Source organism: Apibacter sp. B2912 (assembly GCF_009827835.1).
In the GTDB taxonomy this organism is placed as follows: Bacteria; Bacteroidota; Bacteroidia; order Flavobacteriales; family Weeksellaceae; genus Apibacter.
In genome coordinates, this window is sequence record NZ_WINV01000001.1 from 461,371 (window position 1) to 519,041 (window position 57,671).

53 protein-coding genes and 1 tRNA gene (2 of these 54 only partly in view) are annotated in these 57,671 nt (G+C 31.8%); 29 read left to right on the plus strand and 25 right to left on the minus strand.

Annotation, left to right across the window (positions count from 1 at the left end; all coding sequences use genetic code 11):
- The 5 genes from GFV01_RS02150 to GFV01_RS02170 all read right to left on the minus strand — a co-directional run.
- On the minus strand, positions 1-559 hold the 5' portion of the coding sequence (locus GFV01_RS02150; protein ID WP_160564484.1) for an ABC transporter ATP-binding protein. It extends 173 nt beyond the left edge of the window; 559 of the gene's 732 nt are visible here — the first part of the coding sequence; it begins with the start codon at positions 557-559; its stop codon lies beyond the left edge, outside the window.
- A complete protein-coding gene (locus GFV01_RS02155) occupies positions 528-1,439 on the minus strand; it encodes an ABC transporter ATP-binding protein (RefSeq protein ID WP_160564486.1) in 912 nt (303 codons plus the stop codon). The genes GFV01_RS02150 and GFV01_RS02155 overlap by 32 nt, the downstream gene beginning before the upstream one ends.
- Positions 1,440-1,504: 65 nt before the next feature.
- A complete protein-coding gene (locus GFV01_RS02160) occupies positions 1,505-2,401 on the minus strand; it encodes an HlyD family secretion protein (protein WP_185150310.1) in 897 nt (298 codons plus the stop codon).
- A 4-nt stretch (positions 2,402-2,405) separates the two neighbouring features.
- On the minus strand, positions 2,406-3,671 hold the full coding sequence (locus GFV01_RS02165; RefSeq protein WP_160564488.1) for a TolC family protein: 1,266 nt from the start codon (positions 3,669-3,671) through the stop codon (positions 2,406-2,408).
- A 10-nt stretch (positions 3,672-3,681) separates the two neighbouring features.
- Positions 3,682-4,293: a TetR/AcrR family transcriptional regulator gene (locus GFV01_RS02170; RefSeq protein WP_160564490.1), complete on the minus strand. Its 612-nt coding sequence runs from the start codon at positions 4,291-4,293 to the stop codon at positions 3,682-3,684.
- A gap of 436 nt (positions 4,294-4,729) precedes the next feature.
- Between GFV01_RS02170 and pdhA the strand changes: the two genes are divergently transcribed.
- The 7 genes from pdhA to GFV01_RS02205 all read left to right on the plus strand — a co-directional run bounded on the left by pdhA (position 4,730) and on the right by GFV01_RS02205 (position 10,017).
- On the plus strand, positions 4,730-5,734 hold the full coding sequence (gene pdhA / locus GFV01_RS02175) for a pyruvate dehydrogenase (acetyl-transferring) E1 component subunit alpha (RefSeq protein ID WP_105296659.1): 1,005 nt from the start codon (positions 4,730-4,732) through the stop codon (positions 5,732-5,734).
- A gap of 22 nt (positions 5,735-5,756) precedes the next feature.
- On the plus strand, positions 5,757-7,382 hold the full coding sequence (locus GFV01_RS02180) for a 2-oxo acid dehydrogenase subunit E2 (protein ID WP_160564491.1): 1,626 nt from the start codon (positions 5,757-5,759) through the stop codon (positions 7,380-7,382).
- Between the two features lie 109 nt (positions 7,383-7,491).
- A complete protein-coding gene (locus GFV01_RS02185) occupies positions 7,492-7,917 on the plus strand; it encodes a nucleoside-diphosphate kinase (RefSeq protein WP_160557025.1) in 426 nt (141 codons plus the stop codon).
- A 96-nt stretch (positions 7,918-8,013) separates the two neighbouring features.
- Positions 8,014-8,490 (plus strand): cytidine deaminase, encoded by a 477-nt coding sequence (gene cdd, locus GFV01_RS02190; protein ID WP_160557024.1) that lies wholly within the window; start codon positions 8,014-8,016, stop codon positions 8,488-8,490.
- A 93-nt stretch (positions 8,491-8,583) separates the two neighbouring features.
- Positions 8,584-9,537 (plus strand): methylenetetrahydrofolate reductase [NAD(P)H], encoded by a 954-nt coding sequence (gene metF, locus GFV01_RS02195; protein ID WP_160564493.1) that lies wholly within the window; start codon positions 8,584-8,586, stop codon positions 9,535-9,537.
- Positions 9,538-9,897, plus strand: coding sequence for a dihydroneopterin aldolase (gene folB, locus GFV01_RS02200; protein WP_160564495.1), 360 nt, complete (start codon positions 9,538-9,540; stop codon positions 9,895-9,897).
- A gap of 49 nt (positions 9,898-9,946) precedes the next feature.
- Positions 9,947-10,017: transfer RNA gene (locus tag GFV01_RS02205), tRNA-Cys, on the plus strand.
- 35 nt (positions 10,018-10,052) lie between these two features.
- Here GFV01_RS02205 and GFV01_RS02210 read toward each other — a convergent pair.
- The 4 genes from GFV01_RS02210 to GFV01_RS02225 form a co-directional block, all read right to left on the minus strand.
- A complete protein-coding gene (locus GFV01_RS02210) occupies positions 10,053-11,753 on the minus strand; it encodes an enoyl-CoA hydratase-related protein (RefSeq protein WP_160564497.1) in 1,701 nt (566 codons plus the stop codon).
- Positions 11,754-11,958: 205 nt separating this feature from the next.
- Positions 11,959-13,137 (minus strand): acetyl-CoA C-acyltransferase, encoded by a 1,179-nt coding sequence (locus GFV01_RS02215; protein WP_160564499.1) that lies wholly within the window; start codon positions 13,135-13,137, stop codon positions 11,959-11,961.
- A gap of 158 nt (positions 13,138-13,295) precedes the next feature.
- Positions 13,296-14,360, minus strand: coding sequence for a 2Fe-2S iron-sulfur cluster-binding protein (locus tag GFV01_RS02220; RefSeq protein ID WP_160564501.1), 1,065 nt, complete (start codon positions 14,358-14,360; stop codon positions 13,296-13,298).
- 124 nt (positions 14,361-14,484) lie between these two features.
- Positions 14,485-14,895: a hypothetical protein gene (locus GFV01_RS02225; protein WP_105296668.1), complete on the minus strand. Its 411-nt coding sequence runs from the start codon at positions 14,893-14,895 to the stop codon at positions 14,485-14,487.
- Positions 14,896-15,084: 189 nt separating this feature from the next.
- Between GFV01_RS02225 and GFV01_RS02230 the strand changes: the two genes are divergently transcribed.
- Complete coding sequence (locus tag GFV01_RS02230) at positions 15,085-16,299, plus strand: MFS transporter (RefSeq protein ID WP_160564503.1); 1,215 nt, start codon at positions 15,085-15,087, stop codon at positions 16,297-16,299.
- A gap of 51 nt (positions 16,300-16,350) precedes the next feature.
- Here GFV01_RS02230 and GFV01_RS02235 read toward each other — a convergent pair whose 3' ends face one another.
- The gene (locus tag GFV01_RS02235) at positions 16,351-16,797 is read right to left on the minus strand and encodes a type I restriction enzyme HsdR N-terminal domain-containing protein (RefSeq protein ID WP_160564505.1); all 447 of its coding nucleotides are present in this window, start codon (positions 16,795-16,797) and stop codon (positions 16,351-16,353) included.
- A gap of 10 nt (positions 16,798-16,807) precedes the next feature.
- Here GFV01_RS02235 and holA point away from each other — a divergent pair, with 10 nt between their 5' ends.
- From holA to hisIE, 10 genes are all read left to right on the plus strand, one after another.
- Positions 16,808-17,818 (plus strand): DNA polymerase III subunit delta, encoded by a 1,011-nt coding sequence (holA, locus tag GFV01_RS02240; RefSeq protein WP_160564507.1) that lies wholly within the window; start codon positions 16,808-16,810, stop codon positions 17,816-17,818.
- Between the two features lie 99 nt (positions 17,819-17,917).
- A complete protein-coding gene (locus GFV01_RS02245; RefSeq protein WP_160564509.1) occupies positions 17,918-18,208 on the plus strand; it encodes a putative quinol monooxygenase in 291 nt (96 codons plus the stop codon).
- A 292-nt stretch (positions 18,209-18,500) separates the two neighbouring features.
- Positions 18,501-19,358 carry an ATP phosphoribosyltransferase gene (gene hisG / locus GFV01_RS02250; RefSeq protein ID WP_160564511.1) on the plus strand — a complete coding sequence of 286 codons (858 nt, stop codon included), beginning with the start codon at positions 18,501-18,503 and terminating at the stop codon, positions 19,356-19,358.
- Positions 19,359-19,433: 75 nt separating this feature from the next.
- Positions 19,434-20,714: a histidinol dehydrogenase gene (hisD, locus tag GFV01_RS02255; protein ID WP_160564513.1), complete on the plus strand. Its 1,281-nt coding sequence runs from the start codon at positions 19,434-19,436 to the stop codon at positions 20,712-20,714.
- Positions 20,715-20,786: 72 nt separating this feature from the next.
- Positions 20,787-21,824 (plus strand): histidinol-phosphate transaminase, encoded by a 1,038-nt coding sequence (gene hisC / locus GFV01_RS02260; protein WP_160564514.1) that lies wholly within the window; start codon positions 20,787-20,789, stop codon positions 21,822-21,824.
- Positions 21,821-22,915: a bifunctional histidinol-phosphatase/imidazoleglycerol-phosphate dehydratase HisB gene (gene hisB, locus GFV01_RS02265; RefSeq protein ID WP_160564516.1), complete on the plus strand. Its 1,095-nt coding sequence runs from the start codon at positions 21,821-21,823 to the stop codon at positions 22,913-22,915. The genes hisC and hisB overlap by 4 nt, the downstream gene beginning before the upstream one ends.
- Positions 22,916-23,032: 117 nt before the next feature.
- Positions 23,033-23,611 (plus strand): imidazole glycerol phosphate synthase subunit HisH, encoded by a 579-nt coding sequence (hisH, locus tag GFV01_RS02270; RefSeq protein ID WP_160564518.1) that lies wholly within the window; start codon positions 23,033-23,035, stop codon positions 23,609-23,611.
- A 96-nt stretch (positions 23,612-23,707) separates the two neighbouring features.
- On the plus strand, positions 23,708-24,421 hold the full coding sequence (hisA, locus tag GFV01_RS02275) for a 1-(5-phosphoribosyl)-5-[(5-phosphoribosylamino)methylideneamino]imidazole-4-carboxamide isomerase (protein ID WP_160564520.1): 714 nt from the start codon (positions 23,708-23,710) through the stop codon (positions 24,419-24,421).
- Positions 24,422-24,521: 100 nt separating this feature from the next.
- Entirely contained in the window at positions 24,522-25,274 is a 753-nt protein-coding gene (hisF, locus tag GFV01_RS02280) for an imidazole glycerol phosphate synthase subunit HisF (protein WP_160564522.1), read from the plus strand.
- Entirely contained in the window at positions 25,271-25,858 is a 588-nt protein-coding gene (gene hisIE / locus GFV01_RS02285) for a bifunctional phosphoribosyl-AMP cyclohydrolase/phosphoribosyl-ATP diphosphatase HisIE (protein ID WP_160541792.1), read from the plus strand. Before hisF ends, hisIE begins: the two co-directional genes overlap by 4 nt.
- A 56-nt stretch (positions 25,859-25,914) precedes the next feature.
- Here hisIE and ligA read toward each other — a convergent pair whose 3' ends face one another.
- A complete protein-coding gene (gene ligA / locus GFV01_RS02290) occupies positions 25,915-27,948 on the minus strand; it encodes an NAD-dependent DNA ligase LigA (protein WP_160564524.1) in 2,034 nt (677 codons plus the stop codon).
- A 303-nt stretch (positions 27,949-28,251) separates the two neighbouring features.
- Here ligA and GFV01_RS02295 point away from each other — a divergent pair, with 303 nt between their 5' ends.
- Positions 28,252-29,061, plus strand: coding sequence for an enoyl-ACP reductase (locus GFV01_RS02295; protein WP_105296681.1), 810 nt, complete (start codon positions 28,252-28,254; stop codon positions 29,059-29,061).
- A 65-nt stretch (positions 29,062-29,126) separates the two neighbouring features.
- Here the strand turns inward: GFV01_RS02295 and GFV01_RS02300 are convergent, their stop codons facing one another.
- Entirely contained in the window at positions 29,127-29,693 is a 567-nt protein-coding gene (locus tag GFV01_RS02300) for a hypothetical protein (RefSeq protein WP_160541790.1), read from the minus strand.
- Between the two features lie 107 nt (positions 29,694-29,800).
- Between GFV01_RS02300 and GFV01_RS02305 the strand changes: the two genes are divergently transcribed.
- From GFV01_RS02305 to GFV01_RS02320, 4 genes are all read left to right on the plus strand, one after another.
- Positions 29,801-31,708: an ABC-F family ATP-binding cassette domain-containing protein gene (locus tag GFV01_RS02305; protein ID WP_160564526.1), complete on the plus strand. Its 1,908-nt coding sequence runs from the start codon at positions 29,801-29,803 to the stop codon at positions 31,706-31,708.
- 225 nt (positions 31,709-31,933) lie between these two features.
- Complete coding sequence (locus GFV01_RS02310) at positions 31,934-32,809, plus strand: sulfite exporter TauE/SafE family protein (protein ID WP_160564528.1); 876 nt, start codon at positions 31,934-31,936, stop codon at positions 32,807-32,809.
- Between the two features lie 12 nt (positions 32,810-32,821).
- On the plus strand, positions 32,822-33,220 hold the full coding sequence (locus GFV01_RS02315) for a DUF1634 domain-containing protein (protein ID WP_160541787.1): 399 nt from the start codon (positions 32,822-32,824) through the stop codon (positions 33,218-33,220).
- Positions 33,221-33,267: 47 nt separating this feature from the next.
- On the plus strand, positions 33,268-35,484 hold the full coding sequence (locus GFV01_RS02320; protein ID WP_160564530.1) for an FUSC family membrane protein: 2,217 nt from the start codon (positions 33,268-33,270) through the stop codon (positions 35,482-35,484).
- On the opposite strand, the gene GFV01_RS02325 is transcribed toward GFV01_RS02320, so the two are convergent.
- The 4 genes from GFV01_RS02325 to pepE all read right to left on the minus strand — a co-directional run bounded on the left by GFV01_RS02325 (position 35,477) and on the right by pepE (position 38,434).
- Positions 35,477-35,932, minus strand: a complete 456-nt coding sequence (locus GFV01_RS02325) for a YqaA family protein (RefSeq protein ID WP_160564532.1) — start codon at positions 35,930-35,932, stop codon at positions 35,477-35,479. The two genes, GFV01_RS02320 and GFV01_RS02325, sit on opposite strands and share 8 nt — an antisense overlap.
- 10 nt (positions 35,933-35,942) lie before the next feature.
- Positions 35,943-36,692 carry a 1-acyl-sn-glycerol-3-phosphate acyltransferase gene (locus tag GFV01_RS02330; protein WP_255448932.1) on the minus strand — a complete coding sequence of 250 codons (750 nt, stop codon included), beginning with the start codon at positions 36,690-36,692 and terminating at the stop codon, positions 35,943-35,945.
- Positions 36,693-36,694: 2 nt separating this feature from the next.
- Positions 36,695-37,660, minus strand: a complete 966-nt coding sequence (locus GFV01_RS02335; RefSeq protein WP_160564534.1) for a type I phosphomannose isomerase catalytic subunit — start codon at positions 37,658-37,660, stop codon at positions 36,695-36,697.
- 66 nt (positions 37,661-37,726) lie between these two features.
- Complete coding sequence (pepE, locus tag GFV01_RS02340) at positions 37,727-38,434, minus strand: dipeptidase PepE (protein ID WP_160564535.1); 708 nt, start codon at positions 38,432-38,434, stop codon at positions 37,727-37,729.
- 295 nt (positions 38,435-38,729) lie between these two features.
- Between pepE and GFV01_RS02345 the strand changes: the two genes are divergently transcribed.
- From GFV01_RS02345 to aspS, 3 genes are all read left to right on the plus strand, one after another.
- A complete protein-coding gene (locus GFV01_RS02345) occupies positions 38,730-39,359 on the plus strand; it encodes an SMI1/KNR4 family protein (protein WP_160564537.1) in 630 nt (209 codons plus the stop codon).
- Positions 39,360-39,612: 253 nt separating this feature from the next.
- Positions 39,613-40,506, plus strand: coding sequence for a CorA family divalent cation transporter (locus tag GFV01_RS02350; RefSeq protein WP_160564539.1), 894 nt, complete (start codon positions 39,613-39,615; stop codon positions 40,504-40,506).
- Positions 40,507-40,877: 371 nt separating this feature from the next.
- Entirely contained in the window at positions 40,878-42,629 is a 1,752-nt protein-coding gene (gene aspS, locus GFV01_RS02355) for an aspartate--tRNA ligase (RefSeq protein ID WP_160564541.1), read from the plus strand.
- Positions 42,630-42,922: 293 nt separating this feature from the next.
- Here aspS and GFV01_RS02360 read toward each other — a convergent pair whose 3' ends face one another.
- Positions 42,923-45,391: a hypothetical protein gene (locus GFV01_RS02360; RefSeq protein WP_160564543.1), complete on the minus strand. Its 2,469-nt coding sequence runs from the start codon at positions 45,389-45,391 to the stop codon at positions 42,923-42,925.
- Positions 45,392-45,546: 155 nt separating this feature from the next.
- Here GFV01_RS02360 and GFV01_RS02365 point away from each other — a divergent pair, with 155 nt between their 5' ends.
- On the plus strand, positions 45,547-46,302 hold the full coding sequence (locus GFV01_RS02365) for a Kdo domain containing protein (RefSeq protein ID WP_160564545.1): 756 nt from the start codon (positions 45,547-45,549) through the stop codon (positions 46,300-46,302).
- Between the two features lie 7 nt (positions 46,303-46,309).
- On the opposite strand, the gene GFV01_RS02370 is transcribed toward GFV01_RS02365, so the two are convergent.
- The 3 genes from GFV01_RS02370 to GFV01_RS02380 form a co-directional block, all read right to left on the minus strand.
- A complete protein-coding gene (locus GFV01_RS02370; protein WP_160564547.1) occupies positions 46,310-47,965 on the minus strand; it encodes a glycosyltransferase family 39 protein in 1,656 nt (551 codons plus the stop codon).
- Between the two features lie 99 nt (positions 47,966-48,064).
- Positions 48,065-48,730 carry a lipid-A-disaccharide synthase N-terminal domain-containing protein gene (locus GFV01_RS02375; protein WP_160564549.1) on the minus strand — a complete coding sequence of 222 codons (666 nt, stop codon included), beginning with the start codon at positions 48,728-48,730 and terminating at the stop codon, positions 48,065-48,067.
- On the minus strand, positions 48,727-49,443 hold the full coding sequence (locus GFV01_RS02380) for a glycosyltransferase (protein WP_160564551.1): 717 nt from the start codon (positions 49,441-49,443) through the stop codon (positions 48,727-48,729). The genes GFV01_RS02375 and GFV01_RS02380 overlap by 4 nt, the downstream gene beginning before the upstream one ends.
- Positions 49,444-49,598: 155 nt before the next feature.
- Here GFV01_RS02380 and mdh point away from each other — a divergent pair, with 155 nt between their 5' ends.
- Entirely contained in the window at positions 49,599-50,537 is a 939-nt protein-coding gene (gene mdh / locus GFV01_RS02385) for a malate dehydrogenase (protein WP_160564553.1), read from the plus strand.
- A gap of 322 nt (positions 50,538-50,859) precedes the next feature.
- Positions 50,860-52,137, plus strand: a complete 1,278-nt coding sequence (gene murF, locus GFV01_RS02390; RefSeq protein ID WP_160564555.1) for a UDP-N-acetylmuramoyl-tripeptide--D-alanyl-D-alanine ligase — start codon at positions 50,860-50,862, stop codon at positions 52,135-52,137.
- A 161-nt stretch (positions 52,138-52,298) separates the two neighbouring features.
- Here murF and GFV01_RS02395 read toward each other — a convergent pair whose 3' ends face one another.
- From GFV01_RS02395 to GFV01_RS02415, 5 genes are all read right to left on the minus strand, one after another.
- Positions 52,299-52,823 (minus strand): OmpH family outer membrane protein, encoded by a 525-nt coding sequence (locus tag GFV01_RS02395; RefSeq protein ID WP_160564557.1) that lies wholly within the window; start codon positions 52,821-52,823, stop codon positions 52,299-52,301.
- Positions 52,824-52,839: 16 nt separating this feature from the next.
- Positions 52,840-53,832, minus strand: a complete 993-nt coding sequence (locus GFV01_RS02400; protein WP_160564559.1) for an OmpH family outer membrane protein — start codon at positions 53,830-53,832, stop codon at positions 52,840-52,842.
- Between the two features lie 99 nt (positions 53,833-53,931).
- Positions 53,932-56,496: an outer membrane protein assembly factor BamA gene (bamA, locus tag GFV01_RS02405; RefSeq protein ID WP_160541770.1), complete on the minus strand. Its 2,565-nt coding sequence runs from the start codon at positions 56,494-56,496 to the stop codon at positions 53,932-53,934.
- Positions 56,497-56,514: 18 nt separating this feature from the next.
- Entirely contained in the window at positions 56,515-57,264 is a 750-nt protein-coding gene (locus GFV01_RS02410) for an isoprenyl transferase (protein WP_160564561.1), read from the minus strand.
- Between the two features lie 13 nt (positions 57,265-57,277).
- Positions 57,278-57,671, minus strand: the 3' end of a protein-coding gene (locus GFV01_RS02415) for a DUF6089 family protein (protein ID WP_160541768.1). Its footprint extends 473 nt past the window's final position; only the last 394 of its 867 coding nucleotides appear in the window; the start codon falls outside the window, past its right edge; the stop codon is at positions 57,278-57,280.

Sequence of the window (57,671 nt, forward strand, 5' to 3'; positions counted from 1 at the left end):
TGGTTATTCCGTTAATGGAAGCCTGATAAATCATTTCCCAAAAAGTACGTCTCGCTATGGGGTCTACTCCTCCGGTGGGTTCATCTAAAAAAACAATTTCAGGAGAATGAAAGGTCGACACTGCAAAAGAAACTTTTTGCTTAATTCCCAAGGGTAAGGATTTAACCAAAACATCCCTTTCTGTTTCTAAGGAAAGTTCCTCTAAACATTGTTCCGTTTTTACTTTAATATCCTTAGTGCTCATTCCATAAATACCACCAAATAATCGCATATTTTCTTTAATGGTTAAATCTTCATATAACGAAAATTTTTGGCTCATATATCCGATATTTTTTTTAATCTTATCCGACTCTTTATAAATATCGTATCCTGCAACAGTTCCTTCCCCTGAGGTAGGAGATAACAATCCACAAAGCATTCGTATCGCTGTAGTTTTTCCTGCACCGTTTGCCCCCAAAAAACCAAAAATTTCACCTTTGGATACTTCAAAGCTTATATGATTGACTGCTATAAAATCGCCAAATTTTTTAGTTAACTCTTTCGTTACTATGGTTTTCATTTTTATTCATTAAATAAATAAAACAATCTTCGATTCCCGGTTCAATTTCTTTTACTTCAGCTCCCTCTATCGTAACCTTTTCATTTTTAAATGTCACGTGTAAATATTCTCCGAATATATAACTACTGTTTATTTCTTTTTGTTTGCGTAATTGCTGAAGAAGTTTATAATTATTATCAGATCGCACCGAATATAATTTATACGGATATTCTTGCGTAATCTGCTTAGGAGTATTTACTGAAAGTATTTTTCCTTCTTGAATTAGCGCGATCTTATCACATAAACTTGCTTCATCCATATAAGGCGTAGAAACCATTATAGTAATTCCCTGTTGTTTAAGTCGGGTTAACATATCCCAAAATTCTTTTCTTGATACGGGATCCACTCCAGTGGTCGGCTCATCTAAAAATAAAACCGAAGGCTTATGTATTAAGGCACAACATAGGGCTAGTTTTTGTTTCATTCCTCCCGAAAGTTTACCTGCTCTTCTTTTTTTGAAGGGTTCGATTTGAACGTATATATCTTTAATTAAATCATAATTTTTTTCTACCGTTGTATTGAATACCCGAGCAAAAAAATTAAGATTTTCTTCAATACTTAAATCTTGATATAGCGAAAATTTACCGGGCATATACCCGACTCTTTCCCGTATTTGTAAAAAGTTTTTCTTTACATCAAACCCATCTACAAATGCCTTTCCTTTATCCGCCACCAACAAAGTGGTTAATATTCTAAATAGAGTGGTCTTTCCTGCTCCATCGGGACCTATTAATCCAAATAATTCTCCTTTATTAATTTCAATAGATATATCTTGTAAAGCTTCAACCGGAACTTTACCCGTATAGGTTTTTGAAATGTTTTGTATGGAAATAACACTCATTATCTTTATTATATCTTCACTAGAATTTATTCTTGTTTCCTTTTAGAAAATGAATCTAGAACTTATCAGAAATCTACATCACCATACATACCTATTTTAATAAGCCCGTCAGTATTTGTTACTGCGATTTTTACCGCATACACTAAATTTTGACGCTCATCTTGGGTCTGAATAGTTTTTGGAGTGAACTCGGCTTTATCGGATATCCATGTAATAGTGCCCGGATAGGATTTTTGTTTATCTTCAGAAATATTTATAAATACTTTTACTTTCTGTCCTATTTTAATTTTTTCTAATTGTTCAGAAACTATATATGCTCGTAAAAATAAATTTTTAGTATCTGCAATTTTATAGAGTGCTTTACCTTGAGTAACTACTTCTTTTTCTTCAACAAATTTGTTTAAAACAGTACCCTGAATTGGATTAATAATTTTACATTTTTTTAATTGATCTTCTATTTGGGATACTTGAACTGTATTGGTGTTACTTTCTTCATTGAGACTGTTAACCGATGTTGAAAGTGAATTTTCTTGCGCATTTAAAGATTTTTTAAGAACTTCAATTTGTGAATTCGCATCATCCAGTTGTTTTTGAGTAGCTGCATTATCTGCCAATAATCTTTGAATTCTTCTTTTTTCAAATTCAGCTTTTGCAATCTGTTCTTTTATGGTAGAAACTTGGACGGATATGTCCGGTCTTTTTACCTGTATGGCTTTATTGGTTGCTATTAATTGTCTTTTCTTTAAATACAGCTGAATGCTGTCAACATATCCAACGTATTGTCCTTTGGACAATTGATCTCCTTCCGTTAATTGAAAAGATTCCAATTTACCGTTAGCTTCCGATGAAACAATTACTTCAGTTGCTTCAAACGTTCCCGACGCATCATGCTCAAACTTATTTCGATTACAAGATAACAGGAACATAAACGTTCCCAGGGTAAATATTATTAACTGTCTCATAGTTCTAATTTCCTTGTGTATATTTATAATTATAGATACTTTGTAAATATTGCATTTCATGTATAGACTGCGTTACTCGTGCCTGATTTTCTGCATTAATATCTCCGATTAAATCATTCATATTGTAAATTCCATTTTTATACTTACTCTCTCCGGCCTTTTTAACACTATTCCTTAACCGAATAATTTCATCATCTTTTACCATCAATTGTTCATATTTATTTATTTCATTCTGAATTTGGGTAAGCTGAACATGGGTGTTAAATAAAAAGGTTTCTTTTTGAGATTGAAGTGAATTCCTATCATTTTTTAGTAATCGATATTCGTTTTTCTTTGTGTATAAGTTTCCAAAATTCCAACTCAAACGAACCCCGCCAATAGCATATGTTTTAAAATCTGAGTTCAACATATTTAAACCGGGTTTTCCATATCCTCCTTGAGCAAAAAGTGAAAATTTAGGCATATTTTTAGCTTTTATTGTACTTTCTTTAGCTTCATATACTAAATTTTGCTTATCATACATCCTTAATTCGGGACGAGAAATCTCTTGATCAAAATTGATACTATTGTCCGGAAGTTTCAGTTCAACTCCTTGACTTATTTCTTCATGTATAAATAAAGAAAGCATTTTTATATAAGCCATTCGTAAAGTGGTAAGTTCAATTTTTTTTTGATCGGTGTTTAATAATTCCACTTTAACCAAATCTAAATCAGATACCATGGCAACGCCATTTTTTAGCATGGCACTAACCAGGTTATAATTGGTTTGTAAATCGGAGTTTAAAACATCCAATTGATTCAATTGCTTGTCTATCGTTAGAATTCCAAAATACAATTGATTAATTTTTTCCCTTACAGTATATAAGTTTACTTCAAGCTTTTGCTTTTCAAAATCTGAATTCGCTTGGGTAATTTTTTTTTGAGATCGTGTTGCTCCTCCATCCCATACCAATTGTGTAACATCTAAAGTTATTTTGTATTGATCTTTGTCCATTTCGGGAATATCGTAACCCGGAATCTTTATGGGTATTTTAGTTACTTGAGTTTGATAAGAAGCCTGTCCACCGAGAGAAATTTGCGGTAAGTAATTTTTTGCCAAATTATCCAAAGTATAGTCTTCGGCTAGAGAAATTAAATCGTACTGTTTAATTAACGGATAATTTTCTCTTGCTTTTTCCTGACATTCTTCCAGGCTTATTACCGATAACTGTGAAAACAATAGACAAGGAAGTAAACATACTTGTAAAAAAATATACGTTTTAGTTTTCATAATCTCATTATTATACTAGCTTTAACATTGACTTTAACCAGATTGGAACTAAAGTTTTTCGTTGTTCGATGAAATCTGCAAAACTTTTTTCATCCATTTTAGTTACATATTTTATAAAGGGTTGCCCTATTATCGGAAAAATAGACATGGAAACTAGATTTATAAAAAAATGTATAGCTGTAAAATTCAACTTTTCTTTATTTATTTGCTCATTGATCTGTTTGAACATATAAGTCTCTTGGATAAAACCTTCAGGAATTTTAACCCTATCAAAAAGATGTTGTGGATTAGCCTGTAATTCACTGAATAAAAAAAGAGGCAAATTTGAATTTTTGGACATTCCTTCTATATATCTTAAGACTCCTGCATCTATTTTCTCAGTCAAGGTTGTTTGTTTATTATTCATTATATATTCCAGATAAGAAAACATTTCTTCTATGCTCTCCTGCATCACTATTTCAAATAAATTTTCTTTACTTCTGTAATAATAATTTAGCAGAGCCAAATTGATACCCGCCTCTTTTGCTATATCTCGGGTACGAGTTAAACCAAAACCTTTTTTTTGAAAAACGCGCTTTGCAGCTTCTTTAATTTTTTGCTCTGTTGAAACATCTCTGACCATATCCTGATTTTCATTTCCAATTTTATAACTTATTCATTGCAATCGTATTGCATTTTTTATACCACTAAATATATTTTAATGCAAATATATTTAAATTTTTGATTTAATCAAATGATTAAATTTTATTTAATGAATAGTTTTTTCATAACTATAACTTCTATAATAATTCTTTTAAATGATCAGATATATATCGAAATGAAATTTAATGAATTGAAAAATTAGACAAATAATATTTCTACCAAATAAAAATAAAACAAACAATAATATGAGTAAATTATTATACTCGATTATTAAATCAGCATTAAATAAAAATAAATAATTACTTATATAAATAATTTAATATAAATAATCATGATATAAGTATTTAAACTTATAAAATCTAAATTTTGTTAGTTCATAGTATTTGATGTAAATTTGCGTGTCAAATTGTACAAGGATGAAAGAATTTAGTAAAGAAGTATACCTCAAGTGGTTTGAGGATATGACTATGTGGAGAAGATTTGAGGACAAAGCTCGTTCTCTATATTTAAAAGATAAAATCAGAGGTTTTTTGCATTTATATAATGGCCAAGAGGCAATTGCAGCAGGTTTTACTCATGCAATGGATATAACCAAAGACAAGATTATAACCTCTTATCGTTGTCATGCTCATGCATTAGCCATGGGGCTGGATCCTAAAGTAGCCATGTCTGAATTATGCGGTAAAGCCACCGGTTCATCTCAAGGATTGGGTGGATCTATGCACCTTTTCAGCCGTGAACACAATGTTTACGGTGGACATGGTATTGTAGGTGGTCATATCCCGTTAGGTGCCGGTATAGCCTTCGCAGATAAATATTTTGAACGCGACGCGGTTACTATTTGCTACATGGGTGACGGTGCAGTAAGACAAGGTACTCTACATGAAACTTTCAATATGGCTATGAACTGGAAATTACCGGTAGTATTTGTTTGTGAAAACAATCAATATGCTATGGGTACATCAGTTGAAAGAACTACTAATAATTTGGATATTTACCAATTAGGACTAGGGTATGAAATGCCATGCGCTCCAGTGGATGCAATGAATCCTGAGACAGTTGCAGAAGCAGCTTACGAAGCTATTGAAAGAGCAAGAAGAGGTGATGGCCCTACATTCCTTGAGGCTAGAACGTATCGTTTCCGAGGACATTCCATGTCTGATGCTGAGCCTTACAGAACGAAAGAAGAAGTGGAAGAGCATAAAAAAGAAGACCCGATTCTATTCGTAAAACATAAAATTTTGTCTAATAATTGGGCAAGCATCGAAGAATTAGATGAAATAGATAAAAGATTAAAGGATGAAATGAATGAAGTTGGTAAGTTTGCAGAAGATGCTCCTTACGCTGATGATGACGTATTATATAAATATATATACTCTGAGCCGAATTATCCTTTTTTAGATAAATTAGAAAACCAATAAAAACACGAATCAAAACCAAATTATGGCTGAAGTTATAAAAATGCCTCGTCTGAGTGATACCATGACTGAGGGAAAAGTATCTAAATGGAACCTAAAAGTAGGAGATCCTGTAAAAGAAGGCGATATCTTAGCAGAAATTGAAACAGATAAAGCTGTTCAGGATTTTGATTATGATGGTGATGATGGTATCCTTTTATACCAAGGAGTTAAAGAAGGTGATGCTGCACCGGTGGATTCTCTGTTAGCTATTATCGGAAAAGCAGGGGAAGACATCAGCGCATTAATTGGAGGTGCTAATAGCAATTCCACATCTTCCGAACCAACAACTAATAACGACTCTAGCAATACGAATACAAATTTTACCCCTTCTGCTTCTGTAGAAATCCCTAAAGATGTAGAAATTATCAAAGTTCCTAGACTTAGTGATACCATGACTGAAGGTAAAGTTTCTAAATGGAATGTCAAGGTAGGTGATACTGTTAAAGAAGGTGATGTTATTGCTGAAATAGAAACAGATAAAGCGGTTCAAGATTTTGAATACGATGGTAACGGCGGAGTTTTATTATACCAAGGAGTAAAAGAAGGAGATTCTGCTCCAATTGAATCTTTATTGGCTATCGTAGGACCTGCAGGTACGGATGTTAGCGGAATTATTGCCGGACGCTCTTCTGCTTCTACAGCAACTTCTAAACCTGCTGCTTCTGAGCCGGCAGCTGCCGCATCCAATGACTCTAAACCTTCTTCAGAAGCTAATACAGTTTCATCCGACAACGGTAAAATATTCGCTTCTCCTTTAGCAAAGAAAATTGCTAAAGAAAAAGGAATTAGCCTAGATCAAATTAAAGGAAGTGGAGACAATGGAAGAATTATTAGAAAAGATGTTGAAAATTTTGTTCCATCAGCTTCCACAACTACAGCTTCTGCCTCTTCAGCTAAATCTGCGCCGGTTGCTCCGCAAATAACTCCGGGTGTAGACACTGAAACACCAAATTCTTCCATGAGAAATGCTATTGCTAAAAGTCTTAGCCACAGTTTATTTACTGCTCCTCATTACAATTTGGTATTTGAAATCAATATGGATAATGCTATGGAAGCAAGAAAAGCTATCAATAGCCTTCCTGATACCAAAGTATCTTTTAATGATATTGTAATTAAAGCCGTTGCAATTGCTTTAAGAAAACATCCGCAAATTAATAGTACTTGGTCCGATACTAAAATTATCCACCGTGGAAATATAAATGTAGGAGTTGCCGTAGCAGTTGAAGATGGATTAGTAGTTCCGGTAATTAAAAACACCGATTACTTATCTTTAACTCAAATTTCATCAGCAGTAAAAGACTTAGCCGGAAGAGCTAGAGATAAAAAATTAAAAGCTAATGAAATGGACGGATCTACTTTCACTATTTCTAACTTAGGAATGTTTGGAGTGGAATCTTTCAATTCTATTATTAATCAACCGAATTCATGTATTTTATCCGTGGGAGCTATCATACAAAAACCGGTAGTGAAAAACGGACAAATTGTGGTTGGTAACACAATGCAAATATCATTGGCATGTGATCACCGTGTAGTAGATGGTGCTACCGGAGCTCAGTTTTTACAAACTCTTAAAATGTATCTTGAAAATCCGGTATCATTATTGGCTTAAGAGATTAAAATATTTAATTAAAAAACACTCAATTCTTTACAGAATTGAGTGTTTTTTTTTAACTTTATTTTATTATTACTTAGCTTAACTTTTTTAAATATATATTTTTATGTCCAATTTTACTCTTACTATGATAAAACCCGATGCTGTTTCTAAAGGTCTAACGGGAACTATTTTAAAAGATATTACTGAAGCCGGTTTTAGTATCATTGCTTTAAAACTAACCTCCCTCACCTTAGCAGATGCCCAAAGATTCTATTCAGTACATCAAGGCAAACCTTTTTTTGAGGACTTAGTGAATTTTATGACCTCCGGACCTATAATTGCAGCTGTTTTAAAAAAGGAAAATGCTGTGGAAAATTTTAGAAAGTTAATCGGTGCTACCAATCCCGATCAGGCAGAAGAAGGTACTATCCGAAAAAAATATGCTGAAAGCACACAACGAAATGCTATTCATGGATCAGACAGCGACGAAAATGCAGCGATTGAAGCTCATTTTCATTTTGCAGAAAGAGAAATCTATTCTTTCTTATAAATAATTTTTGTTTTAGCAAATAGATCATACAGGATAATTATTTTACCCATTTTTATAATTTATTAGTAACTTAGGTGCATATAATAAGTATTAAATATGATTAAAGTCTTAGATCTAAAATATGAAGAGTATTCCCAATGGGAAGATCTTTCCGACCAAGACTTAGTAGTAATTAATAAGGCTAAAGAAGCCCGTAATTCTGCTTATGCCAACTATTCAAATTTTAAAGTTGGAGCCGCCTTATTATTAGATAATGGTAAAATCTTAACAGGTAACAATCAAGAGAATGCCGCTTATCCCAGTGGTTTATGTGCTGAAAGGACCGCTATTTTTTATACTATAGCAAACTATCCGTCTGCTAAAATAATAAAAATGGCTGTAGTTGCCGGAAAAGATGATAATAGTTCCATTCCTGTCTCTCCTTGCGGAGCCTGTAGACAAGTACTTATTGAATACGAATTCAGACAAAAAATGCCTATTGAATTTCTATTTACCGGTATGAAAGGAAAAGTAATTAAATTTAACCAATGTGCTGATTTACTACCCTTTTCTTTTAATGAAAGTGCTTTATAATTATAATGAATAAACTATAAATGATAATAATAACAACTAAAAATATTTTTCATCTCCCAATAAAATGGCCTGTTTTGAACAAAAATAATTAATATGAAAGTTACAGAACATATTTCCAATGCAAAGGGAAAAACTTTATTTTCCTTCGAAATACTCCCGCCTAAAAAAGGAGAAGATTTACAAAATATATTTTCCAATATTGATCCTTTAATGGAATTTAATCCTCCTTTCATTGATGTAACCTATCATAGAGAAGAATACGAATATAGAGAGTTACCTAATGGATTGATACAAAAAATTGTTACAAGAAAACGTCCCGGTACAGTGGGTATATGTGCTGCAATTCAACAAAAGTATAAAGTTGATGCAGTGCCTCATTTAATATGTGGTGGGTTTAATAAAGAAGAAACTGAAAATATTCTTATCGATTTTAATTTTCTAGGTATTGATAATATTTTAGTTTTACGAGGAGACCCCATTAAAAGTGAGGGTATATTTAAACCACACTCTCAAGGACATTCATATGCTAATGAACTGGTTTCTCAAGTTCAAAACATGAATTCAGGTAAATATCTTCATGAAGAATACGCTCATGGAGCTACTGATTTTTGTATTGGTATAGCCGGATATCCTGAAAAACATTTTGAAAGCCCTAATTTAGATACGGATTTAAATTATTTAAAGCAAAAAATTGATGCCGGAGCTGATTACATTGTTACTCAATTGTTTTATGATAATACTAAATATTTTGAGTTTGTAAAGAAATGTAGAAATGTCGGAATTACTGTTCCGATCATACCCGGCATAAAGCCTGTATCCATAAAAAAACATCTCACCATTCTTCCAAACATTTTTCACATAGATATGCCTCAAGAATTAGTTATGGCCGTAGAAAAATGTAAGGATAACAAAGCAGTGTATGAGGTGGGAATAGAATGGACGGTTAGTCAATGCAAGGAATTAATGAAGCAAGGAGTTCCAGTACTTCATTTTTATTCAATGGGAAGATCTGAAAATATAAGAAAAATTGCTAAACAACTTTTTTAAATGCAAAAAATAAAATTAAAAAATATAAAAATTTACGCCTATCATGGATGCTTAGAAGAAGAAGCTAAAATTGGTTCCTTTTATATAGTTAATGTGACAATATGGTTAAATTTAGAAAAATCAGGAAGATCTGATGAGCTTAATGATACTGTTAATTACGGAATTGTTGCACAAATAGTTAAAGATCAAATGGCTGTTCGTTCCAATCTTTTAGAACATGTTGCCTATCGAATTATAAGAGAAATAAAATTTCAATGTAAAAAGGTAAAAGCTGTAAAAGTCTCTGTAGCAAAGGTAAATCCGCCTGTACATGTAAATTTAGATCAGGTAAAAGTAACTTTTAAAAAGAAATTTTATTAGATTTTAATTTTAATTCAAAAAAAATTGTAGATTTGCAATCCAACAAAACGGCTTCGTGGCCGAGTGGCTAGGCAGAGGTCTGCAAAACCTTGTACAGCGGTTCGAATCCGCTCGAAGCCTCAATAAAAACCATCTCAAATGAGATGGTTTTTTTATTATTCCTTATTTTGTTTAACTCTTGCCCAATTGGCGATCAATCGATCCGGAGTCTTACAAGCTCTTTTTTTAAGTACAAAACAATTTCTTTTTACAGAAAAAGAATTTCGGTCGTAAAGCATATCTTCTTTCATCTCTTCTAATTCTTTCTTTCTACACTCAGCTGCTTTTTCCGGATTAAAAGGTTTTTTCGAGGCTTTTTTATTTACTTCTTCTGCTTTTTTAGATTCTACCCATAACCATTCATTGAAATTGTTTATTTCTCTGGGACCTATAGAGTCAATTAATCCGATCTCCAATGCCCGGGTTACACTTACGGGTAAACATTCTTCGGTTAGCTTTCTAGCTTGTTGCTCTCCCACCCGTTTAGGCAAAGTATACGTCCAATATTCTGAACCATATAACCCCATCGTGGCATAATGAGGATTAAGTATTATTCCATCTCTGGCAGCTACAAAATCAGCTGTTAAAGCTAACATTACTCCTCCCGCTCCGGCACTTCCTGTCACACCGGCAATTACCCATTGTTTCGTATCTAAAAGTTCTAAACATACATCGTCTATAGCATGTATATTTTTCCAGGCCTCTTCTGCCGGATTTTCTGCTGCTTCTATCGTATTAAGGTGTACACCATTGGAAAAAGCATTGTATCCTCCTTTAATTATCAACACATTCGTTTCCTGTTCTTTAGCAAATTGAATAGCTTTTATCATCCTTTCGCATTGTTGGGTACTCATTGCACCATTATAAAAATTAAAGGTTAACTCTCCTATTTTTCCTTTTTGGGAATAATGTATTGTACTGTACTCCTCATTAGATAAAACCGTATCGTACAATGAAAGTGTTAAATCTTTTAGACTTTCTGCTTTTTCTTTTAAAACTTGTACAGCCGGTAGTTTAAAGGGCAATTGGTCTTTAGCTGCTCTTTTTAAAGAACCAATCCATAGGCTTTTTTCTCCTGCTCCAATTAAAACTGCATCTTCACGGCGGGCTAAAAGTTTTCCCGCTTCACCTTCACGATGATCCAAATATGCATCATATATATAAAATTTTTCACCTTCTATTTCTGCTAATACACCGGGTATTCCTTCTGCTGAATTTACTATATTTAAAATATCTTTTGCCGAACTAGTCCATTCAAAATGACGATCCGATTGTTTCATATTAGGTTCTAGCCTTCCCTTTACGTTTTCGTTATTATAATCTAATGGGATGGGTTTTTCTTTATTTATAAATTTATCAATAACCTCAAAAATACATTTTATAGCGGCATCACTTACAAAATTGTTATAAAGCTCTGATTTTCTTATTAAAGCAGGTTTTTTAAATTCATGACTTGCCCAAATAGGACCGGCGTCCATTTCTTCTACGGCTTGTAAAGCAGTTACTCCCCATGTGTCAAGATTTTTTAAAATTGCCCAGTCTAAAGAAGAGGCTCCTCTATCTCCTCTAATACCCGGATGGATAATTATGATAGGTCTTGTCTCATTTTTCCAAAGAACTTCAGGCACTCTATCTTTTAAAAAAGGACAAATAACAAGGTCCGGATGGGCTGTTTCGATTGAATCTATAACCTCTTGTTCTGTGGTAAAAAGTAAAAAACTAACCTGATATCCTGCTTCTTTCAATGAAAGCCAGACTCTTTGGGTTAAGCCATTAAAGGCTGACGAAAGCAAGATAATATTTAATGTATTCTTCATGATTTCTAATATTATTTAATTCAAAATATAATTTTTGTTTACCTAACAAATATATATAAATCAATTAAATATTATTAGGATATTAATATAATTTAAATTTATATTATATTAAATAGTTTACAGACTCTTCAAACTTATTAATTGAATTGATAATAAAAAAGGCAGATTTTTCAAATCTGCCTTTTTTATTATATTTTATAAAAGTTTATATATTTTCAAGTATAATTGCACTAGCTCCTCCTCCTCCATTACAGATTGCTGCCGCTCCATACTTTGCATTATTTTGTTTTAACACATGGATTAAAGTAACTATAATTCTCGAACCGCTATTACCTAAAGGATGCCCTAAAGAAACAGCGCCACCATTTACATTTACTTTTGAACTATCTATGTTTAGTATTTTAGCATTCGCTAATCCAACTACGGAAAATGCTTCATTGAACTCAAAAAAATCAATATCATCTAAAGATAAATTTGCTTTTTTTAGGGCTTTGGGAAGAGCTAAGGAAGGTGCTATGGTGAATTTTTCAGGCTCACAAGCAGCATCTGCATAGGAAATAATTTTTACTAACGGTTGTAAACCTAATTCTTTAGCTTTCTCAGCTGTCATTAGTATTAGTGCTGATGCTCCATCGTTTAAAGTGGATGCATTAGCTGCAGTTACAGTTCCTTCTTTCTGGAAAACAGGGGATAATTGTTTCAGCTTATCGAAATTTACATTTTTAAATTCTTCATCTTCTGAAATGACTATGGGATCTTTTTTTCTCTGAGGGACAGTCACAGGCACAACTTCATCTTTGAATTTACCGGATTTCCATGCTAATTCCGAACGTGTATACGATTGTATGGCGAAAGCATCTTGCTCCTCTCTGGAAATGTTATACTCTTCTGCACAAGCATCTGCACATATACCCATATGATTGCGATCGTATACATTTATCAACCCGTCTTTTAGTAAACCATCAACTAACTTTTGATCTCCCAACTTGTTTCCAATTCTTCCTTTTGTTAGATAATAAGGTACTTGCGACATGGATTCCATTCCTCCTGCCACTACTATTTCATTATCTCCTGCTTGAATGGATTGTGCGCCAATCATTACCGCTTTCATTCCTGAAGCACATACTTTGTTTATGGTAGTACAAGGGACGTTATTCGGTATTCCGGCTCCCAATGAAGCTTGTTTAGCCGGTGCCTGTCCTACATTGGCCTGTAAAACATTACCCATAAAAACCTCATTGATTAAAGTTTTTTCCAATTTAATTTTATTCAGTGCCCCTTCAATGGCTGCTGACCCTAATTGAACCGCTGAAAGGCTTGATAGACTGCCTAAAAAACTTCCTATGGGTGTTCTCGCAGCAGAAACAATAACTAGTTCTTTCATTTTTTAATGGTAGTATATTTTTAATCTTTAATTTTTTACTGTTGACTTGTGGTAAATATACTTATTTTTACTTTATCATATAGTATTTTGCTTCTATTCTTATTATTAAAGAAAGATGAAAATTAATATAGTACACACAAGAATGTTTTAAAAAATTTTTATGCTTCGTCTAAATTAATGGTCAATGTTTTTGTTTTAGGATGAGCCATACAGGTTAGTATTTTACCTTTATTTAGATCATTTTCTGTTAAGACTAAGTTTTCATCTAAATATACTTCCCCTTCTGTTTTAGCACAAATACATGCTCCACAAACTCCTCCTTTACAAGAATAAGGAGCCTCTACTCCACTATCCAGCAAAGCAGTAAGTAAGGAAGAACCGTTATTTATCCAATTCATCGTTTTTGTGTTTTTCCGAAATGTATAGGTCACTTTTACTTCTTTAACTGTAGACCGTTTGACTCTATCATCAAAAAAAACTTTTTCAACCGGCTCATACAATTCGTAATGTATATTTTTTTTAGGGATACCTTGCTCATAAATAGCATTAGCCAGGGTAACGATCATATCTTTTGGACCGCAAATTAGCGCTTCGTCCAATTCATCCCAATCCATAATTTGATTGATGATTAATTTTATTTTGTGAGCATCCAATTTTCCCTCAAAAAATTTATCTTGCATTTCTTGTCGGGTATAAAAAAAATAAGGAAAAAAATTAGCAGGATTTTGTTTTTGTAATTCAGTCAATTCATCTTTAAAAATTGCTTCATTTTCATTCGTATTACCATAAAAAAGATAGAATTGAACGTTAGGCTCATGATATAAGGTATCTTTGATAATGCTTACAATCGGGGCTATACCGCTACCGGAGGCAAATGCTGCCAAAGTTCTTTTTTCATTGGGTCGCGAGGGTATTCCAAAAGTTCCCATCGGAGCAGAAATCGATACAAGATCTCCTTCCTTCACATGGTTTTGCACAAATTCAGATACAAACGCATTTTTAGCCTTTTTTACAGCAAAAGACAGATATCCTTCATACGGTGCAGTGCATATCGAATATTCTCTTTCAAAGATTTCTCCATTGATCTCAAATTGAAAGCGAATAAACTGTCCCGCTTTCCAACGGAATATAGATTTTAATTCTTCAGGAATTGACAAGTCTAATCGAACACTTCCTGCAGTAAGCGGTATCACTTTTTGTACACGTAAGGAATAAAATCGCATTATTTTATTATTTCTTTTAGGTCTGCAAAAATACCGGATTTAAATTAAAAAAATCTTAAATCGTTTTGAAGGTTTATCCGAAAAATAATGTGATTATTTGAAAAAACAGATTTAAACACAACTTTTACGGTATGGTTTCCGCATGGTTTTGTGAAGAAATTATACTGTCAACAATATATTTAGTGTATCCTCTCCAAGGTAATGCTCCGAAATATTCTTTATAGTGCAAGATAACATCCTTTCCGGTAAGCTTCATTAATTGATGTGCCAATTCTTCATTATCCACAGAAAATTCAAATTCATTGGATTGCATACCTCCGGTGGTTCTTGATTTGAATCCGGTTTGAATTAATTTTCCTTCATAAGTTTTAAAAATAATCCCTTTATGCATGATATAATTTAATTGCCCGGACTTTACACTGCTGTCTCCGTAAGGTACGTAATAATACACATAAAATATTGCAACCCCTAAAACGCTGATAATTAAGAATAGGATTATTATTGTTTTTTTCCATGAACCTGATTTATTTTCCATATCGAACTTATGTATTTTTCTGAATTAATTGTATTCATTTTCTTTTTTGTCCCATTAAGTGAATTACCATAGTTCGATACTTATAATCATCGTAAAAATTAGTTTATCAACTTTTTATAATCCAAATTTATTCCAATTCGTACAATTAGTAATATATTTGCAGTTATTTTTTTCACCATACCTATAACTATGGAAAAATCATCTCAACCAACCGGTACCGCTTTCACCTTGTTGTCGTTATTAGCACTATCTCATATGTTTAATGACACATTGCAATCGGTTATACCTGCCATATATCCACTTTTAAAAAATTCATTGGCTTTAACGTTTACTCAAATAGGTTTGATAACCCTTGTTTATCAAATGTCCTCCTCTTTATTCCAACCCATAATCGGAATTTTTACCGACAAGCACCCTCAACCCTATTCTTTACCCGTTGGAATGACTTTCAGCATGATGGGCGTTATATCCCTGGCCCTTGCCACTAATTTCACTCATGTGCTATTAGCTGTTTTTTTTACAGGATTAGGATCGTCCATATTTCATCCGGAAGCTTCTCGTCTTGCCTATCTGGCTTCGGGAGGTAAGCACGGTCTGGCTCAATCCATCTTTCAAGTGGGCGGAAATTTCGGAAGTTCCATAGGTCCTTTAATTGCATTATGGATCATAACTCCTTATGGGCAAAAAAATGTGGGATGGCTAGCCATCATCGCTTTATTGGGTATTGGAATAATGCTTGTAATCAGCAAATGGTACAAAAAAAATTTAGTTCTTTTAAAAACCAAAAAAGAATCCGAAAAAAATATCGGAGATCAAAATTCCATAAATAATACTTCATTGCCTCGATCTAAGGTAGTTTTAGCTATAGGTATTTTATTACTACTGGTTTTTTCAAAATATGTTTATATGGCAAGCCTTACCAGTTATTATACTTTTTATCTTATTAATAAATTTGGTGTTAGTATTGATGAAGCGCAAATCTATCTTTTCGCTTTTTTATTTGCTATTGCAGCAGGTACAATTATTGGTGGCCCTGTTGGCGATCGAATAGGTCGAAAATATGTAATTTGGATTTCCATTCTCGGAACTGCTCCTTTTGCTCTCTTAATGCCTTATGCGAATCTTACTTGGACATGCATTTTAAGTATTTTCATAGGATTGATTTTGTCATCAGCCTTTTCGGCCATTCTCATCTATGCTCAAGAATTAGTACCCGGAAAGGTGGGACTTATAAGTGGACTTTTTTTTGGTTTGGCTTTTGGAATAGCCGGAATAGCTTCTGCTATTCTAGGTAAAATTGCCGATAAGACGGGTATTCAATACGTATACTATCTTTGCTCCTTTTTGCCTTTATTGGGATTGGTAGCATCTTTTCTACCCGAAACTAAGAAAAGAAATAAATAAGCTCCTAATTTTTTAATTTAATTGTTTTTTGTGTTAAGGTTGTTAAAATTATTAGGACCAATCAAAATCGGCAACAATTTTATACTGATTATAAACAGGGTCGTAACTGAAATACAAGTGTTTAAATCCATTGGTTAATAAAATATATTTGGATTTAATTTGCGTATTATATCGAGCGGCCTGTTCAAAGGTAGTTTGAGTAATAGGTATTTCTGGAGCTTTGCATTCAACCAATAATCTGGGTTCTGATTTTTTATACAGTAAGATATCCAAACGTTTGGTTTGTTGATTGAGGTTTATTTTTTTTTCTATTATAAACGCTGATTGAGGAATTTTTTTTTCGGATTTTAAATAAAAAATAATATGTTGCCTTACCCATTCTTCAGGTGTTAGAATTAACCATTTTTTTCTAACTTCGTCAAAAATATACCAAAGAGATTTTTCCTCCTTTATTTGAAAATTATATTTTTTTGGGAAATTTAAAACCGGAAGTTCCATTATTCTAATTATGAAAGAATATAATAATTTAGTCAAAGATATTAAAAATAAAAAGTTTCTGCCTGTATATTTTTTACAGGGTGATGAGCCTTTTTACATCGATAAACTTACCGAATTACTGGAAGAAAATGTCCTAAAGGAAGAAGAAAAGGCTTTTAACCAAAATATTATTTACGGTACAGAATCTGATTTGGATCAAATTATATCTTTGGCAAAGCAATTTCCAATGGGAGCCGATAAGCAGCTTATAATAATTAAAGAAGCAAAGGGATTGCCTTTTGACAAATCCGAAGCCTTTGATAATTATATAAAAAATCCTCAGCCTTCGACTGTATTGGTCATCAATTATAAATACAAATCTTTAGATAAAAGAAAGTCGGTGACTAAATTACTCAGTAAACAAGGATATATTTTTACAAGCGAAAAGCTATATGACAACCAAGTACCCACTTGGATCGGTTCATTATGTCAGTCTAACGGTTTGGAAATTGACGAAAAATCCAGGATTTTACTTGCCGAATTTTTAGGCACTGAACTCTCCCGTATTGATAACGAAATTCAAAAACTTAAATTAATTGTAGGTAATTCCAAAAAGATAACTCCTGAAATCATTGAACGAAATATTGGAATTAGTAAAGAGTACAACAATTTCGAATTAAGAAAGGCCATCGTTGAGAAAAATACAAAACAGGCTTATAAAATAATAGACTATTTTGAAAAAAACCCAAAAGCAAATCCTATTGTTTTGACTTTTGGAACATTAATAAGTTTATTTTCCAATATTCTTATCGTACACACTTTACCGATAAAAACTCCTCAAAATATAGCTAAAGAACTTCGTATTAACCCTTTCTTTGCTAATGAGTATTTAATCGCCATTAAAAATTATTCTTTAAAAAAAACTACTGCATGTATCGCTTATTTGCGAGATGCAGACATGAAATCCAAAGGAGTGGATGTGTCATCTCATGCAACTTCTAAAGATATTTTAATGGAAATGTTATATAAAATACTTCATTAATCAAAACATATTCATTACATACTTTTAAAATTTATTTAAACAACATATATCTGGTTTTAATTATATTAATTACATTTGGCATATTAAATTATTTATACCATGTCAGAATTAAAAATAATTGCAACCATACAAGTAAAACCTGACTATCTTGACGATGTTAAAAAAATAGTGTATTCCTTAGCAGATGGCTCCCGCAAAGAAGAAGGTAATATATCTTACGATTTACACGAAAGCATAAAAGATCCTTCAAAACTTTCTATAATTGAAGTATGGAAATCCCAAGAGGCTATTAATATCCATAATAATACCAAGCTATTTAAAGATTTTATAAAATTCATTGATGGCAAATATGATGAGTTAGATATTGATGTCATCAAACAAATTTACTAGATATATAAGATTATGTTATTAATTTATATAGTAACCCCTTCATTTATATAGATAATATAATTGTAATTTATTATTAGTGCTTTATTATATTTTTTATAAATTTGTACCAATCAATATAAACAAAAATGATTCAAACACATATACATCATCATTATTATTTACACACTTACAATCAGGTGAGGTAAGTAATTTTGTTATGCAAAATGTCAAAATAAATAATAGCCGCCTGAGTTTTCGGGCGGTTTTTTTTTAGGATCACTTCAATAGTAAAGAAATTTAAAAACTATGGCTAATGAGTAAACTGAAAATTGCTATCCAAAAAAACGGACGGCTAAGTCAAAAATCACTGGAATTATTGAGTGAATGCGGAATAAAAATTCCAAATGGTAATCAAAAATTGAAAACTGTATCAACCAATTTTCCTATTGAAATCTTATTTCTTAGAGATGATGATATTCCACAATATGTAGAACAAAATGTTGCCGATATTGGAATCTTAGGTGAAAACGAAGTTTGGGAAAAAGACCGAAATGTAGAAATCATAAAGAAATTAGGTTTCGGTAATTGCCGAATGTGTTTGGCTATACCTAAAGAAGAAACATATACGGGAATTGCTTATTTTAATAATAAAAGAATTGCAACTAGTTATCCTAAAATTTTAAAGAAATTTTGCAAAAAAAACAATGTAAAGGTTGAAATTGAAGAAATCGGCGGAAGCGTTGAAATAGCTCCGGGAATAGGTTTGGCTAATTGCATTTTCGATATTGTCAGCACCGGAAGTACACTTCTCATGAACGGACTAAAAGAAGTGGAAACCGTAACTAAAAGTGAAGCAGCCCTTATAAAATCAAAAAAACTTACTCAAGACAAACAAGAAATTCTAGATAAATTATTGTTCAGAATTCAATCGGTACTATATTCACGAGAAAATAAATACATCTTGTTGAATGCTCCTAATGAAAACCTGAAAGATATTATTTCTTTATTACCCGGAGTTAAAAGTCCTACTATTTTACCCCTGGCAAAAGAAGGATGGAGCAGCATACATTCTGTAATTAAAGAAGATAAGTTTTGGGACATCATTGAACAATTAAAAGAATTTGGAGCGCAAGGAATTTTAGTCATTCCTATACAAAAAATGATTCTTTAAATTTTTATAATAAAAGGAATAACCCATTCAGTTTACTTAACAATCAACCATTTTATCTATTAATAGAGCTCAAAAATGAACATTATAAAATATCCTCCTGTAAATGATTGGCACCATTTAGTCAAAAGACCTGAAAATGAAAAAGTTTCGTTATATGAAACCGTAAAAAATGTATTTACCGATGTAAAAAATGAAGGCGACGCAGCCTTAAAAAAATATACTCTTCAATTTGATGATGTGTCTTTAACTAGCTTTACTGTCTCCGAACAAGAACTTTTTGAGGCGGAATCATTAGTTTCCGATGAATTGAAACAAGCCATCATACAAGCTAAATCCAACATTGAAAAATTTCATTTTTCTCAAAAAGAAAAGAAAAAAATTATTGAAATACAACCCGGTATCGAATGTTGGAGGGAATCCAGAGCTATAGAAAAAGTTGGATTATATATTCCCGGAGGGTCTGCACCGCTTTTTTCGACCGTTTTAATGTTGGGAGTACCCGCTACCATTGCAGAATGTAAAGAAATTGTATTATGCACCCCTCCCAATAAAGAAGGCAAAATACATCCGGCTATTTTATATGCAGCAAAAACGATAGGTATCAAAAATATATACAAGGTAGGAGGTGTTCAAGCCATCGCAGCGATGACTGTAGGTACAGAATCCATTTCACCTGTCTATAAAATTTTCGGTCCGGGAAACCAATATGTAACCGCGGCTAAACAATATGCCCAAGAGTTTAAAGTCAGCATAGATTTACCTGCAGGGCCCAGTGAGGTATTAGTAGTGGCCGATTCGTCCGCTAATCCTGCGTATGTTGCTTCCGATTTACTCTCACAAGCAGAGCATGGCCTTGACAGTCAAGTTGTATTCCTAACCACGGATTCAGAAATTTTAAATCAGACCCTAGACGAGATCAATACTCAACTTGAAAGTCTTCCTCGAAAAGAAATTGCTAAAAAAGCTTTACGTAATAGTCTAGGTGTTTTATTGAATTCCTTAGAAGAATGTTTTCAATTGAGTAATCTTTATGCTCCGGAACATCTGATCTTGGCTATTGATCAAGCCAAAAACTATACACACTCTATTGAAAATGCGGGATCAGTATTTTTAGGCAATTACAGCTGTGAAAGTGCCGGAGATTATGCAAGCGGAACGAACCACACATTGCCTACTAATGGCTATGCACGAAATTACAGCGGGGTTTCTCTGGATAGTTTTTACAAAAAAATCACTTTTCAAGAACTAACTAAAGAGGGATTGCAAAAGATCGGAAATACTATAGAATTAATGGCTGAAGCTGAAGAGCTGCAAGCCCATAAAAATGCGGTAAGCATACGTCTACGAACCAATTAAACTAATTTATATATTTTATTTAAAAATAAATAGGGTAGAATGAACGCTTTTAATTCAATAAAAATAATAACCATGAAAAATATAAATCAACTGGCCCGTCCCAATGTGCTTGCCATGCATCCGTATTCTTCCGCAAGAGATGAATCAGGAGGAATAGAAGGTATTTTTTTAGACGCCAACGAAAACCCTTTTGGAAACAATAACCGTTATCCGGATCCTTACCAAAAGGATCTAAAACAAAAATTAAGTGAAATTAAAAACATTGCAACGGAAAAAATTTTTATTGGGAACGGAAGTGATGAAATAATAGATCATATTTATCGGGTATTTTGCAATCCCGGTAAAGACAAAGTCATGTTTTTCAGTCCAACTTTCGGAATGTACCAGGTAGCAGCAGAGTTGAACGATGTTACGATTGTTGATATTCCTCTAACATCCGATTTTCAAATCAATATCGAAGAAGCTCAAAAATATTTCAACGATGAAAATCTAAAAGTAATTGTTATTTGTACTCCCAACAATCCGACCGGCAATGCGATTAATCCAAAAGATATTGATTTTATACTAAAAAATTTTAACGGAATTGTTGCAATCGATGAAGCATATATAGAATTTACCGACCAACCCTCCTATCTGGAAAAAATGGATCAATACCCACATCTTGTACTGTTCCAAACGCTCAGTAAGGCTTGGGGTATTGCAGGAGTACGTATTGGTATGGCCTATGCTCAACCTGAAATTATTCATTTACTTAACAAAGTAAAGCATCCATATAACATCAGCGAATTGAATCAAAAGGCAGCTTTGGAGGCGCTGAATCAAAGCAGTGAATTTGAAAAAAGAAAAAAAATTATTCTTGAAGAAAAAGAAAAATTGCGTTCTGCTTTGGAAAAGCTATCGCTAGTAACTAAAATTTACCCGTCTGATACGAACTTCTTGCTCGTTGAATTCTCCGATTCCAATCAAGTTTTCCACCAATTAATGCAAGAAGGTATTATTGTACGAGATCAATCCTCCAAAATTAAAAACAGCCTTCGTATTACGGTTGGCTCTCCTGAAGAAAATTTAAAATTAATTAATTCATTATCTAGGCTAAACGATACCTTATGAAAAAAGTATTATTTATAGACCGTGACGGCACTTTAGTTAAAGAGCCTCCGATAGATTACCAATTGGACAGCTTGGAAAAATTGGAATTTTATCCCCTGGTTTTCCAAAGCCTTTCCAAAATATCTCGGGAGATGGATTACGAATTGGTTATGGTAACCAATCAAGATGGATTGGGTACCGAATCCTTTCCTGAAGAAACTTTTTGGCCTTCACAAAATAAAATCATCAAAGCTTTTGAAAATGAAGGAATAACGTTTTCTGAAATTCTGATAGACAGAAGTTTTGAACATGAAAATCTCCCTACACGAAAACCCGGAACGGGAATGTTAACTCATTATATAAAAGGAAAGTATGATCTCTCCCATTCGTATGTTATTGGCGATCGATTAACTGATGTACAATTAGCAAAAAATTTAGGCTGTCGTTCTATATATATGGGAACGGAAGAAAATTCCGGTACAGAATTACAAACGCAAAGCTGGGACGAAATTTATCACTATTTAAAAAAGCAACCCCGAAAAGCTAAAGTGATTCGTAATACAAAAGAAACCAAAATTTCCGTGGAAATAAATTTGGACGGTTCGGGAAAAAGCCTAATATCCACAGGCTTAGGCTTTTTTGATCATATGTTGGAACAAATAGCCAAACATGGTTCTATGGATTTATATATTAAAGTCGATGGAGATTTGAATGTAGATGAACATCACACAATAGAAGATACGGGAATTGTTTTAGGTGAAGCTATTTTACAAGCACTTGGAAGTAAAAAAGGAATTGAAAGATATGGATTTCTGTTGCCGATGGATGATTGCTTGGCTCAAGTAGGCATCGATTTCGGGGGGCGTCCGTGGATCGTTTGGGAGGCAGAATTTAAAAGAGAAAAGATCGGAGAAATGCCAACTGAAATGTTTTATCATTTTTTTAAATCTTTTAGCGATAATTCGAAATCTAACTTAAATATAAAAGCGGAAGGAAGTAATGAACATCATAAAATAGAAGCTATTTTTAAGGCCTTTGCAAAAGCTATCAAAATGGCTGTTAAACAAACCGATGATAATTTTGCCATTCCAAGCACAAAAGGCAGTTTATAATACAAAAACTTATTTTTTACTTCTTACCGTTTATTTCTTAAGTTTTAAATAATTAAGTAATTTAAACATTTAAGAAAAATTCATACTTTCAAAAATTATAAAAAATTCTTGTGAAAAATGATAGCAATTATAAAATACAATGCAGGTAATATTAAATCAGTACAAAACGCACTAACACGCTTGGGGGTTGAATCTGTTGTGACCGATGATCCCAACACGATAATACATGCCGATAAAGTAATTTTTCCGGGAGTAGGCGAAGCCGGAAGTGCTATGTCATATTTGCAGGAAAGAGGTATGGATGTTTTAATAAAATCGATTACACGTCCTTTTTTGGGGATTTGTTTAGGCCAGCAGTTAATGTGTTCTCATTCGGAAGAAGGCAACACCCATTGTCTAAATATCTTCGATGTTAACGTTCGAAAATTTCCTTCTACCGATATTGTGCCTCATATGGGTTGGAATACAATCTATGATTTGAAGGGAGAAATTTTTAAAAAAAATACTGACCATGATGATGTATACTTTTTGCATAGTTACTATGCGGATTTATGTGCAGATACTTCTGCTACCTGTACTTATATTTTACCGTTTAGTGCTGCTTTACAAAAAGACAATTTTTTTGCTACTCAATTTCATCCCGAAAAATCGGCAGATGTGGGAGATCAAATATTAAAAAGTTTTATTGAACTGTAATTTCCTGTTCAGATAAAAAGTTATCATTCAATCAATGGTATGTTACGAGAAAACCCTCGTAACTTTAATAAAAAATAATATAGCTGAAATAAAAAAATGAGAATTATACCCGCCATAGATATTATTAACGGAAAATGTGTACGTTTAACTAAAGGAGATTATTCTACGGAAAAAATTTATCGGGAAGATCCTTTGGATGCCGCTAAAGAATATGAGGATATCGGAATTCAATATTTACATGTGGTAGATTTAGACGGCGCAAAATCCAACCGAATCATCAATTATAAAACACTCTATAAAATAGCTTCCCAAACAAATTTAAAAATTGATTTTGGAGGGGGCTTAAAAAGCGATGATGATTTGAAAATTGCATTTGAAAATGGAGCTTCACAAATTACGGGCGGAAGTATTGCCGTAAAAAATCCTGAATTATTTCTTTCTTGGCTTTCAACTTTTGGAAATGATAAAATTATTTTAGGGGCAGATTGTAATCATCGAATGATAGCCACCCAAGGTTGGACAGAATCTTCCTCTTTAGATGTAGTTGATTTTATTAAAGAATATGAGAAAAAAGGCATTCGTTATGTAATTTGCACAGATATTTCCAAAGACGGAACTTTAGAAGGCCCATCAAATGAATTGTATGAAGAAATCCTTCAATCGACTTCCATACATTTAATAGCCAGTGGGGGGGTGTCTTCGCTGGAAGATTTGCTTAAACTAAAGGAACTAGGTTGTGAAGGCGCTATTATCGGAAAGGCTATTTATGAAGGAAAAATCAAATTGAAGGAACTTAAGCAATTTTTATAAAACGGGTAAAGTAATTTTATAGAAACTTTGTATGGTTACTAAACAATCGCTTTAGACTTTTCATGCAAATTTTAATTTTTTAAAAAAAATATAAAAAGAAGTGCTAAAAAAACGTATAATTCCTTGTTTGGATATAAAAAACGGCAGAACTGTTAAAGGAGTAAATTTTGTGAGCCTCACCGATGCCGGAGATCCGGTAGAATTGGCTAAAGCTTATGTACAACAAGGAGCAGATGAATTAGTTTTTCTGGATATAACCGCAACTATTGAAAACCGTTCCACCTTGCTTCACTTAGTAGAAAAAATTGCTAATGAAATTAACATTCCATTTACGGTAGGAGGAGGAATAAATTCCGTGGAAGATGTATTTTCTTTAACTCAAGCCGGTGCAGATAAAGTAAGCATAAATTCTTCAGCTGTAAAAAGACCGGAATTGATTTCAGAAATTGCTTCCCGTTTCGGAAGTCAATGCGTGGTAGTTGCTGTGGATACCAAAAAAGAAAATACAGGTTGGAAAGTGTATACTCACGGGGGAAGAACCCCGACTACAATTTTAACATTAGATTGGGTAAAAAAGGCGGAACAACTGGGAGCTGGTGAAATTTTACTTACTTCCATGAATAGTGACGGTACGAAAAACGGATTTTCTCTTGATATTACGCATGATGTTGCATCTAGCGTAAATATTCCCGTTATTGCTTCAGGAGGAGCCGGTACTAAAGAGCATTTTTCGGATGTATTTTTAAACACTAAAGCATCGGCGGCTCTGGCTGCCAGTGTATTTCATTTTAATGAGATTCCCATTCCCGAATTAAAAAGATTTTTAAAAACTAAAAATATTCCTATAAGATGAAATTAGATTTTGATAAAAGTAACGGATTGATTCCTGTAATTATTCAGGATGAACTTACCCTGCAAGTACTCATGCTGGGTTATATGAATGAAGAAGCCTTTGAAAAAACAAAAAGGGAAGGAAAAGTGACTTTTTTCAGCCGCTCCAAAAATCGATTATGGACGAAAGGAGAAACCTCCCATAATTATTTATGGGTAAAAAAAATTGATATAGATTGTGATCACGATACTCTTTTAATTAAAGTTTCTCCTGAAGGACCTACCTGTCATACGGGAAGTTATTCTTGTTTTGAGGAACAAAATGTAAAAGGATTTGTATATAAATTACAAAATATAATCAGTCAACGAATTGACGAAAAAGTAAACGGGTCGTATACCTATCAACTTTATCAAAAAGGAATTAACAAAGTAGCACAAAAGGTAGGTGAAGAGGCTGTTGAAGTTGTTATTGAAGCAAAGGATACGGATGATGTTTTGTTTAAGAATGAAGCAGCAGATCTGCTATACCATTACCTTATCCTTTTGAAAGCAAAGGGTTTTCAACTGGAAGATATTGAAAAAGTATTATTTGATCGAAACCATTAAATATAAGAACTGCAATTAAAAATTGCAGTTCATACTCTAATTTTTTCTATTTGTTTTTAACGCGTTGACTCATTTTCTTTCGGGTTTATGCCTTCTTTTTCAAATAAGTCTAAAAATTGATATTCATCCAATATATTTACTGTTCCCAATTGTTCAGCCTTTTTAAGTTTCGATCCGGCTTTTTCTCCTACTACCAAATAATCTAAATTTTTACTTACGGATGAAATATTTCTTCCTCCATTTTTTTCTACCAATTCTTCGGCATGTTCTCGTGTGAAAGCGGTTAATTTCCCTGTAAATAAAAAGGTTTTTCCTTCTAAAATATGAGAGATTTCTTCCTGAGAATCTTCTGTTTCGAAATGTAAACCTGCTTTTTTTAATCTGTCAATGAGTGCCAAATGTTCGGGTTTGGCAAAATATTCTTGAATGCTTATGGCTATTTTATTTCCTACATCAGCTGTATTTTCCAGTTCTTCTAACGTCGCATTTTGTAATCCCTCAATTGATTTAAATCTTTTAGCCAGTTTCTTGGCCATGGTTTCTCCTATATGACGAATTCCCAACGCATATAAAACTTTTTCAAAAGGGATTTGTTTTGAATTTTCGATACCGTCAATTATATTTTGAGCCGATTTATCAGCCATTCTATCCAGTCCGATTAATTGTTCTTTTTTTAAGGTATAGAAATCCGATATATCTTTGACCAATCCATTTTCATAAAGCATTGAAACCGTCTCTGCTCCTACGCTGTCTATGTTCATGGCCCTTCTGGAAACAAAATGTTCCATTCTTCCCATTACTTGTGGCGGACAAGCTTTTTCATTGGGACAAAAATGAGCAGCTTCTCCCGGTTCCCGAACTAAAGGTGTACCACAAGCCGGACAATTTTTAATAAATTCCAGCTTAATCGTGCCCGGTTCTCTTTTATCGTAATTCACATCCACAATCTTGGGGATAATTTCTCCTCCTTTTTCTACAAAAACCATATCATTGATTCGTAAATCCATATTAGCAATAAAATCTTGATTGTGAAGAGAGGCTCTTTTTACTGTGGTTCCTGCAACTAACACCGGCTTCAAATTGGCTACCGGAGTTATTGCTCCCGTTCTTCCTACTTGATAGTCAACACTTAATAATTGTGTTTCTACTTTTTCGGCCTTGAATTTATAAGCAATGGCCCATCGAGGAGATTTAGCCGTATAACCTAGTTCTTCTTGTTCTGAAATGGAATTTACTTTTATTACGACTCCGTCAATCTCAAAGGGAAGATGATATCTTTCCGTATTCCAATGTTCAATAAAAGCCGTTACCTCTTCTAGATTGGTACACAATCGGGCATAATTCCCTACCTTAAATCCCATGTCTTTAGCATGTTGCAAAGAGTCCCATTGGGTACTGTATCCTCTTTCATCAGTAAGTACATAATACAAATAGCAATCGAGGCCTCTTTTTGCCACCGCCTCGCTATCCTGAAGCTTTAAACTTCCACTAGCCGTATTTCTTGGATTGGCATAGGGTTCTAATCCTTCTTTTTTTCTTTCTTCATTGAGTTTATCCAAAGATTTTTTGGGCATGATTATCTCTCCTCTTATATAAAAACGTTGCGGATATTTACCTCTGAGATGAAGCGGAACAGATCGTATAGTTCTCACATTATGGGTAACATCATCTCCTTGAAAACCGTCACCTCGGGTAACTGCTTGAACTAACTGTCCGTTTTCATATAATATACTGATGGATAATCCGTCGTATTTTAATTCACATACATATTCTACTTTTTCATCTATAGATTTGGCTACTCTTGTTGCCCAATCTTTGATATCGTCAAATGAGTAACTATTATCGAGTGAATACATCCTTCTTTCATGTCTTACGGTAGGAAAAATCTTAGTTATTTGTCCTCCTACTCTATGGGTAGGTGAACCGGGACTGTCTAATTCCGGATTTTCTTTTTCTAATTGCTTCAGCTCATTCATCATTTGATCAAACTCATAATCCGAAACATCAGATTGATCTAATACATAGTATTTGTAATTTAAATCCGTTAGTTCCTTCCTTAAAAATTCAATTCTGTCTTTAGTATTACTCATATTTAGAATATTTATTCAAATTTATAAACAATGGTTGATATGTTAAATACTAATGGATACTATTTAGTATACTAAGTATTTTTTATCTATATTTTTATAAAAATCGATGCATTTTAGATTAAATTATACCAAAATACACAAATCATGCTCAATTTTCATTTATAAGGGATTATGCAAAATACATCGTATAATTTCTTTAGTTTTTATGAATTGATTTATTAATCGGGTTAGATACTAAACTTTTCGGTTACATATAAAAATATTTACATAAATTTGTTCTGTTAACATTTTTAAATAAATACTATGTCTCACGGATTATTAAAGGGGAAAAAGGGAATTATTTTCGGGGCGTTAGATTCTAACTCCATTGCATGGAAAGTTGCAGAACAAGCTCATGCAGAAGGAGCTGAATTTATCCTTACTAATTCCCCAGTCGCTCTTAGAAAAGGGGAACTTAACGCATTGGCTGAAAAAACCGGCTCTGATACGGTTCCTGCTGATGCCACTTCAATGGAAGATTTGAATAAACTTTTCGATCATGCTCTTGAAAAATTCGGAAAGCTTGATTTTATTTTACATTCTATAGGAATGTCTATTAATGTCAGAAAAAATAAAGATTATACTGATATAAATTATGAATGGTTAACTAAAGGCTGGGATATTTCTGCCGTATCTTTCCATAAAGTTATGAAAACTGCTTGGGATAAAGACGCTATGAATGAATGGGGTAGTATTTTAGCTCTTTCTTATATTGCCGCTCAAAGAACTTTTCCCGGCTATAATGATATGGCTGATAATAAAGCTTATTTGGAAAGTATTGCAAGAAGTTTCGGTTACGAATGGGGAATCCGTAACAAAGTTAGAGTTAATACAATTTCTCAATCGCCTACTCCTACTACTGCCGGAAACGGGGTAAAAGGTTTTGGTGGATTTATTGAATTTGCTGAAGAAATTTCTCCGCTTGGTAATGCTACCGCTGAGGAATGTGCAAATTATTGCATTACGTTATTTTCCGACCTAACCAGAAAAGTAACTCTTCAAAATCTTTTCCATGATGGAGGTTTCTCCAATGTTGGAGTTAGTGAAAGAGTTATGAAACGTTTTGAAAAATAATTGGTTAATAAAATTCTATAAAAAAAAGAGGCTTATTTTAAAGCCTCTTTTTTATAGAAATACTTTTATTTCAGTTTCGGTTGTAATTTAATTACTTGGTCATCATTAATATGATAGTATTTAATTACAGCGTTATAATCTTTGTAATCAATAGGCATTTTACTACTAAATGCATTACCGGAAGAGCTTCCCGGGATAATAACAATTCTAAAAACTTGTTTATTAATTAATCCAGGAGTTAAAGTCAAATCATAACTTCCACCGGCATAAATATTAAAATCTTCAATACTAAAATCATAATCATAAGAAAATTCGCTTTCAGTAATCCCATCATTATTCAAATCAACATAAAAAGTTCGAGGTATAAGTTGCCATACATCTTTACCGGAAGCATTTTCAGCAGAAAGCCTATATATTAATAAATGATCTCCGTTTATTATGGCCGGTCTAAGCTCTCCGTTGATCACCCAACCCAATTGACTGTCAAATCTAAAAGAACTTTCAATTTCAAATACTCTTGAAATTGTATCCGTGTTAACTACAACACTTCCTTTGTCATCATCGTCACTGCAACTAGTTAAAAATACAGTAAAGCATAATGTTAGTACTACTATTGATACTATTTTTTTCATAAAATTATATTAAAAAACTAATTTACATATTTTTCTTATAACAAAGACAAAAATGAAGGAATTAAGTTTAAAATCGTATCTTTGCATGTTCAAAATTTAACAAGAAAATGATATTAGTCCAGAATCTAGGTTTACATTTTGCAGGATCTTATCTATTTGAAAATGTAAATTTTAGAATTAATAAAAATGATCGTATTGGATTAGCGGGTAAAAATGGTGCAGGTAAATCAACTTTATTAAAAATTTTGTCCGGTGAGCAACCTTCAACTGAAGGAAATGTTGAAAAAGAAGGAGAAGTTCGCATTGGATTCTTAAAACAAGATTTAGATTTTGAGAAAGGAAGAACCGTATGGGATGAGGCAAAACTGGCTTTCAAAGAATTAAATATAATCAATGAAAAAATTGATACAATCAATCATGCTCTTGCTACAAGGACCGACTATGAATCTGAGGAATATCACAAGCTTATTCATGATTTAACCGATCTAACCGATCGATTTTCTCATTTAGGCGGCTACAATATTGATGGAGAAATTGAAAAAATTTTAAAAGGGTTAGGTTTTAAAGAATCCGATTTTAATAGGCTTACTGATGATTTTTCAGGAGGATGGAGAATGAGAATTGAGTTAGCTAAACTCTTATTGGAAGAAAATGATGTGCTTCTTCTTGACGAGCCTACCAACCATTTAGATATTGAATCCATCATTTGGTTGGAAAGTTTTTTAATTACTTATAGTGGAGCGGTGGTGCTGGTATCACACGATAAACAATTTTTAACCAATGTTACCAATCGAACCATTGAAATTTCCAATAAATCCATTCAAGACTATAAGGCTAATTATACCAAATACCTTATTTTAAGACAAGAAAGAAAGGAAAAACTTCTTCAGCAACAAAAAAATCAAGAACAAGAGATTAAGCGTACAGAACAATTAATCAATAAGTTTCGTGCAAAAGCTAGTAAAGCTTCTTTTGCTCAATCTCTTATGAAGAAATTAGATAAGGTTGAACGCATTGAGGTGGAAGATGAAGACATAACTCGTTTTAATATTCGTTTCGAACCGAGTATTACTCCCGGAAAAATAATTTTTAAAGCAGAAAATTTAGGTAAATCTTTCGATACTCATACTATTTTCGAAAATGCCAATTTTTACATCGAACGTGGAGAGAAAATAGCTTTCATCGGTCAAAACGGTCAGGGAAAAACTACTATGGCTAGAATTATGGATGGCTTATTATCTTATCAGGGTAAACTTGAAATAGGCCACAACGTTCAAATTGGATATTTTGCTCAAAACCAATCCGAAGAGCTAAATGCTTCTAAAACTATCTTAGAAGAAGCTGAAGATTCGGCTACAGAAGAATCTCGTCCTAAAGTTCGAGACTTGTTAGGTTCATTTCTTTTTCAAGGAGATGATGTTCATAAAAAAGTGTCTGTACTTTCCGGAGGGGAAAGAAATCGATTGGCTTTATGTAAATTACTTCTTCGACCTTTCAATACGTTGATAATGGACGAGCCTACAAATCACTTGGATATACAATCTAAAGCGATATTAAAACACGCCTTAAAGAATTTTACGGGGACACTGATTTTAGTATCTCATGATCGTGAATTCTTAGATGACTTAGCCGACAAGATTTTTGAATTCAGAAATGGAGAAGTAAAAGAATTTTTAGGTAATATCAATGAATATTTAGAGTATCGTAAAAAAGAAAATATGAGAGAAGTTGATATCGAAAAATCAACTACCCGTAAAGTGACCTCAGAAAATACACCTACTAATGCTTCTCAGGAAAAGCAATTTAAATCGAAAGAACAAAAATCGTTAGAAAATAAATTGTCTAAACTTGAAAATGACATTGAAAAAACAGAACAAAAAATTTCTGCTTTTGAAGATTTATTTAGTAAAGAAAACCCAAAAGAGGAAGATATTAAGGAGTATTCTGAATTAAAGGAAAAGCTTACCCGAATTACTCATGAATGGGAGAACATGTTTTCTCAATTAAACGGATAGGTACGGTATGATTTCCTTTTAAAGGATAGTTACCTATTATAAATGAAAGTAATATATTTTGCAATTAACCCTTTGTTCATCAGTATAATAAAACTCTATGTAAAGGGTTGTTTTTTTACCTTAATTTTTCAATTATTGGACTATAGAATTAAATTTAAATTAATAGTAACAGATTAAAGTAGGAATCTTTAAATTTGTTACTTAATTTCTTAATTTTAATTCATTTTGACTATAATAACTTTTACAATTATTCTATTTTTTGGAGCAATTGCAGCGGGTACTCTGGGTTCTCTTACCGGACTTGGCGGCGGAGTAGTCATAATTCCTCTATTAACTCTGGGTTTTGGTGTTGATATTAAATATGCCGTAGGAACCGCATTGGTTACTTCGATAGCTACTTCTTCGGGGGCTGCAGCTGCTTATATTAAAGAAGGAATGACTAATGTGCGTATTGGAATGTTTCTTGAAATTGCTACCACCCTGGGAGCAGTTTTAGGTGCCTTACTTGCTGTTTTTCTACCTACTTCCGCAATTTATATAATTTTAGGTTTCACTCTTATCTTTTCATCTGTCATGACTTTAAGAAAGAAAAATGCATCTATAGATTATACTGCTCCGGGGAGTAATTTAGCTACAACATTGAAATTAAACGGAACATATCCTACTCCTGACGGAATTAAAAAATATAATGTTCGAAATATTGGTGCGGGTTTTTCTCTAATGACGATAGCCGGTGTGCTTTCCGGTATCTTAGGTATTGGATCGGGAGCGCTTAAAGTATTAGCTATGGACACGGCTATGAAAATACCTTTTAAAGTTTCGACTACTACTTCTAATTTTATGGTAGGAGTTACTGCTGCCGCCAGTGCAGTTATTTACTTTCAAAGAGGTCAAATTGATCCCTTTCTTGCCATGCCTATAGTAGTAGGGGTTTTGTTTGGAGCTTTTCTAGGTTCAAAAATATTGATGGCTATAAACGTTCAGCTGTTACGTAAAATTTTCAGTTTGGTTATTGCTATTCTTGCAATTCAAATGATCTATAGAGGATTGGAACCTTCATTGATTAAATGGTTTCCAGATATCAATTTTCCTAAACTTTAAGCTGAGTGTGTTATGAGTAATTTATTTTCGAGAAAATTTTGGGAAGAACGTGATGTAGAGCTTTATATTGGTAAGTTGCTTCGTTACGGAGTTATTCTTTCTTCTATTATTACTATTACCGGCGGAGTAATTTATATATCTCAACATCCGGATCAACAACTCAATTTTAAAACATTTGTAGGGGCCCCAAATTATTTGAGGGAATTATCTACTTTATTACCCGCTGTTTTAAAATTGGACGGATTAGCAATCATACAGCTGGGAGTTGCCGTTTTGATCGCCACTCCTATTTTACGGGTGGCTTTTTCAATAGTGGCTTTTGCTATTGAAAAAGATCGAATGTATATTGTTATAACCTGTATTGTTTTAGCTATTATCTTATCAAATATGATTTTTGGTCTGGAAGGATAAAAACTAACCGGAAATTCTAATTTACTAATCACTGCTTACAGATTTTCATGCAGCAAAAAATTAAACATATAGTCTCCGAAAGTACTTTTTTTATTTTTGGTTTTTATTTTAGTCGTGGCTTACGTATTGCTCTTGCTATTGTAATCCCCCTACTCGCCGGATGGTTTTTTAAAAGGCCCGATATCGGTATAGTTGCTTCTTCCGGAGCTCTTGTAGCCGGATTGGGAGATAATCCCGGATCTATTCGTGTTAAATTTTATACCCAATCTATTGCTGCTTTATTTTACTTTTTAGTGGTTTTTGTGTGTCAGTTGTTGATATCACATGAAATTATTTTCGGTATTTGGATTACTTTGTGTGGTTTTTTCTTTTCCATGTTTTTTATTTACGGCTCCCGTGCGGTTAGTGTAAGCACCTCTTCTTTATTATGTGTGGTCTATGCATGTAGTTTTGAAGCTAATCACATTATAACTAATACGTTGGGAATGATGATGGGTATTGTATGGTATGGATTTATTTCTTTGGTTTTATGGAGAATTCAACCGTATCGGGTGATTGAACAAAAAATTAGTGAAAATATTAAACTTTTAAATGAGTATACAGAGCTAATACATGAGTACTTTTTGTTAAAAATTAAAAATCCTGCTAATAATCAAAAACAAACTGAAATTTTAAATAAGCTGTTTGAAAAACAAACAAAAATACACAGTACTCACGAGGATATCCGAGAAAATCTTTTTAAACTTCGGATTAATGCTAAAAGTTTTTCTGCAAAGGGTAGAAAAATGACTTTAATTTTCAGCGCATTAATCGATCTGTATGAACAACTTTTATCATTAAATTGTCAAGATGACAAGCTGATTGAGTCTCTCGTTAAAAGTGGTTTAAAAAGGGATTTTGAATATCATTTAGCCAATATGGAAAAAATCCTCTATGAATTAAGTTGGTCTATAAATTTCCATAAAAAGGTTACTGTAACTATTGATACCGCTCCACTGGATCGTTTTAAAGAAAAAATACTTTCGATTGAAGAAAAGGAAAAAAATAATGAGAAATCCGTTGTTGATATCAATGCTTTAAAACATGTTCGTTTTATTTTTAAATCATTTTATAAACAAACCGGTTTTATTAAATCGCTTATCAACGGAGAGTTTAGATCGGAGAGAAAACAATATGAGGATTTGGATTTGGAAAAGTTCACCAGACAATATAATTATAGCTTTTCTACATTTAAAGCTAATTTAAATCTTAAATCCAACATTTTTAAACATGCTTTACGAGTAAGTGTCGCCATATCGGTTTCTTATATAATTTGTACTTTACTTAAAATTGAGTATTTTGCTTGGGTATATTTAACCATCATTTTAATTTTAAAACCTTTTTATGGAAATACGAAAAACTCTTCTATTCAAAGGTTGCAAGGTACTCTAATCGGAGGAGTATTAACGTTGGGTCTCCTTCTTGTTACGCATAACATTTATGTGATTTCTATAGTAACTTTTATTTGTATTGTGGGCGCTTATAGTTTTATACCTATCAGTTATAGAACGGGGGTTGCTTTTGTTACCATATTTGTTATACTCCTGATTTTTCTGGAACACAGCGGAAGTGATGGTTGGACAAATATTTATCATCGTTTGGGAGGAACAACAATTGCCGTTGTGATCAGTTTTATTTTAAGTTTTTCTTTTCTTCCTACTTGGGAATATAAAAATCTTCCTGTATTGATTGAAAAGTTATTGAAATATAATTTAGATTATTTTACAAAAATAACTTATAATTTATTGAATGATGATAAGCTTTCTGATACCGATATAAAACTTTCCAGAAAGGACGTTTTGTTGGGAACTTCCAATTTGTCAAGTACTTTTCAAAGAATTGTATCAGAACCTAAAATTTCAAAAAATTATAAATCTGATATATATAATATTCAAACTTTTATAAACCTTCTTTCTACAAGAATATCATCCCTTAGATCCTATATTAATGAAAACAGCAAAGCATCTGATATAGATAAACAATTGATCTCATCTATTGAAAATACTTTAAATAAATGTTTACTAAATATCAAAGGGTCTTCCTTTGATTGTGATACGGAATGTCAAGAAAAAGAGGAAGAATTAAATATTTTGGCGGATGATCAATCATTAATTTCTTACCAGCTTCGGGAAATCAACCTTTTATCACAGCAAATTTATTCCTATATAAATAAGCTTAATAATTTTCAGGAGTGGAAAGATTCTAAAAGGGATTTTTCTATTTAATGAAATTTGCAAAACCTTTGTAAGCATACATAATCAAAAGGTAACGAAATAGTTTACCGGCTAACATGGACAGGGATACGATATAGACATTGGATCTCATATATCCTAAGGCTACAGGTATGATATCTCCAATAATGGGTAAAAAAGAAAAAAAGGAAATATATGCTCCTTTTTTATTTAATTTTTGAGTGGCTTTATCAATTTTTGTTTTATTTATTTTTAAATATTTTTCAATCCATTCAATTTTACCCAGCCTTCCTAAATAATAACCGGTCATTCCTCCTAACCAGTTTCCAATGGTAGCTATCAGAATGCTTATCCATGGATTCCCGCCCATAATGAGTATTCCTGTAAGAACTGCTTCGGAGCTAAAGGGTAAAATGGTTGCTGCGAGATAAGAAGCAATAAATAATCCTATATATCCATAGTCAACTAATCCGTCTAACATATAAAATTACTTATTTTACATTCATAAAATCTATCTTATCATCTTTTATCCTTTCATAAATTAGGTGATAGGCTTTTTCTTTAAGTGATTCTTTCGTTTCTCCATTCGGATACAATATTTTTACACGCTCTACTTTAACTTTACCCGGATATCCTAAATTAAATACAAATGGAAACATATTTTTTAGATTATGAAATGCATATACAACAATAGGACTATTACAATAAATTGAAGCTATAAATGCTCCATCTTTAAATTTTTCCAATTTTATTTTTCTCTTGGGAACCCCTCCTTCAGGAAAGATAACCACATTTTTATTTTGTTGGGTTAATTCTTTTTTTACGGCAGAAAAAACTGCTTGTTTGCTTTGTCTACTGGATCTATCTACCAGGATGGATACTTTCTTATAAATTCTTCCGAATACGGGATATTTTTCCAACTCTTTTTTTCCTACAAATATAATTGGATGATGAGGGTGAAGTACATACATTAAGACCACGTCAATTAAGGAAGTGTGATTGGCAATAAATATGTAATTTTCTTTAGGATCTAAATTTACTTCCGATAGCAATGAATAGGTAAATCCCGATCCATAGAAAAGCACCCATCCCCACATTCGCATAAAGAAATAGGTTAGCTTATTATTTTTCTGATAAGTCATCAGATAAATTACCACACCAATGGTAAGTGTGCAAAGGGCGGCTAAAATATAAAACCAGATTCTCCAAAGTATGGTTGCTAAAGTCTTAAGATATTTCATATTTAATCTATATGAACTTCTAAGAGTTTTGTTTGTACAAAGGGTTTTACTTCAACATTCTCAACTTCCGCAGGAAGCAACACCGTATCCCCTTTTTTAAGGGTTACGGGTAAGGTCTTATTCAATAGGGTGCATTCTCCTTCTAAGCAAATCAGTATACGAAATGAATTGGACAAGTTATTTAAAATTTTATTTTCTGTAACTTCCATCGATGAAACCGTAAAATATGGAGATGCTAATAGTGTTGTCTCTTTTGCATCTTTATCATAATATGAAAATTGATCTTCAACAAAAGAATAATCCATTACCTCTTTAGCTTGATCAAGATGTAATTCTCTTTTTTTTCCGTCCTTATCAATACGATCATAATCGTAGATTCTATAAGTAACATCTGAATTTTGTTGGATTTCAACTACTGAAATTCCTTTTCCCATGGCATGAACTCTACCGGACGGTATATATATAACACTTCCTTTGTCAGGGTGTATTTTTCTGAGGATTGTATCTAAAGTATTTTTTTCAATATTTTCCGTGAAAATAGTTTTATTTGTTCCTTTTTCAAATCCTAGTATAATCTCTGAATTGGGCTCTGAATCCAATACATACCACATTTCCGTTTTCCCGAAAGAATGATGGTGAGCTGCTGCATACTCATCGTTGGGATGAACTTGAACAGATAAGGGTTGAGCTGCATCTAAGAATTTAATGAGTAAGGGAAATTTATCTCCATATTTCTGATATACTTTTTTCCCTACTAAACGGTCTTTATACTCTTTGATTAAATCGTCTAAATTTTTTCCCTTTAGGCTTCCGTTGCTTACTATACTAACATATCCCGGAACAGTTGAAATTTCCCAGCTTTCTCCCAGTTTTTCTTCCTTACTTTCTTTACCGAATTGTTTTAGTTTATTTCCCCCCCATATTCTGTAATGGTAGGAAGGTTGAAATACCAATGGATATAGTGACATACTTATGTTAATTTATATGCAAAAATACAATTTTAAAATTGTATTTATCTTATTTTTAATTTACCTTTACGTAAGTAGAAAGTCAAAATCTTCTTCAGAGCCCAGTTCTTTAATGGGTTGATTGTATTTAAAAATTCTTGCCGTTTTTTCTCCCATCAACTTTAACTTTTCATTTTCATAATGCAACATAGTACCTTCTCTTAATCCTACTACATATAAATTATGATTTAAGGTTATAAACTCTCTAATTCTTTGTTCACGGGTTTCTCCACCAAAATCGTCAGGATGTGTATCTATATAATGGGGATTAATTTGAAAAGGGATCAAATTTAAGGTTTGGAAATTTTCCGGTTCAACTATTGGCATATCATTAGTTGTTCTCAAGCTGGGACATGCAATATTGGATCCTGCACTCCAACCTATATAAGGTATTCCTTCTTTAACTCTTTCTTGGATAAGCGAAAGTAATTTTTCTTGTTGTAATTTTTTTACCAAATTCCAGGTATTTCCCCCTCCTACGACAATTGCTTCTGCCCTTTCTATCGCTTCTTTAGTATCTGAAAAATGATGTATACTTTTCACTTCTATACCTATTTCTTTCCAGGCTTCATTAACTTTATTTTCGTATTCCTCATACGAGAAAGTTACTGCTGCAAAAGGTATAAATATAATAGTTATTTTTTCAGTACCCAGGAATGATTGTACTTGTTTTTTTGAAAATTCAAGATATTTTTCTCCAACATTTGTGGAATTACTGAGTAATAAAAGCTTCATTTTTTTACTATTATCAATCATTATTAAAATAAATAATTTTTCTTTATTTATTACTTAAAATAAATCATTATGAGAACGTTATTAGCTATAACTAATGTTATAATTCAAGTAATAAATTGTTTCATTTTAAAGTCAAATATAACTAGAAATTAACTCAAATTCCATTTTATGAATTGAATAAATAAATTTGAAGTAGAATATGGTTATTTCAATTCGTTAAATTTTTATTACTGTTGGTTACAAATATCATTTTATCAATTTAATTTTATATATAATTTTGAAAAAAATTATTTAAATGAATACTATTAATTCTTTGGCAGAGCGATTATTGGGTAGAAAATTAACTAAAAGTGACGGAGTTAAGTCTTCGGAACTCGATAAAGTTGAAAGTAAATTGGGTTTCACACTGCCTGATATTATTCGTGATCTTTATTTGATGACCGGAAAAAATGGAATGTTGATGGAATCATTCAATCGTTTTGCTTTACCTACGCAACTTCAAAGAGATGATAATAAAATAGTTTTTTTAGAAGAAAATCAAAATATATGCTATTGGGGATTTGAAATTGATCCGGAAAATACTAATCCAAAAGTATATCAACTGTTAAATGAAAATGAATGGTATGAGGAACAAATTCCGCTGATTGAATTTTTAAAAGTCATGTTGTATTATCAATGCGCTCAAGGTGGATATGAATATTTAGGAATTTCCAACATTTCAGAAGAAGATTTTGAAATTTTCATCCATACGGAATGGGAAGATGTGGTAAGGTATAACGGTTTACAAATTTATTGGAAACCGGATTGTTTACTTTGGTATGTTTACAATAAAGAGAATGTAAGAATTGAGGATATTTATTTTTCTGCAAGATCTGAAGAAGCATTCCTTACGCATGCACAAAAATATGAATTGGAAATTATTTAATACGATTTGCTACGCAAGTGGTTTACTAAACCTATGATTTATTAAAACAACTCTATTGTCCACAAATAAGTAATTAACTTCATATAAATCTGTTTTTCAAATTACCAAAAATTAAGATAAATGTAAATAATGTATTTTAGTTTTATCTATTTAGTAATTTATTTTATAAAATTCTTTTAAAATTGCAATGATTTAATTTATTTTTTGAATATTCTTATTTCTAAAAGTAGTACTTTTACAAAAAAGGTATTTAATGGCAGTAAAAATAATTAATCAGTCCAATTATGAATGGATAGACCTACTCAATCCTACGAAAGAAGAAATGCAAAAAATTGCGGAAAAATGCAATCTTAATTTCTATAATCTTGCAGATAGTTTAGAGCCTAATCATTTACCAAAATTTGAAACTGAAAATGGCATTAACTTCCTAATATTAAGAGTAGTACATAAAGGCGATAAAAAAGACACCAATATTGAAAGTCTTTCCAACAAAATTGCCGTTTTTTTTAATGATTCTTTACTCATTACTATACACCGTATTGAAATGCCCTTTATCGATGATATTGCCAACAAATGTCAAAGTATGGGACAGACTTTCTCAACAAATATGGTTATTATAAAAATTTTAAAAAGCGTATTACAAACTTATAATGATTCCATATTACACATTATTAATAGATTGGAATCTTATGAAAATAAACTTTTTTTAAAAGATCCCTCTTCCAAAGTTTTGCAAAGCATTTATTCTTTAAAAAGAAAAACCAATCTTTGTACTAAACTTTTAATTCTTTCGGATGAGGTGATTAACTCTATTAAACCCTCTAAGCAAGAAAAGGCTGCCCATCAAGATGCTAAAGATTTATATCTAAAGTTAACAACTCTTTATGAGCAAGTTATAGACGACCTCAATAATTTACTCAATTTATATATTTCCCTATCTTCACAAAAGACCAATGAGATAATGAAAACTCTTACCATTTTCTCAATATTCTTTATGCCCTTGACATTTATTGCGGGTATTTACGGGATGAATTTTCATTATATGCCTGAACTGGAATTTAAATTGGGGTATCCGATCATATTATTGATTATGTTTATTATTACCCTGATTATTTATTATTGGTTGAAGAAAAAAAAATGGCTTTAAAACTTTTTCAAAAAATTTCAATTAATTTGACTTAAGTACTACGATTTCAAACCAATTTTCAATTCGTGATATTTTACTTTTAACTCTTTTTTTATAATCATTTAAGGTTTTTAAATATTTTTTTATCTATAAGATAAAATAATACAAGAGGATTTTTATTGCTGACGACTCAAATAACTATGATTAGTTATTCTTTTAATTTTCTATAGGTTAAATCTAAACTAATTATTTTTCCTAGTAAATAATTGAAAAAACTACTGAATCAAAAAATAATTGTTGAGAAATCTAGTACCTTTTAAAATTTACATTAACGTAAAATTTCTAATTCCTATTCAATAGATTATAATTATTTTTGTATAAAAATTGTCAACATGTATAGAACCAACACCTGCGGAGAACTTAATGAATCAAATATAGGACAAAAAGTAATTCTTGCCGGATGGATCCAAACTATTCGTGATAAAGGATTCCTTACCTGGATAGATTTACGCGATCGATATGGAATCACTCAACTTGTTTTTGATGAACAACGAACCGATAAGAATTTAATTGATAAAGCAAAAAAATTAGGTCGTGAATTTGTTATTCAAGCCTCAGGAACAGTAATTGAAAGATCCAGTAAAAATCCTAATTTGCCTACAGGTGCTATTGAAATTTTAGTTGAAGAATTATCCATACTTAATCCATCGTTGGTTCCACCATTTACAATTGAAGATGAGACGGACGGAGGCGAAGAATTACGTATGAAATACAGATATTTGGATATAAGACGTAATCCGGTGAAAGAAAAATTAATTTTCAGAAGTAAGGTTGCTCAACTGGTAAGAAATTATTTATCTCAAGAAGGATTTATTGAAGTGGAGACCCCTGTCTTAATAAAGTCTACACCTGAAGGAGCAAGAGACTTCGTGGTTCCGTCTCGTATGAATCCCGGACAATTTTATGCCTTACCTCAATCGCCTCAAACTTTTAAACAATTACTTATGGTTGGGGGTCTAGATAAATATTTTCAATTAGTTAAGTGTTTTCGTGATGAAGATTTACGTGCAGACCGCCAACCCGAATTCACTCAAATTGATTGCGAAATGTCTTTTGTTGAACAAGAAGATATTCTCAGAACATTTGAAGGTTTGACCAAACATCTTTTAAAAGAGCTGAAAAATCTTTCTTTTGATAAATTCCCTCGAATGACTTATGCGGAAGCAATGAAGAAATACGGTAATGATAAGCCGGACATTCGATTCGGAATGGAATTTATTGAATTCAATGAAGAATTACAGAACAGCGGTTTTAAAGTATTTGATGATGCGGAATTAGTGGTTGGTATTAACGTTGAAAAATGTGCTGTTTATACTAGAAAACAGCTGGACGAATTGACCGATTGGGTAAAAAGACCTCAAATAGGTGCATCGGGATTGGTATATATACGTTACAATGAAGACGGAAGTATTAAATCTTCTGTAGATAAGTTTTATTCTGAAGAAAAACTAAAAGTAGTCATACAAAAAGCAAATGCTCAACCCGGTGATTTGATCTTAATTTTATCGGGGCAAGCTCATAAAGTGCGCCCTCAATTAAGTGCGCTACGTATGGAATTGGCTGAACGTTTAGGCTTACGAGATCCTGAGGTTTATGCTCCTTTATGGATTGTCGATTTTCCGTTACTTGAATGGGATGAGGAAGAAAACAGGTATGTTGCCATGCATCATCCGTTTACCTCTCCAAAACCTGAAGATATTTCTCTTTTGGATACCCACCCCGGAGAAGTTAGAGCCAATGCTTATGACCTCGTTTTAAACGGTAATGAAATTGGAGGAGGTTCTGTTCGTATCTATAATAAAGAATTACAAGGAAAAATGCTTTCTTTATTAGGATTTTCTCAAGAAGAAGCCGAAGCTCAATTTGGTTTTTTAATGAATGCTTTTAAATTTGGTGCTCCTCCTCATGGCGGTATAGCTTTTGGCTTTGATCGTTTTGTAGCTATTTTAGGAGGACAAGAAGTAATCCGAGATTATATTGCTTTTCCCAAAAATAATTCGGGAAGAGATGTTATGATAGATGCTCCTTCCTATATTCATGAGCAACAACTAGAGGAATTAAACTTAAAAATAACCAAAGAATAAATCAATTCTTATAATATCCCTAGTAAAAATAAAAAGCAAAATTTTTGTAACCAAAAATTTTGCTTTATAAACTAAATAAAATAAAACCAATTTTGTGAGAACACACAGTGAAAATTACTCCTTTACTTTATTTATATAAAGTAAATTTTTCATTTATCAATTCAAAGTTATGTTTTTTATTTAGAATGATTTTAAATAATTATATGATTTAAATCATATAACCCAGTAGATAGCATTTAGTTAGCTAAATACATCTTTTTAAAAGTTATACTTACTAAGTTTAGCGAACCCGTTTAATCTATACTATCGATATCCACGTCATTGTTTTGCCAATTTTCCAGTGGAGGCAAATTCATTGAATTTGTTTCTGATACCGGGACATTAGCTTTGATTTCAGGATCATTGGCTATTACAGATTTTTTGTTGTTTTCCTTTTCTTTATCTTTAAAGAATTTTAATAAATCTGCAGCCTTCTTTCCCTCTTCTTTATCTTTATATAAGACAGCAATATGTTCTAACGATTGTTCAAACTCTTCTTTATTTCCTAGTTTTGCATCGCAAAAAGCGGAAAGCAAGGTAAATTTAGCTATTATCTCATCTTTGGGATATTTGGAAAGTGCCTGACTTGCCATGTCTTTTACTTCTGAATAGTTACCGCTTTTGTATTTTTGATAGGCATTTTCATAAAACAAGATTGCATCTGAAGAATTAGTTTTTAATTCGTTAACTTGAGGATGCAAAATAGCGTAAGCATATTTAGTATCAGGATATTGGCTAGTTATTATATCTGAGTATTTTTTTGCTAACACTTGATTTTCTCCTTGATTAAACCGATACAAGTTATACATTGCCAAAACTTTTATTTCCTTATTGTAAGGTTGAGTTGATAATAAATGTTCTAAAGTGGAGGTAGCTGATTTTACATCATGTAACTGATCATAATATAAAATTCCTAATGATAATTCCACAGAATCTCTCTGATTTTTTAAAACATCTATTTCTGATTGACTTTTAGGTAAATTTTCTGTATAATACTCAACCTCGAATCGTCTAGGATTCTTAGAATCTGATTGACCCGATAATTGCGTTTTAACATCATCTAAATTGGAAATCTTATTGCTTATTCGCCAGTTATCCTCCAACATTCTATCCCCCCATTGTTTTCTAAATTCTGATTGACCTACTTGCTTCAGGTTATTATTATAAAAATACCATTTTCCTTTGGTATTGGGTGTAATCATCGTAAATGCAGATGTTGTATTTTCAAACGATTCGGTAGCAAACTCGGTATTATTTTCTCTTCTTTGATTCTTTTCTTGTTGTAATCTTTCTTTTTCTTCTTTTTCTTTTAGTTGATTTATATATTTTTGATAATAATTATTTCTTTGCTCGGGTAACATTTTAGCAACCATAATAATACTATCATTCTTTTTTACTAAGTAATATTTTTTGGTTACTTCTTCTAAAACTTTATTTTTAGCTGTTAATTTTCTTTTCATTGCCGGATCAACAAATCTTGAAATTGCGCTATCATAATAGGCACTTGCATAGACATAGTCAGGTTTTGAAAAATAATTATCTCCTATTTCTTGATAAACTAATGCTCGTATTTGAGGATCACTCTCTTCCTCTTTTAAAGATGCAAAAAAATAGTTCATCGCATCTTTATTTCTTTCTTCATTTAAGGAAGTTAGACCCATTGCATAGTAAATTTCATTTTTTCTGGATTGGTATAATCCTTTTTTGGTTAACCCTTTTAAAAATTTAATTCTATTCGTATAGGCTAAGCTATCCTCTTTTTTATACAATCTAGATAAAGCTATTTGTGATTTGATCTCCAATTCAGGAGTAGATTTTTTCTTAAAAGCTAAATTATAATAGTTTCTTGCCAAATCCTTTTCGTTCAATTTTTCTGATAATTGACCTTGAATAAAACTAAAACGGGCTTGGTTTGTATTGCATTTATCATATTTTTTTGCAATTTCTAAAGCTTTTACAGCTTCTGAATATCTTTTTTCATCAATTAAAAATTGAGAATATATTTTAGAGATAAATTTTGCATCTCTTTTTTTTAATTTTTGATTGATGAGTTTTTCATAAATCTCATTCGCTTGAAAAGAATTTCCTGATTGTGCTTGTGCTAAAGCCATATAACCTTCAACTTGAGCTTTTTTAGTATTTTTTACTAAGGTTGAATTCATATAATTCAAATAGTTAAGAGATTCAAACGGATCTCTTTTATAATAATAAGCTCTGGCTAATAAAAGATAAGCCTCACTCATCATGGAATTATATTCTTTTCCTTTTATAAGCATTGAATGTTTTTCAATGGCTTTCTTTCCTTTTTCTATAGCTTTGTCATAACCTTGCGCTTTTGAATCATTACCTGCACCTAACATCTTACCAAAAGCGTCAGATAAGGAATTTATGGCTCCTTGGGCATCTAAATTTTTTAGATTATCTTTAAGTTCTCCTGATAGATTTGCAGTGTTATTATCTGAACTTGCTAAGAAATTATCAAGAGAATTTTCTTTTTCATCCACAAAAGGATTACCCGGTTCTACCGGTAAAATGGCAGAAAAATTATCCCTGTATCTTGAGTTTCTTGATTTCAATTCTTCATTTAATGCTTCTTGGCCGTTGAATAAAGTATTGTTCCAAGTAGTAATCCGATGATATGTACGATGAGTTATCCCGTTTTTTTTGGTTGAACAGCCTCCCAAAAGGCTTAAAATCAGAATTGAATATATAATTTTCTTCATTTATTTCTTATAATTGACAAAGCTAATAAAAAAACGAAAATTTATTAAATTTGTTGTTTTTAAATGCCTACTATTTCACTTATTATCTCTTATCTTATAAAACCTTAAATATAAGCTAAATTTGTTATTAAAAATAATTATAATTTTTATATTAAATGCGCAAATACATTCTAAACAAAAAATATCAGGAAAGCAAAGATGAATTATTAAACATTATCAATAATTTTGATAGTTATGATGAAATACTTGGAAACCCGGAAAGAAATGTTATAAAAAAAGTTCCTTTTAAGGGAGATTATATTACAATTAAAAGTTTTAAAAAACCTCACTTAATTAATAAATTTGTATATCGATATTTTAGAAAATCCAAAGCTAGAAGATCTTTTGAACACGGAACAAAACTTTTGGAATTATATATATTAAATCCTGAACCTTTAGCCTATATTGAAAATTTTGATATCATGGGTTTAACTTCCAGTTATTACATATCAAAATATGTTTCCTATGATTTTACCTTGCGTGAATTATATGATCAACCGGATGGTTTTGAATGTGTGAAAGCCTTTGCTCGGTTTTCCTACTATGTTCATACTAAAGGGGTTTATATTAAAGATAATACACCCGGAAATACTCTTATTATCCGTAAAAATAACGATTACGAAATGTATTTGGTAGATTTAAACAGAATGGAATTTCATGAAGAGTTATCTTTTGATATTAAGATGAAAAGTTTATCAAATAATATTAAAGAGCAACCCTATTTAGACCTATTAATTGAAGAATATTCTAAGGTTTCCGGATATCCTTTACATGAAGTAAAATCTAAAATTGATCATTATCAGAAAGAATTTAATCGTAAAATTGAATCGAAAGCAAAATTTAAACGTTTTTTAAAAAAAATATTTAAATAGCTATCATTTATTCTTGATTTGAATTTGATTTTTTATAAATAATTAGGAAGTCACGAGCTAATCTCTCTTTGTATGATTTGCCGGAAGGAGCCACAGTATTTAAATCAACATACGAAACTTTTTTAACGTTATAAATTGAGCTTAATTCTTTAATTAAATTTTCCGTATCTTTTTGAAAGCAAAGGACTCCGACATAATTTTTATTTTTTAATACCAATTGATCTCTAATTCCTACCTTGTCAATAGATGGAATCTTATCTTCGTAATCCCAAACAATTTCGGGTGACATGTATTTATAATCATACAAGGTCATTTTATTCGTAGTAAATCTATGCAAATCTTTTACAGGTTTGTAATTGGGATTATACAAAAAACTTTTGGCTAGAGGGAAAACAAAAATGATAACCACACATTGTAATAGTATAATTGAATTAAATACACGGTGCCAAGATTTTTTAATAAGGAAATACATAATACTAATTCCTACTATAAATAAAATCAGGGATGAGTATAATGCCCAATCGGATTGTCGCGTAATTTTTTCTTTAAAAAATAAATATAGTACCAAAGGATAAACAATTCCTACTAAACCTAATAACCCAAAGTTTATCTTAATCAACACAGAATCTTTTTTATTTTTAATTCCCTTAAGAATGAATTCTATATAGAATCCTGTATTCAAAGCAAGAGGAATTAAGGTGGGTAAAATATACCGCACTTTTTTTTCCGGAATAACACTGAGTAAAAGCAAGGAAAATAGTGTCCACAGTAAGGTAAATTGATAGGCTTTAAGGTTGGAAACCTTATTTTTCATATAAGGATAAAAGAGAGCTACTAAGGAAGATATCGTCCATACTCCGGATTGAGTAAAAAAGCTCCAATAATAAAAAAAGGATTTGGAGTTATAGTCATTAATCCAACGGGCTGTTTCTTTTTTTGCCATTGAATTCAAATGTTCAGGATCCATCCAATGTACATAAGCCGACCAAGAAAGGCCTCCTATAAGACCAATAAGTATATAAATACATAGTGGTTTTAAAATTTTTTTATTTTTAAAATTAAATTTATAAATAAACCCATAAGAAATTAAAAACGGAAGCAGCAATGCATATAATGAAACAGGGCCTTTACTAAGCATGGAAAAGGCAAGAAAAATTCCTCCCAGTATTGAATTTTTTATTGCACCGTTTTTCAAACGTAATAAATTCCATAGATAAAATATTGAAACAATCATAAAACTGTGACAGTAAATATCCCATTGATTATCTCTACCCGCAAAATAAACGTAAAAAGAAGTTAATAGAATTAATCCGTTTTGAAAACCGGTTTGCCCTGTAAGCCCTAATTTGAGTGAAAATTTATAGATATAAAATACGAGGAGCATGGTCACAAGAACTACGGATATACGTAAAATTGCCACCGAATGAAATCCGAATAAATACCCAAAAAAAGCAGTCATCCAAGTTGGAAGAGGCGGTTTTTCATACCTAGGTTCTCCGTTTAATGTAGTCAAAAACCAATGTCCGTCTTGTACCATTTCTCTTGCAGTGATAAAGTTTCGTGCCTCCATTATATTAACCGGCATGACTCCTAAGTTTACCCCTAATATAATCAGAGAAGTGCAAAACAATACTATTATATGCTTAGTGTTATTATTTTTCATGCATATTTTATTTTATTTAAAATGATATTTTTAAATAAAAAATTTTCATTACTATATAATCGAAAAATAGTCAAATATATTTTATTAACTATCTTTTATTTAACTATCACATTTCTTCAAGATAATTATGTTTCTTGTATAAACAATAATACCTATGATATGCCCGGCAAATAATACAGGGTCTTTTCTGATAATTGAATAAATAAAGATCATCAATGATCCGGTAAGGCTTAAAATCCAAAAGCCCATAGGTAATTCCGATTTCTTAATTTTTTCCGAATAAATCCATTGATAGATAAATCGCATGATAAATAAAACTTGTCCGAGGCTTCCCCATATTAGTAACCATAAGGGTATATTTTCCCTGCTAAAAAGTTTATGTAAATCAAAAGCACTGTTCCAAAGGCTAAATATAATTGCCACAACAGGAAATAAATATAAGATATATCTAAAAACTACATGATATTTCATCCAGGCATCATGAAGCTGAATATTCCTTATGTAAATATAATAAGTTATCAATTGCCCTAGCATGATTGAAAAATCATGTCTCAAATATCCGTAAACGAATAAAAAGAATGAAGCAACTAGACTTACCTGCCAAAAAATGAGATCAGAAGTAACCTTTTTATTTTTTTCTGCTGAAATCCATTGAATTATCATTCTACTTGAAAAAAGTATTTGTGCAAGAAAACCTAAACTTAGGGTAAAATACTTTACAAATAGATCATTAGAAAAAAAATTCTCAGCTAAGATATTTTTCATATTTTTTTCTCAGCTACTTTATAATTGATATATTTATTTTTCATCCAAATGTAAGCAAAGCAATCACTTAGAGGCCCAATCAGACGATTCCATAAATGAAATTTGGATTTACCGGCTATTCTTTCGAAATGCTGAACCGGAAGTTGTTTAATTTTTCCGTTTTGAAGTAATATCATTGCCGGTAGAAAACGATGCAATCCTTTAAACATCGGAATTTTTTTCGCATATTCAGTTTGAATAATTTTTAAAGGACACCCCGTATCATCCATCCCGTCATGAGTAAAAGCACGTCGGATTCCATTCGCAATTTTCGATGAAAGATTTTTAACTTTACTGTCTTTCCTGTTGGATCGAACTCCTGTAACCAATTGGTATTGATCCGCATAATCTAAAAGAATGTTGAAATCCATCGGAGATGTTTGAAGATCTGCATCAATATATCCAACCCATTGTGTATCGGCATAATCAAATCCGGCCTTTATTGCGGCACTTAATCCATAATTTTTATCGAATGATATATAAAAGAATTCTTGATTTTCGTTGCAAATTTTTTGAATTACCAAAAGACTTGAATCTTTAGAACCGTCATTAACAAAAAGTACTTTTGACTTTTTCTTAGCAGCATGTAGAAATGCCAACATTTCTTCTTTAACTCGTTCAAGATTATCTTCTTCATTAAAAACCGGTATGATTACCGTTAATTCATATTCCATGTATGTGGGATGTAAAATAATTATCAAATTTATTAAAAAAATAGTGAATTTAAAATTGGAGAGTTATGTTTTAAAAGATGATAAACGACATTTTATTATAATTAAACTTATTATACCTTTGAGAAGATTATTAACAATAAATTAAGTATAAAAATATGAAAGTAACTGTAGTAGGCGCCGGAGCCGTAGGGGCTACTTGTGCTGATAACATTGCAAGGAAAGAAATAGTTGACGAACTAGTAATCGTTGATATAAAAGAAGGTTTTGCCGAAGGTAAAGCTTTAGATTTAACTCAAACCACATCACTTTTAGGATTTGACACTACTATTACGGGAAGTACTAACGATTATTCTAAAACTGCCGGATCTCATGTTGCCGTGATTACTTCAGGCATTCCCAGAAAACCGGGAATGAGTCGTGAAGATCTTATTGGTACTAATGCTGGAATTGTTAAAGACGTTGCAACTAACATATTAAAATATTCACCGGAAGCTATATTGGTAATTATTTCGAATCCTATGGATACTATGACCTATTTAGCTCTTAAATCTTTAGGATTACCTAAATCTAGAGTTATTGGTATGGGAGGGGCATTGGATTCATCTCGATTCAAAACCTACTTATCTTTAGCTAGTGGAGCTTCTCAAAACGATATTCAAGCTACTGTTATAGGGGGACACGGGGATACAACGATGATTCCTTTAACTCGTTTTGCTTCTTGCCAAGGGGTACCTTTTTCAAAAATATTATCTGCAGATAAATTAGAAAAGGTTGCTTCCGATACAATGGTTGGTGGTGCTACATTAACTAAACTATTAGGAACTTCAGCATGGTATGCTCCCGGGGCTGCCGGAACTGCAGTGGTTGAATCTATTATTAGAGACGAGAAAAAAGTAATTCCTTGTTCCGTTTACCTAGACGGTGAATATGGTGAAACCGATATTTGTATTGGAGTACCTGTAGTTTTAGGTAAAAACGGTATTGAAAAAATTGTTGAACTGGAACTCAATGACACTGAAAAAGCTAAATTTAAAGCTTCAGCTGATGCGGTAAGAAATATGAATAATGTTTTATACGAAATGAAGGTTCTATAAAGTTGTAAAAACTAAATAAATTTAAAACAGCTTATTAGTAAGCTGTTTTTTTTCATATAAATTTAACATCTATATTATAATCAGTTTCTCTACTACAAATCAGAAGAAATAATTTCAATCTAATTAACCGTTCGTTAACTTCATAAATTTATTTATTTGAAATTTTTGATTTTTTTTAAATAAAACATATATCAAAAACGACTTTTATTTGTTCTGACTATATTTATATGATTGAATTATTAAAGATTGATTATTGATCTATGTAGCTAACAATTATTTATTTTTGTATAGTAAATTTCAAAGTAAACCAGGAAGATTATATATGACAATTATTGAATTATATTCCATTTTTTTGCAATCTTCAGGAATTGCAACGGACACCAGAAAAATTGAAAAAAGCAATTTATTTTTTGCTTTAAAAGGAAATAATTTTGATGGAAATAGATTTGCTGAACAAGCAATAAAAAATGGCGCTTTAGCTGCAGTTGTAGATGATATTGATGTATCAAATCCTGAAAAAGGCATTTTCTATTTTGAAAATTCTTTAGTTGCTTTACAAAATTTAGCAAGATATCACAGAAATCAAATAAACATTCCTGTTATTGGTTTAACCGGAAGTAATGGTAAAACTACTTCTAAAGAACTAATAGCTTCCGTTTTAAATGAAAAATTTAAGGTTTTATACACACAGGGTAATTTAAATAACCATATTGGAGTACCGCTTACCATCTTATCTATAAATCCCGAGCATGAAATTGCTATTATTGAAATGGGGGCCAATCATCGTAAAGAAATTGAATTATTAAGCGGTATTTCTCAACCAACTATTGGCTATATAACAAATTTTGGTAAAGCTCATTTAGAAGGTTTTGGAGGCAAAGAAGGAGTAATTAAAGGAAAATCAGAACTTTATGCTTTCTTGAGAGAATATAAAAAAAAGGCTCTGATAAATACCGACGATCCTTTACAAGTTTCTTTGAGTCAAGGAATTGAAAAAATAACTTTCGGTTCTCATGGCTCATATACATTTTCTTTATTAGAAAATAACCATCGGGTTAGCATTCAATATAAAGACCTTGTTATTAATTCTCAACTTACCGGTCAATACAATTTTACAAATATTTGCGCCGCTTTTTCCTTAGGGCTTTATTTTGGTATAGATATAAATACGATTAAAAAAGGAATAGAAAATTATTCCCCTCAAAATCAACGTTCACAAGTTGTAGAAAAGGAAAATGTAGTTTTAGTATTAGATACCTATAATGCTAATCCGAGCAGCATGGAAGTATCCTTAGAAAATTTCTCTCATTTCAAAGGAACTAAATCTATAATTATTGGAGATATGTATGAATTGGGCAGCGAATCGGTTTTAGAACATCAAAAGATTGTAAATCTTGCAGAAAATTTAAATTTTGATTTTATTTATTTAGTTGGTGAAAATTTTTATTCTACCAAGACAACGACTACCAGAGTTCAAAAATTTCATACAACTAATGACATGAGAGAATATCTTAAAAACCATACCCTACCAACGCAAAATATTTTATTGAAAGGTTCTCGCGCCATGGCTTTAGAAAAGCTCATCGATTTTTTACCTTAAAATTATTTAGGTGTAATTTCTTGGGTAAATTATTATCATATAAGGTGTTTATTACATCATAAATTCTTTACCATAAATGTTAAAGTTTTAATCTAATTTTTTGTTTTTATATATAAAAAAAGAGGCTATTAAGCCTCTTTTATTTTGTTCTATCTTAATTCTTATTTTATTCCTAATTTAGCTTTAACATCATTTAGAATATTTGGTCCTTCAGCATATAAAAGAGAAGGTTGAGAAGTATCAAAAACATAAAGGTAACCTTTAGATTTAGCAACACTATCAATTGCATCTTGTGCTTTTTTCATGATAGGCTCATATAAATCTGCTTGTTTTTTATCTAAAGCTTTTGCTGCTTCTTCTCGTAAAGCTACTAGACTTTGTTGATCTTTTTGGAAATCTTCTTCGTATTTTTGAAGTTGATCTTTCATTTTTTCAAGATCAGCTTGTGATTTTCCTTGCAAATCTTTTTGAATTTTTTCATACTTAGCAGAAAAACTGTCTTCTTGTTTTTTAATTTCTGCCTTTTTTTGGTCTGCTAATGTTTTTAATTGATCATCAGCTGCTTTTTTTTCAGGCATCAGGCTTAATAATTCCATTGAATTAACATGAGCTATATTTTGAGCTTTAACTAATTGAAAAGCTCCAACAATTGCAGTTAAGAGGAATACTAATGTGATTTTCTTCATTTTTATTCTAATTTTATTATTTACTTGTTTTATCATTAGTTTGATTATTATTTTGAGTTTTTTTCTTAGGTATATATTTACTACCATATCCTGATTTTGGTTGCGATTTAATGGTAGTTTTAGACTCTTTATTATTTACTGTTTTACTTTCTTTATTCTTAGGAGCCGGTGCAATTATTTCATGCACATCTTCCTCCTTAGGATAATCTTTACTTTTTACGTTATTTATATTTTTTTCCTCTGAAACTTCATCTACTTTTTCAGAAGAAACTTCATTTACTTCCTCTTTTTGAATTTGTTCCTTTTTAGTTTGTTTGTTTTTAGGAACATACTTTCTTCCCCATCCTGATTTTTGTTGCTTTTTAGTAGACTCTTTATCTTTTTTATCTATTGCTGTTTCATCAGAATTCTTAGCATTTTTAATTTTAACTTCTTTGTCATCAACTTCATCTGAATTGGATATCATAGAAGATGTTTTACCATTTTTATCCTCTTTCTTTTTGGTTGCAATTCCTAATTGTTTCAACACTTTATCTGTGATGTCATATTTGGAATCTGTATAAACCATAATTAAATCTGACGATTTGTCTAAGATTAAATTATATTTATCTTTTATAGCTATGGCATTTATTGCATTCCAAATTTGATCTTGTATAGGTTTAACCAAATTAATTCTTAGATTGACTGATTCTCCTTTTGATCCGAATTTTTTTTCAATAAATTCATGAAGCGCCTTATCTGTGCTATCAATTGACATCAACCTTGACTTTTGCTGATCCTCTGTTAATAAAACTTTTTCATTCTCATACTCAATACGAAGTTTTTCTAACATGGATTGTCTGTTAACAATCTCTTCCTGCCATTTTTTAACTTCATGGTCAAGTCTTTGTTCTGATTGTTGATATTGCGGCAATTGTTTTAAAATATACTGCGTATCTACATAAGCCATTTTTTGAGCAATGCCAAAACTAAAAAGCAAGAGCAGAGCATATGTCAATGTTTTCTTCATGGTAACTATATATAAGGCTTTTCTAAAATCATACCAAGTTTTTATAAACTTTATTTTGCTATAAATATATTATTATAATTCAATATAAGCAAAAATCATCTAAAATTGTTGACCAAATATGAAATGGGTTTCCCATCCGTTGGCACTGTTTGAATTAATGGTTGAATCAAATCCTTTAGCAAAATCAAAACCTAACATTCCGAATTGTGGCATAAAAATTCTAATACCAAAACCGGCAGATCTTTTTAGCTCAAACGGATTAAATGATTTATTATTGCTCCAAGTATTTCCTCCTTCCGCAAATGTTAACGCGTAAATTTTCGTAGCTCCTCCTAATAATACCGGATAACGCAATTCCAACATAAACCTTGAATATGAGGTACCCCCTCCTAATGGGGTAATGTCTTCACCGGAAACTCCTCCGAAGGATGTAGCATCTCTATACCCACGTAAAGGGATAATTTCTCTACCATCAAATCTATTTCCATATAGCCCGGTTCCTCCTAAATAGAATCTTTCAAAAGGAGGAATTCCTACTTTAGAATTATAATTACTTAAAAATCCGAATTCTCCTCCTGCTTTTAAAACAAATTTACCTACTAATTCCTGATACCAATAGGCTTTCATCTTTATTTTATAATATTCCAGCCATTTGTATTTTTCCTTATCGGTTTTTTTGCTGTAATCTTCATTGTTAAATGCGGAATATGGGGGAGTAAATTTCACTGAAAGCTCAAATTCAGAACCCATTGTAGGGAATATAGGATCAAATCCTGCTGAATATCTACCTAAACTTGCATAAAAACTGAAATTGTTACTTTCTCCATTATCCCATGTCGTATATCCTAAGGCATTTTCATCTGCTATATTAAACGGATAATTTCTAAAAGAGTATAATTGATAATTGATACCATAGGAAAGCCTGAAATAATTATCCGGCCAATTCAAACGAGTGGTTAATCCCACTTGACCTCCATATATATTTAGTTTGTTTCTTCCTTCTGCATAATAGTTATTGTAATTCAATATCGTGCTGTAAAGAGAAACAGTCATGGAAGTAGGCCTTTTACCTGTAATCCATGGTTCTGTGAATGAAATGCTGTAATTCTGATAATTACTTCCTGCTTGGGCTCTTAAAGATATACTTTGTCCATCACCGGAAGGAATAGGTTTCCAAGCTTTTTTCTTGAAAAAATCATTAAATGAGAAATTACCAAAAGTTAAACCTAAAGTTCCAATAAAACGATTTCCTCCATAACCTCCTTGTAATTCTATTTGACTGTTTGTTCCCTTTTCTTCTAATTTATAATTAACGTCTACCGTACGAGTTTCAACATTCGGTGTAATATCAGGGCGCAAAGTCTGTGCTTCAAAGTATCCCATTTGGGCTAATTCCATAATGGTTCTTTGTATATCTTCTTTTGAGAAAAGATCTCCGGGTCTTGTGCTCAATGAGCGTTGGATCACGTGATCGTGAGTTTTGGTATTTCCTGAGAAAGTAACTTTGTCCCAATAAGCCTGTTCTCCTTCTCTTATTTTAATTTCAATATCTATCGTATCATTTCTAACTGCTTTTTCAATGGGAACTACATTGGCAAAAACATACCCATTATTATAATATAGTGTTGAAATATCATCGTTTTTTTCTGATCCTGATACTTTTTTATTGAAACCTACTGCATCATAGGGTTCTCCTTTTTTATATCCGATAACTTTTGAAAGTGTCTCACTAGAATATGCAGAATTTCCTGAGAAAGTTACATTTCCCAGATAATATCTTTTTCCTTCTGATACATGAACATCTATATCAAAATTCTTTTTATTGGCTCTGAGTACAGTATCTGAAGTTATTTTTGCGTCTCTAAATCCATACGATTGAAAAGTTTCAACAACTCTATTTAAATCTTCCAGGTATTTTTCAGGAACATATTTTGATTTCTTCCAAAAGCGATAAAATCTTTTTTGTTTAGTATTTTTGAAAGCTCGTGATCTGACGGTTGAAGCTTTTAATACTTTAGTTCCTTCTATTTTAATTGTTTTAACTTTAACTCTAGGACCTTTATCTATAGTTACATTCCAATTGACTAAGTTAGGATCTGTTGGATTGGTCGATTCTTTTATTATTGCTTTGGCATCCGGAAATCCTTTATCTGTATATTCATTTCTTATGGAGTTTTGAAGTTTAGAACGCAGATCATCGGTAATTTTAGCCTTTGTTTTAAGACCATTGTCTTTTATCAACTTTTCGCCTTTAGATTTACTAATTCCATGAAATTTTACAGTACCTAAATCCGGAAGTGCTACCAAATTTATACGAAGGTACACCTCATTGTTGATTACTTTAGTTAAAAAAATTTCTACGTTAGCGAAAAGCTTAGAATCCCAAAGTTTTTTGACTGCCGTGTTAATTTGCATTCCCGGTATTTCCACAAAATCTCCTTCATACAACCCCGTATACCTCATGATTTGATTCTTAGAATATTTATCGGTTCCGGTAATTTTGATTTCTTTAATACGTAAAGCAGAATCGTCTTTTTTAATAGGGTCTATATCTTTTTGAACATCAGCCTTCGGTTCTTGTGGTGATATTTGAACACTGTCTGCAACCTGACCAAATATAAATATGTTTACTGAGAATAAAACGGCCGCTAATAATTTCTTCATGTACACTTTTTACTTCTTTTACTTTACTTTTAATTGTTCACTTATTTTCCCGAATCTTCTTTCTCTGCTCTGATAAAAATCTAATGCTTTTAAAAATTCTTCTTTATTAAAATCAGGCCATAATGTATCTGTAAAATATAATTCTGCATATGCTATTTGCCAAAGTAAAAAATTACTTATTCTTTGCTCTCCACTCGTTCTAATGAGAAGATCTACATCCGGTAGATCGTTTGTATATAAATATTGATTAAAGGTATCTTCATTTAATTGTTCCAAAGATATTTCGTTATTTGAATAATCCAGAGCAATTTTTTTGGCAGCATCGAGAATTTCATTTTTAGCCCCATAACTTAATGCCAATGTCAATGTGCCCCTTTGATTATTGCATGTATCTGTGGTAAGCAGGATTAATTCCTCTCGAACGTTAGTTGGAAATTTATCAATATTGCCGATAACTTTAACTCTAATACCTTTTTCTTTTAATTTTTTTGTTTCTTTTTTTATAGTGTTAATCAATAGACTCATCAAAGAATTCACTTCTAAAATGGGTCTATTCCAATTTTCTGTTGAAAAAGCATATAAGGTAAGATAGGGAATATTTGCATCATCACAAAATTCAATCGCCTCTCGAACTGCTTTAATAGCATTTTGATGGCCAAGACTACGAATCATACCTCTTTTTTTAGCCCATCTTCCATTACCATCCATAATAATGGCAACGTGTTTAGGCATTTTATTTTCTTCTATAAATATATCTTTTTTAGACATTAATAATTATAATTTAATAACAATAACATGGAGGTCTTCCAAATGTGTAAGTAAGATTTATCCCCCATATTAAATACCAATCGTTACTTTTATATGTATTACCTGTTTGATGTTTTCCTATGATTTTAGCATTTCTTCTATTTATCTCATCCTTAAGTTTAGGGTCTACAGTACTTATATTGTTTAATTGAGGATCTATGTTTATAGTTATATTTTTGTTTTTTATAGAACTATAATCAAGATTATCCTGGAATGTATATCTTGCTCCTATTTCAAGAGATAATAACCAATCGTATTTAATTTTAAATTTATATCCCACGCCAAAAGGAATATTAAAATCGAATTTCATAGATTTCTTATAATTTTCTTCTGTTACAAAATCCTGAAAATTTAAAGGATCCCTGTAA

What these genes read in the sequence shown, in the direction of transcription:
- hisC (WP_160564514.1), top strand. Translation starts at nt 20,787, where the DNA reads ATGAAAAATATAAATCAACTGGCCCGTCCCAATGTGCTTGCCATGCAT.
- folB (WP_160564495.1), top strand. Translation starts at nt 9,538, where the DNA reads ATGCAAAAAATAAAATTAAAAAATATAAAAATTTACGCCTATCATGGA.
- GFV01_RS02180 (WP_160564491.1), top strand. Translation starts at nt 5,757, where the DNA reads ATGGCTGAAGTTATAAAAATGCCTCGTCTGAGTGATACCATGACTGAG.
- holA (WP_160564507.1), top strand. Translation starts at nt 16,808, where the DNA reads ATGAAAGAATATAATAATTTAGTCAAAGATATTAAAAATAAAAAGTTT.
- GFV01_RS02170 (WP_160564490.1), bottom strand. Translation starts at nt 4,293, where the DNA reads ATGGTCAGAGATGTTTCAACAGAGCAAAAAATTAAAGAAGCTGCAAAG.
- hisG (WP_160564511.1), top strand. Translation starts at nt 18,501, where the DNA reads ATGAGTAAACTGAAAATTGCTATCCAAAAAAACGGACGGCTAAGTCAA.
- GFV01_RS02160 (WP_185150310.1), bottom strand. Translation starts at nt 2,401, where the DNA reads ATGAGACAGTTAATAATATTTACCCTGGGAACGTTTATGTTCCTGTTA.
- ligA (WP_160564524.1), bottom strand. Translation starts at nt 27,948, where the DNA reads ATGAGTAATACTAAAGACAGAATTGAATTTTTAAGGAAGGAACTAACG.
- bamA (WP_160541770.1), bottom strand. Translation starts at nt 56,496, where the DNA reads ATGAAGAAATTATTAGCGGCCGTTTTATTCTCAGTAAACATATTTATA.
- GFV01_RS02380 (WP_160564551.1), bottom strand. Translation starts at nt 49,443, where the DNA reads ATGGAATATGAATTAACGGTAATCATACCGGTTTTTAATGAAGAAGAT.
- GFV01_RS02155 (WP_160564486.1), bottom strand. Translation starts at nt 1,439, where the DNA reads ATGAGTGTTATTTCCATACAAAACATTTCAAAAACCTATACGGGTAAA.
- cdd (WP_160557024.1), top strand. Translation starts at nt 8,014, where the DNA reads ATGATTAAAGTCTTAGATCTAAAATATGAAGAGTATTCCCAATGGGAA.
- GFV01_RS02345 (WP_160564537.1), top strand. Translation starts at nt 38,730, where the DNA reads ATGAATACTATTAATTCTTTGGCAGAGCGATTATTGGGTAGAAAATTA.
- hisH (WP_160564518.1), top strand. Translation starts at nt 23,033, where the DNA reads ATGATAGCAATTATAAAATACAATGCAGGTAATATTAAATCAGTACAA.
- hisB (WP_160564516.1), top strand. Translation starts at nt 21,821, where the DNA reads ATGAAAAAAGTATTATTTATAGACCGTGACGGCACTTTAGTTAAAGAG.
- pdhA (WP_105296659.1), top strand. Translation starts at nt 4,730, where the DNA reads ATGAAAGAATTTAGTAAAGAAGTATACCTCAAGTGGTTTGAGGATATG.
- GFV01_RS02210 (WP_160564497.1), bottom strand. Translation starts at nt 11,753, where the DNA reads ATGAAGAATACATTAAATATTATCTTGCTTTCGTCAGCCTTTAATGGC.
- GFV01_RS02165 (WP_160564488.1), bottom strand. Translation starts at nt 3,671, where the DNA reads ATGAAAACTAAAACGTATATTTTTTTACAAGTATGTTTACTTCCTTGT.
- GFV01_RS02315 (WP_160541787.1), top strand. Translation starts at nt 32,822, where the DNA reads ATGAGTAATTTATTTTCGAGAAAATTTTGGGAAGAACGTGATGTAGAG.
- GFV01_RS02395 (WP_160564557.1), bottom strand. Translation starts at nt 52,823, where the DNA reads ATGAAGAAAATCACATTAGTATTCCTCTTAACTGCAATTGTTGGAGCT.
- GFV01_RS02360 (WP_160564543.1), bottom strand. Translation starts at nt 45,391, where the DNA reads ATGAAGAAAATTATATATTCAATTCTGATTTTAAGCCTTTTGGGAGGC.
- GFV01_RS02185 (WP_160557025.1), top strand. Translation starts at nt 7,492, where the DNA reads ATGTCCAATTTTACTCTTACTATGATAAAACCCGATGCTGTTTCTAAA.
- GFV01_RS02215 (WP_160564499.1), bottom strand. Translation starts at nt 13,137, where the DNA reads ATGAAAGAACTAGTTATTGTTTCTGCTGCGAGAACACCCATAGGAAGT.
- GFV01_RS02220 (WP_160564501.1), bottom strand. Translation starts at nt 14,360, where the DNA reads ATGCGATTTTATTCCTTACGTGTACAAAAAGTGATACCGCTTACTGCA.
- GFV01_RS02370 (WP_160564547.1), bottom strand. Translation starts at nt 47,965, where the DNA reads ATGAAAAATAATAACACTAAGCATATAATAGTATTGTTTTGCACTTCT.
- aspS (WP_160564541.1), top strand. Translation starts at nt 40,878, where the DNA reads ATGTATAGAACCAACACCTGCGGAGAACTTAATGAATCAAATATAGGA.
- GFV01_RS02295 (WP_105296681.1), top strand. Translation starts at nt 28,252, where the DNA reads ATGTCTCACGGATTATTAAAGGGGAAAAAGGGAATTATTTTCGGGGCG.
- GFV01_RS02230 (WP_160564503.1), top strand. Translation starts at nt 15,085, where the DNA reads ATGGAAAAATCATCTCAACCAACCGGTACCGCTTTCACCTTGTTGTCG.
- hisIE (WP_160541792.1), top strand. Translation starts at nt 25,271, where the DNA reads ATGAAATTAGATTTTGATAAAAGTAACGGATTGATTCCTGTAATTATT.
- GFV01_RS02245 (WP_160564509.1), top strand. Translation starts at nt 17,918, where the DNA reads ATGTCAGAATTAAAAATAATTGCAACCATACAAGTAAAACCTGACTAT.
- GFV01_RS02335 (WP_160564534.1), bottom strand. Translation starts at nt 37,660, where the DNA reads ATGTCACTATATCCATTGGTATTTCAACCTTCCTACCATTACAGAATA.
- GFV01_RS02330 (WP_255448932.1), bottom strand. Translation starts at nt 36,692, where the DNA reads ATGAAATATCTTAAGACTTTAGCAACCATACTTTGGAGAATCTGGTTT.
- GFV01_RS02350 (WP_160564539.1), top strand. Translation starts at nt 39,613, where the DNA reads ATGGCAGTAAAAATAATTAATCAGTCCAATTATGAATGGATAGACCTA.
- pepE (WP_160564535.1), bottom strand. Translation starts at nt 38,434, where the DNA reads ATGAAGCTTTTATTACTCAGTAATTCCACAAATGTTGGAGAAAAATAT.
- GFV01_RS02375 (WP_160564549.1), bottom strand. Translation starts at nt 48,730, where the DNA reads ATGAAAAATATCTTAGCTGAGAATTTTTTTTCTAATGATCTATTTGTA.
- hisD (WP_160564513.1), top strand. Translation starts at nt 19,434, where the DNA reads ATGAACATTATAAAATATCCTCCTGTAAATGATTGGCACCATTTAGTC.
- GFV01_RS02365 (WP_160564545.1), top strand. Translation starts at nt 45,547, where the DNA reads ATGCGCAAATACATTCTAAACAAAAAATATCAGGAAAGCAAAGATGAA.
- GFV01_RS02225 (WP_105296668.1), bottom strand. Translation starts at nt 14,895, where the DNA reads ATGGAAAATAAATCAGGTTCATGGAAAAAAACAATAATAATCCTATTC.
- mdh (WP_160564553.1), top strand. Translation starts at nt 49,599, where the DNA reads ATGAAAGTAACTGTAGTAGGCGCCGGAGCCGTAGGGGCTACTTGTGCT.
- GFV01_RS02325 (WP_160564532.1), bottom strand. Translation starts at nt 35,932, where the DNA reads ATGTTAGACGGATTAGTTGACTATGGATATATAGGATTATTTATTGCT.
- GFV01_RS02320 (WP_160564530.1), top strand. Translation starts at nt 33,268, where the DNA reads ATGCAGCAAAAAATTAAACATATAGTCTCCGAAAGTACTTTTTTTATT.
- hisA (WP_160564520.1), top strand. Translation starts at nt 23,708, where the DNA reads ATGAGAATTATACCCGCCATAGATATTATTAACGGAAAATGTGTACGT.
- metF (WP_160564493.1), top strand. Translation starts at nt 8,584, where the DNA reads ATGAAAGTTACAGAACATATTTCCAATGCAAAGGGAAAAACTTTATTT.
- GFV01_RS02305 (WP_160564526.1), top strand. Translation starts at nt 29,801, where the DNA reads ATGATATTAGTCCAGAATCTAGGTTTACATTTTGCAGGATCTTATCTA.
- GFV01_RS02235 (WP_160564505.1), bottom strand. Translation starts at nt 16,797, where the DNA reads ATGGAACTTCCGGTTTTAAATTTCCCAAAAAAATATAATTTTCAAATA.
- GFV01_RS02410 (WP_160564561.1), bottom strand. Translation starts at nt 57,264, where the DNA reads ATGTCTAAAAAAGATATATTTATAGAAGAAAATAAAATGCCTAAACAC.
- GFV01_RS02300 (WP_160541790.1), bottom strand. Translation starts at nt 29,693, where the DNA reads ATGAAAAAAATAGTATCAATAGTAGTACTAACATTATGCTTTACTGTA.
- murF (WP_160564555.1), top strand. Translation starts at nt 50,860, where the DNA reads ATGACAATTATTGAATTATATTCCATTTTTTTGCAATCTTCAGGAATT.
- GFV01_RS02400 (WP_160564559.1), bottom strand. Translation starts at nt 53,832, where the DNA reads ATGAAGAAAACATTGACATATGCTCTGCTCTTGCTTTTTAGTTTTGGC.